Origin of the sequence: Pseudophaeobacter sp. (assembly GCF_048267565.1) — a bacterium.
In the GTDB taxonomy this organism is placed as follows: Bacteria; Pseudomonadota; Alphaproteobacteria; order Rhodobacterales; family Rhodobacteraceae; genus Pseudophaeobacter; species Pseudophaeobacter profundi.
The window spans coordinates 221,964-267,124 of the sequence record NZ_JBLWXG010000005.1 but is presented as its reverse complement, the minus strand read 5'-3'; the positions used below and the strand labels follow the sequence as shown (position 1 = coordinate 267,124).

Genomic DNA, 45,161 nt, shown 5'->3' with positions numbered 1-45,161 from the left:
AGCAACGCAAGACGACAGTGAAATACGACAAGCGACGGTACAAGCGTCGCAACCGGATCGAGATCATGTTCGGCAGGCTGAAAGACTGGCGACGGGTCGCAACCCGATATGACCGCTGCCCCAAAGTCTTCCTTCCGGCAATCGCCCTCGCCGCAACTGTCATTTATTGGGTATCAGTCCTGAACCTAGGGCTATCAAACTTCGTGTTGGAGAAATTTTGGCCGAGGGCCATCCGGAAGACAGCAGTGAAAGTCTTGCCGTTCCAAGAAAGCTGGGTGCCAAGACGGTGATTGAATGGGAGCGTAAAGAGCGGCGCTTTGGTCTGGCAGGGCTCTACGATAAGACGACTGCGCGGGGAAACCGTGACCGGCGCCTTACTGCGGATGAGCTGATGATTATGGGGCGGATCGTCAGCAAATACCTCAATGATCAACAGCCATCTCAGGCGATGATTTTCGGGGAGGTGAAAGACGCCTTCGACGACGAGAACAATAAGCGCCGTTCCGAAGGGCAGCCGGAACTTGTTTGCCCCTCTCGCGAAACCGTGCGGCAGGCAATCCGTAAGCTCAACCCATTCGATGTGACGTTGACAAGGCAGGGCCGTCAGGCTGCAAACCGTCAATTCGCACCGGTAGGCATGGGCCTGCAGGTCGAGAGGCCCATGCAGCGTGTTGAGTTCGACGAGTGGGCCTTCGCATATCGCAGGGGAGAATTAGATCTCAGAATCTACCTCCGATACGCCCCTTTAGATAACGCAGTTCTGTTCCAACCTGCGCCCAAATACTTACCAAAATGTCCGGTGGGGTCACTTTTATTTGCGTTGGCGTCTCGACTGTGTAGTGTGAACCTGTGGGTTGTGGAGGTCACCTATGCCACGCTTCTGGATTGTTGCGCTGTCGCTTCTGTCGAATATTCTCGGCCTCGCACTGCCTCTGTCGCTCATCCAGGTCTACGATCGCATCATTCCGAACCAAGCGCTCGGCACCGCCGCGGTGCTGTTTTCAGCGGTCCTGATCGCACTCTTGCTGGATGGTCTCGCGCGGTTCGCGATCTTCGCGCGCATCGGCAGCGCGGAAGAACATCGCCTGTCGCTTCGCGTCGCCAGACATGTCCTTGCGATGCCGCGCGAGGCGTTCGGACGCATGGGCGCCGGGCGGATTGACGGGCTTTTCGCCACCGTCGCACGATCCCGCGAAGTTCTCGAGGGGCGGACCCTGATGGGGCTGTTCGACGCGCCCTTTGCAATCGCCTTTCTGGCCCTTGTCTGGTTTCTGGGCGGGACGGTGGTGTTTGCGCCTCTGGCGGTGATCGGTGTTATCGGCGCGCTGGCCTTTCGCGCCGCCTATCTCAACAAGCAAGCCGTGGCCGATCGATTCGCGGCACAATCTATGTGGACGTCACTTCTGACGGCGGCGTTCGCGCGCATCGAGCTGCTGCGCACGCAGGGCCTGCCGGGTCGACTCATGGCCGGTCTGCGCCAGACCGCCAGGGCCGGGGCCGCGGCAACCGAACGCTCCGAGCGCCAGACCGGCCGACTCGTCGATCTGACGCAGATCTCCAGCCTGGCAACGGCCGTCCTGGTGCTTGGCCTGGGGGCACTCCAAGTGCTTGAGGGCAACATGACCGTCGGCGCTCTGGCGGCCTGCCTGATCCTTGGCCAACGCGCCGTCGCGGGTCTGGTCGGGCTGCTTGCCGGGCTGGCGCGTCGCCAGACAGCCGCCTCGGCGCATCGGGTGTTGCAGGAGGTGATGGCCGAGACCGTCCCGGGCAACATGTGGGCCAGGGACGAGGCTGCCGAGGAGGCTCCACTTGGCCTGTCCTGGCTCGGGCCGGAAGGGCGGCGGATCGAGGTCGCTCCGGGGGAATTGGCGGTCGTGGCGTTCCCGAGCTTCGACGATGCGGATGCGGCCTTTGTCGCATTCTACGATGCGCTTCGTCAGGCGCTGCATGATGGGAGCGATCCGTTCTCGCTGACCGGCGCCGGACCCGGAGAGGTCGCGCGGCAAGCGCGAGCGTCCAGGATCGCCATGGTGCGGGCGATGCCCAGCCTGTTTTGCGGTACGATTCTCGGGAATGTTACCGGGTTCGATCCGTCGCGGACTTCCTTCGCCATGGAGATGAGCGAGGCGCTCGGATTGCAGCGGCCGGTGGGGCGACTTGCCAAGGGGTACCAGACAGAGGTCGGAAGCTGACTTGGTGCGCCGTTGTCGAGCGGTGCCATCAAGCGGATCGGCCTGGTTCGTGCCTTTGCCGGGGCACCCGGGCTGGTGGTCCTGAACCATCCCACCTATGCACTCGACAAGGACGGCGTCGACCGGCTCCTTGCCTTTCTGCGGCAGGTTTCGGCCCGCACCACGGTTATCATTCTAACGCGCGAGGGCGTGCTTGACGGGCGGGAACTTTCGCCAGTCGATGCCGACGGCTCCCCAGCACCCGCGCAGGTGGCGGCATGAACGTCGCCGACGGAATCGCAGCATCGGCTGCCCTGAAGACGGATGCAGGGCAGCCGACTCGACCTGAGCCCCCCGGTCGACGTCGCAGCGCGCTCGAGCATCTGCTGTCGGAGGTGCTGGGCTGCCTGGGATGGCAGCGGGCCCCTGCGGTGTTCGATAGCGCCCTGCCGCCGCAGGGCGTGCTGGACACGCTCGATGACGCCTCGATGCTTCTGAGCGGCCTCTGCCTGCCGAGCGAGGTTGGCAGCGCGCCGCCGCGCACCTGGCAGGATGGCGGCGACGGGGCGATTGTGGCGCTCTGGGGGGAGGAAGCGGTCGCCATGGCGCGGATCAACGGGCAGGAGATCACCCTCACCAGTTCGCAGGTCCCTCAACCGGACGTCCGCAAGGTGCTCGGCGATGCAGGGCGTGTGCTGTTTATCTACCGGTCGCCGGAGGCGGATCGCGATCACATCACGCGCGACGTACTCTTGCGCCGCCTGCGCCACGGGCTCCGGACGGGGCTGGTGCTCTCCTTCTTCATCCATGTTCGCGCTTCTCGTGCCGCTGTTCACCATGGCCATTTTCGACCGGGTGCTGGGGGTGGGGGCGGCTGGCTCGCTGCTGCCGGTCCTTTCGGGGGCGGGCCTCGCCGTGGCCTGTGTTGCGTTGCTGCGTCTGGTGCGTGCGCACTATCTCGCTGCCCAGCACGCCAGACTGGCCACGCTCGCCGGTGCCGCCGCCGAGGCCCGGCTGCTGAGCTTGCCGTTGCGGGCGGTGTTGGCGCAGTCCAGAGAGAGCATTGAGGCACGCATCACGGCGGCGCGGCGGGGCGCGGATGTCTTTGCATCGTCGAATACGGCCGCCGTATTTGACGCGCCCTTCGTGCTGCTGTCGATTTTCATGATCGGACTGCTCGGTGGCATCCTCGTGTTGGTTCCGGCGCTCTACCTGCTGCTCATGATGGGGGTGGCCCTGCTGGTTTCTCGGGACCGTTCCGGCGCTGACCCGATGCTGGCGCAGGCCGGCAGGGACCGCGCTGCCATGCTGCACGAGCTCGGGGTAAAGGCTCCGGAGATCATGGAAAATCGGCTTGGCGCCGTCTGGCTGGGTCGGCTGGCGGAACAGGCCGCGCATGCGGCCCGTGGGAGCTACACGCGCGGGCTGCGCTCGGCTGGGGTTATGGCGCTGGGAGCGATCCTCGGCACCGGTGCGGCGCTGGCGACACTGGCTGTTGGTGTCTGGCTTGCCATCGGCGGCACGATTACCTCGGGCGCCCTCGTGGCGACCATGTTGCTGACCTGGCGGATCACCGGCCCGGCGCAGGCGCTCTTCATCGCGCTGCCGCGCTTGCAATCCATTCGTCTGGCCCTGCGCTCGCTGGAGACGCCGGTTGCGAGCGAGCTTGCGGGTCCCGCCTCGGTGGCCCTTCAGTCGGTGCCGCGCCGCGCGCCACAGTTCGACGTGAAGGGCGCCTATTTTCGCTATGATGCCGAGACCGAACCGGCGCTGAACAACTTGTCGTTCAGCGTCGCGCCGGGAAGCGTCAACGTGATCATCGGTGCGAACGGTGCCGGCAAGACCACGCTTCTACGGCTGCTCTCGGGTAGCCTCGCTCCGCAATCGGGGCAGGTGCTGCTGGATGGTGTCACGCTGCGCCAGTACGACCCCGCAGAGCTTGAGCTGGCCTCCTTGATCCTGCCGGCGCTGGCCGAGCGCGGATCGGGGACCGGGGCGCCCTGGGCCTTGTCAGAGGTCGGCACGTGGTCTCCGCGCGCCACCATCGACGCGGTTCTGGCCGGAGAACTGGCGCCGCCGGACCGCCCCGCGCCTACGCGGTGCGATCCGGTGCTGGTTCTGCTGGACGATCCGACCGGCTGTGCCGATCCCGCCGAGCGCGAGGCTTTCGTGGCATTCCTGCGCAGCGTCCGTGGTCACGCCACGGTCTTCTTTTCCACCCATGATCTCTCGCTGATCCCGGCCGCGGACAACGCGATCTATCTCGACGACGGGCTGCTGCGTCACTTCGGCCCCGCCCGTCACGGCGAGTGCAACGAACAGGGGGTTGTCTGACAGCATGGCAGATCGAGCCGAAACCTCGCCGCTCGAGCGGTTTGAACTGAACGACGCGCCGGTGGCCCGGTTGGCGCGGATCGCCTGCCTTGCGGTGCTCGGCTGCCTCGGGCTGCTGATCGGCTGGACGATAATCACCCCGGTGGATGAGGTCGTGCGCGCACGCGGCGCGGTGCAGCCCGAAGGCTCCACCCAGCGTTTGCAGAGCGAATTCGGCGGCGCGGTCGGAGCGGTTCACGTGGTGCTTGGTGAGCAAGTCGAGGCGGGGCAGCTCATCGTCGAGTTCGATGCGGCGGAACTCTTGTCGCAACTGCGCGAGGCGCGCAGCGAGGCGTTCGGGCTGGCGCTGGAGAGCGAGCGGTTGACCGCGCTTGTCGAGGGCAGGATGCCGGATTTCGGTCCGGTCCGGGCGCGCGCCGTCGAGCCGGATTTCCCCTCGCTGCCACAGGTTCCAAGTGCGCGTGAATTGGGTCTGCCCGCTGACGACGTGGACGACGCGATCGCACGGGAGATGGCAGTATTCGAGGCCCGGAAGGACTATCTCGACAATGCACGAAACCTCGTGCAGCAGCAGATCATTTCGGCCAGCGCCGAACTTGACGCAATTGCCTCGGAGCGCCCGGCGGTGGAGCGGCAGCGCGCCGCGGCAAGCGAACGCGTCGGTATGCTCGAGGGCCTTCAGCAGCGGGGGCTGGCGCCACAGGCCGATCTCGTCGAGGCGATCCAGATCGAGGCGGACTACGACTTCCAGCTCGCTGAACTGACCGGGCGCGCTGCGGTCCTGAAAGCCCGCATGGCCGAGCTCGAACAGCGCCTTGCCGAGGTCGACGTAGGCGAAGCCGACACCGCCAGCGCACGGATTGCCGAGGTCAACAGCGACCTTTTCGAGGTGGCTGAGCGCATCGCGCGGCTGATCCGACGCCTTGCTCAAACCGAGTTCAGAACCCCGGTAGCGGGCATCGTCCAAAGCCTGCCGGAGACCGTGGTCGGCCGCTTCATCGAGGCGGGCGGTCTGGTGGCCGAGATCGTGCCCCGCGATGTGTCGCTGCGCTTCGAGGGCGCGATCACTCCACGCGACGTTGGCTTCGTGACGGTTGGACAGCCGGTGAGGCTCAAAATCGATGCTTTCGATTTCAGCGGGTTCGGGGCGCTCGAGGGGCGGGTCTCCGAGGTCTCTCCGACCACGGTGACCGATGACCACGGGGCCTCCCACTACGAGGTGCTGATCGAGCTGCCGCGGTCCTTCTTCGGGGACGATCCTCAGCGCTTCACCCTGCTGCCGGGCATGACGGGCGAGGCGGATATCACCACCGGCAGCAAGACTGTCTTCGCGTATCTGTGGAAGCCGGTCTTCACCAATCTCGATCTTGCGTTGACCGAGCGATAGGGGGGGGACGACATGACCGGATCATCGCCCGGAGACGATAAATCCGCCTCTGGCCTTCTGCACCGGCTCTGGTCGCGTATGACCGGAACGCCGACAGACGCGAGGGAACCCCGTCATGGTCAGTCCGAAGAGGCTTTCGGCTGGCGCGACGAGACGAGGGTGCCCGATGCTGCGGGCGGTGAGGGCGAGACGGTGCCGGATGAGAGATCGCCGTCTGGTCCTCCGGCTCTCGATCCACCGGATCAAGGCGGCACGGGGCGGCAGGGCGGCCTGCGGCCTGATGTGCCCATCGAGGGGGCCGACGTTCCGACACCCCCTGCACCTATGCCACCGCGGATAACTCCGCAGCCCGAACTGCATCCGACGGTGGCGGTGAGGCCGCCCAATGATCTGGAGCTGCATTCGCATGGCACGCTCGATCCGACGCATCAGCCCATCGTTCCGGATAGGCTCACACCTGAAGCGCAGCGGTCCCCGTACACGACCCCAGGGCATGAGCCGCAGCCGGTGGACCAGGGAACGCCCAAGCCGGAGCCTCAGCCGATCCCGCAAGGCACTGCGAAACCGCAGCCGCAGCCGGTGGACCAGGGAACGCCCACGCCGGAGCCTCAGCCGATCCCGCAGGGCACCCCGGTGCCGCAGCCGCAGCCGGTGGACCAGGGAACACCCACGCCGGAGCCTCAGCCGATCCCGCAAGGCACCCCGGTGCCGCAGCCGCAGCCGGTGGACCAGGGAACACCCACGCCGGAGCCTCCGCCGATCCCGCAGGGCACCCCGGTGCCGCAGCCGCAGCCGGTGGACCAGGTAACACCCACGCCGGAGCCTCCGCCGATCCCGCAGGGCACCCCGGACCCGCAGCCGCAGCCGGTAGATCAAGGGACACCGACGCCGGAGCCTGATCGTCCCGCGATGATCGGCGGGGACGACGCAGGTCAGGTGACCGAAGATCTGGACGTGATCCAAGGCGATCTGATCACGTTCGGCGTGTTGGACATCACGGATCCAGACGCTGGTGAGGCCATCTTCGTGCCGCACACGGACATCAGCGGCAGCTATGGCAGCTTCGCGCTGGCTGCGGATGGGCGCTGGACCTACAGTGCGTTGAACAGTCAGGCCGCGATACAGGCGCTTGGCGTGGGCGATAGGCTGACAGACAGCGTCACGATCAGCAGCGTCGACGGCACGACGCACGACTTGACGGTGACAATTAAGGGCAGCAACGATGGCCCTGTTCTGACAGCCGATCCCTTTGACGCATACGAAGACGGGCCAGTCGTGACGGGACATTTGAACGGATCGGACATCGACGCTGGCAAGACACTTGCCTACCGCCTTGAAGGCGCGGCGCCGGCCGGCTTTGCTTTGTTCACCGATGGGGGCTGGCGGTTCGACCCGTCGGATGCGGCGTACCAGTCGCTTGGTGAGGGAGATCAGCTGCGCATGCAGATCCCGGTCAGCGTGACCGACGAGCAGGGCGCGGAGGCGTCCGCGACGCTCGAGATCACGATCATCGGGCAGAACGATCGGCCCGTCGTGTCAGGGGCGGTAACATTACCTGCAGGGTATGAGGACAGTCTGCGGATCATAACCGCGACACAGCTGCTGGCGATGATGCAGGACCCAGACGCAGGTGATGGACTGCATGTCGTCGGCACTCCGACCGCGGATCATGGGACTGTGACGCCGAATGTCGACGGCTCCTGGACCTTCCAGCCCGACGCGGATTACGCCGGCCCGGTGACCTTCACCTTCGAGGGCGCCGACACCCATGGGGCCGTGGTTTCGGCGGCCGCCGTCATGGACCTGAAACCTGTCGGTGACCCTGCGGTCATTGCGGGCGCGGATAAAGGCGCCGTGACCGAGGACATGGTGCCAACTGCCACCGGGCAGTTGACCGTGCTCGACCCGGATGCCGGGGAAGCGAAGTTTAATCCGGTGTCAGGGGACACAGGTTCCGGCGGCTATGGTCGGTTCTTCATGGCGGAAACGGGGCAGTGGCGCTACCAGCTTGATAACCACTTGTCGGAGGTGCAGGCGCTGGTGCCCGGCAGAACGCTCGAGGACCGCCTTACCGTCACCAGCATTGACGGCACCACGCATGATCTTTCCGTGACCATTTCGGGAACCGGGGATATTCCGGTCATCACCGGCATCGACAGAGGTAGCGTGACCGAAGACCTCGACGTGACCCAGGGCTCTCTGATCACCTACGGCAACCTGGACATCACGGATCCGGACAGCGGCGAGGACGCCTTCGTGCCGCATACCGATATTGCAGGAACCTATGGCAGCTTTGCGCTGGCTGCGGATGGCCGATGGACCTACAGCGCGCTGAACGGTCAGGACGCGATCCAGGCGCTCGGCTTAGGCGACCGCCTGACCGACAGCGTCACCATCACCAGCGTCGACGGTACGCCTCACGCGCTGACGGTGACCATCGCCGGCAGCAACATGGGGCCGGTGGCCACGCCCGGCAATCTGGGCGCGACCGCCGAGGACGTGCCGCGCACCTTGACCACCGCCGAGCTGTTGTATGCCACAAACGCCAGCGATCCGGACGGGGATGCCTTGTCCATCGCGGGCGTGAGCGTCGATGCCGCAAATGGAGTCGTCACGGACAATGGCAATGGCACTTTTACCTTCATCCCGGCGGCGGATTTCGCGCAGGACGCAGTGCCGTTCAACGTCACGATCAGCGACGGCACAGAGCAGGTGACCGTGCCCGCCCTGATCGATATCACACAGGTGACCGACAACGCCGCACCACGGTTGGTGCTTTCCGCGCAGCAGGAGGTGATCAACACCGGCCCGTCGAGCGAGCTGGGACGCATCGAGATTGACCAGGTGCAAGGTTCTGCCGTGCCCGAGTTCACCATCGAGTTCACGGTCGTCGCCGACCCGGTGCCCGACACCAAGAACTATCAGGGCCCCGTCGTGTTCAACATGGGCTCGCCGAGCGATCCGATCCCGAACAACCAGAACAACTTCCTGACGCTGTGGAACCCCGGCAACCTCAGGGTTGGCGGAGCGAATGACCATATCACCGGCATCAATCTCGGCGACGGAGACAGCCACCGCATTACGCTGACATGGGACAGCCCGTCGGGCGATCTGAACCTCTATGACAATGGAGTGCTGCACGCCACGATGGGCGGGTATCTCCGGGGCGAGATGATGCCTGATGATCTCTACCTGGTCGTCGGCGGCAAGGTGCAGCACGTGAACAGCAACAACCCGGTCTTCTACCCACACGAGCACTACGAGGGCGATATCTTCAACCTCGCAATGGTCGATCACAAGCTGACCGATCATCAGGTCGCGGCGGGGCCGCTGGCGTCACAGGTGGGGATCGGTGCGGGGCTTCTGGTGGATGTGCGCAGCGTCGGCGGGCAGATTATCGACGCGGCGGGGGTCCACAGCTTGACCGAGTTCGGGGGGCTCAGTACCCGCACCATTCCTGTCGATACGGGCCTTGCCGTGCCGCCGCCGGGCGCGATGCTGCAGCTGGAGATCGATCCGGGCACACCGACCGATCCCGATGACCGCGTCAGCGGGGTTGTCGTGTCGGGCTTTCTTGCCGGGACGGTGGTGAGCGACGGGATGAACTCCGTCACAGTGAGCGGACCGACGCAGCAGATCGACCTCGCGGGATGGGCGACCGATGCGATGATGGCACAGCTGCCGCCGGGAGACAACAGCGATTTCCGCGTGTCGCTGCAGGTCGAGAGCACCGGGCCGGATGGCTCGGTCGTCGTGACCACGCTGGACGAACCCGTCGCGATGGATCCGGACCCGACCGCGCCTGCTCCGGCGCCGGGTGCCGAAGCAATTTTCGACGATGCGCCGGATGCTGCGACAGCACCGGAGGAGATCGCCGATCTTGCAGAGCAGGGAACGGCGTCTGGTGACGAAGGTGATGCGGAGCAGCACACGGCGTTATATGGGGGCGACGTGACGGATCCGGACGCGGAGGACCAGGTTGGCATTTCCTCATCGTCAGGAGAGTCCGATGCGCCCGAGGCTCCTGTGGGCTCGCCGCAACCGGGTAACCCGTACCTCAGCGCGATAGCGGGCACCGCTCCGCCGGAGGCCGTGCCGACCGACCAGTTCGATGCGACCGCGGATCCTTACGCAGAGGCTCTTGGTATTCCTGCAGGCGATGGTTTCCCGCCAGACGGGGTGGATGGCGCCCGGCTGGTCGGGCTCGATGAGGGGGCGGGATCAGCCCTTGATGACGCCCCCCCGCCGGATCCCGGAACCTCATCTGCCGAGGACGTGATCGATACCGATCCATCCGATCCGCCGCAGGACGACCATCAGGGATGAGACAGCGCCTGCCTTCCTACCCGCCGCGCTGTATTGGGCGCAGCCACCACATTTCCGAGCGGCAGTTGACCGCTCCCAATATCCGATTGAGGAGACGATATATATGATCTTCCGACCTATGCTTGCGGCGCTGTGCCTCGCGGCGACGTTGGCAACGCCGGCGCTGAGCCAACCAATGGAGACCCGGCAGGTGCAGTTCGATGTGGGCACGTCCGGCACCGTCATTCGGGACAGCATCACCGGGCACGAGGGGATCGACTACAAGCTTGGCGCCAGCGCAGGTCAGCGCATGGTCGTCGACTTAGGCACGTCGAACCTCAGCAACTATTTCAACATCATGGCCCCCGGTGCGGACAGCGCGCTGTTCGTCGGAGCATCGGATGGCACGCATTTTGACGGCATTCTGCCAGCGAATGGGGAGTACACCATCCGCGTCTTCCTGATGCGCAACGCGGCGCGGCGCGAGGAAACCGCCGACTATTCCCTGTCGATTCATATCGGCGGCGCGATCACCCCGCCGGAACCGGACTTTGCCGACGGAAATGCCGACGGACCCGATTTCTGGGACGTGACCGCGAGAGGGCTGAACATCCGCTCCGGCCCGTCCGCTGGTGGCGCGGTTGTCGGGCGCGCGAACCACGGTCAGGTCTTGCGCAACCTCGGCTGCCGCGGCAATGGCGACGCCCGCTGGTGCCATGTCGAAAGCCCGAACGGACTTCTTTCGGGGTGGGTCGCGGGGCGATTCCTTGCTGAATCCGGTGGTCAGGGGCAGGCCAGCACACCTCAGGTCAGCTCGGAAAGCGCAGCCATGGGTCCGGATTTCTGGGAGGTGACGGGGATTCCGGCGAATGATTACCTGAACATTCGTACCGGCGCTGGCACTGCGAACACGATCGTCGCGCGCGCGCCCAACGGCATGGTCCTGCGTAATCTTGGTTGCCGGGGCAGCGGCGATGCCCGCTGGTGCCATGTCCAGACACCTGACGGGGCGCAGGATGGTTGGGTTTCGGGGGCCTACCTGCGCGAGAGCGGCGGGCCGGCGGCTTCGGGCCAGCCCGGCGTCAGCATCCCCAGCAGCAGTCCCGTGGCTCCTTCGCTCTACGTTCGCCCGACGGGCGAGGTCGAGGCAAGCTGGTCGTCGGGCTGCACGGTGCTGTTCAACCCGGCGAAACAGCGGATCAACGCGGGATCCAGCTGCTCGGAGGCGGAGCTGATCGCCTCGGAGCTCTGGGTCGCCCGGATGCAATGAGAGAATGGAGCGCATGATGAGCTTTCACCGCAGAGCATATGCTCTACTGAGCCTCGCAGTTCTCGGGTTGTTCGGTTGCAGTCCCGACACGCCTGTCTCCAACTGGAACAATGCCCCGGTCGAGCGACTCGCCTACGATCAATCCTCCGAGGCCACGCAGGTGGCGGAGGCCGCGTGCCGCGCGGCTCTGGCGGCAGAGGCGGGCCAGCCGGTTGACGAGACGCGGGTCGATTCCGTGTTGCGCGCAGAGGCTGGACTGGGCGTGTGGATGAGCCTGCGCGGCACCCAGACCCAGTGGGTCTGCCAATCTGACAGCGCCGGCAATGTGGCGGGCCTGGGGGAGGCGCCGGTTCCCTGATGACGACAACCACCCGATCCGACCAGAAGGAAGAACAATGATGTTGAACCGACGCATGTTCGCCAAGGGCGCTGCTCTTGGCGGCCTGTCACTGCTGGCGGGGCCTTTGGCCGGCCAGCATGTCTTCAAGGATGTGAACGCGCTGCAAGCCGGCGAGTTCACATGGCATCCAGAGCGCTCGCCCTACGGTCCGGTGTCCGTTGTCGTCTCGATCGATGAACAGCGGGTGCATGTCTACCGGGCCGGGATCCGCATTGCCGTTTCGACCTGCTCTACCGGTAAGAAGGGGCACGAGACACCCACCGGTGTCTTCGTGGTGCTGCAGAAGGACCGAGAGCATCGCTCCTCGACCTACAACAACGCTGCGATGCCGAACATGAACCGGTTGACTTGGGACGGTATCGCGCTGCACGCAGGCAACCTTCCCGGATATCCCGCGAGCCATGGCTGCGTCCGACTCCCGCTCGACTTCTCGGCGCGGCTGTTCGAGGTAACGCATCTGGGCACACCGGTGATCATCGCGAAAACCGGCAGCGCGCCCCAGAGCGTCGTGCATCCCGGCCTGATCCTCGGCGCCTACAGCGAGGATGAGTTCGAGGGCATCCTGTCAACGCTTGAGCCGCAGAAACATCCATCTGACTGGAAACTCGATGAAGCGCATCCGATCACATCGATGATCGCCTCATCACATCATGAACGTATCCTGCTGATCGAGAACGACCGCGAGGTGGCCGAGGGGCCGCTGATTTGGGATGGCCAGCCGCTGGGGCCGCATGTCTATGTCTTGAACGGGCCGGATGATGGCACACGGGGCATGCGATGGCAGGCGCTGACCTACGATGATGCCGCAACCGTGGATCATGACCTGACGCGGGTGCGTTCGGATGACGCGTTCTCCGATCTGATCGCGGAGCGCAGTCATCCAGGGATGATTTTTGTCTTCACCGACTTGCCGTTGCATCCCGACCGGCGTTCAGGTCGCGATTTTGTGATCATGTCCTGATGGGGGGCTCCATGCGTAGACTTGCCACTCTGCTTGCGCTCGCCGCGTCACCGGCCTGCGCGACAAGCTGGGACATCACCGCACTGAACGGAACCCCGACCGAAGGCGCCCCTGTGCTGACCCTTGAGGAGGAGGGGGCACTTTCGGGTCACACGGGCTGCAACCGGCTCTCGGGCCACGGGCAGATCGAGGACGGCCGATTGATGCAGACCATGCCATTGGCGATCACCCGCATGGCTTGCGCAGCGTCGCTGTCAGAGCAGGAAGCGCGTCTGCTCGACCTTCTGGGAAGCGGTGCGCGCGTGGAGCCCGAGGGCGACGGGCTTCGGCTGACCGGCGCTGGCGTGACCGCGTTGCTCCTCCCGCAGGAGCGCGCGCCCGGCATTCGCGACGCGGCCTATGTGATCGTTAGCGGCGTCGACGCCACGCTCAACATTCGATCCGAGCCGAGCACGGACAGTGGCGTGCGCGCCCGTGCCTCGCTGGGCCGCGTCATGAAGAACGATGGCTGCGAGGAGCGACCTGATCGCGTCTGGTGCCGCGTCCGCTTCATCGACAGTAGCGGCACGGACGGTTGGGCCGCTGCGGAGTATCTCGCCGCAGCGACGGCCATGCGCCGGGCCGCCGCCGAGCTTTTCGACGAGATCGGGCGGCTCGACTGCCAGCCCTCGGGTGGTGCGGTAGAACGCTGCGACTTCGGCGTCTCGCGGGAGGGCAGAGGCAGCGGCACAATGCTGGTGTACCTGCCGGACAACCGCCGCCTGCTGCTCAGCTATGACGGCAAGGAGCTTGCCATATCCGACGGAGAGGCCGACGTGCCCGCGCAAACGGCCCAGATCAATGAGGGACTGAGCGTGGTGACCGACACGGCAAGGCTGAGCGTACCGCTTTCGCCATTTGTGGGCGAGTAGGCGTGGGAAAGACCATGTTATGCGCCAAAGCCAAACCGGCAGGACCATCCCGCATTGGCTGGGCTCTTGCGACGCTGGCTGCGTGGACTGTCATTACATTTGGCGGTGCGCTTCTGCTTCGGCCCGCGGAGCGCGGGCTCGATGAGATCGTGACGCAGGGTGTGCTGTGGCAGGTCGCGCTCGCCGCAGCGATGTTGGTGGTGGTGAGCATCTGGCGGGGCTGGAGCGATCTCGGGCTCAAGGCGCCCGAGCGCGGCTCGCTTCGGTTGCTTTGGTTTCCGCTGCTGCTTGTGGGGCTGCAAGTGCTGCTGGCATTTCTGCTTGGCCTTCCTTCTGCGGGGGTGGTCGCGTTGATCTTGCTCAACACCGCCTGCGTCGGAGTCTCGGAAGAGGTTATGTTTCGCGGCGTGCTCTATCGCGCGTTTCGCCAGAGGATGAAGATTTGGCCGGCGATCCTGCTGACGTCGGTTCTGTTCGGCGCGGTGCATGTACTGAACGGCGTCATCACCGGCGCATTTGCGGACGCTTTGCGACAGGCGCTCGTCGCTACCTGTTCCGGTCTGCTGCTGATGGCGATCTTTCTGCGCACCGGATCGCTCTGGACGGCCATTGTCTGGCACGCGCTCTGGGACGCGGCGACTTTTCTCGTGGCGCTTGGAGGAGTGGGCGCGACAATGCCCGAGGCCGTAGAAATCGCGGAGCCTAATGGCCTTGCGCAGACGCTAATCCCGCTGGCGCTGGTGTTACCCAGTTTGCTCTACGCGCTGTGGCTCTTGCGCCATGTGCATCGCGTGCCACCTGCCGGGGATCGGCAGGCCATCGGGATTACAGCGCAATGAGCCGATGGCACTTGCGCATTTTTCGGGCGGTGTTCTCGCTTGCCTGGGTTCTGAGCGCGGGGCTTGCCGGGCTCATCATCGCGAGCCTGTTGCTCGCCGATGGTCCAGATACCGCGCCCCGCTACGTGGCGATCAGCCTGACGGTCAGCGCGATCTTTCTCGGCCTCGCCGTTCTGCTCTTCGGCATCAAAGGGCAGATCACGGCTCTGGCCCGAGCCATCGGGGCGCATGGCGAGGAAATGCAGCGCCCCCTGTCACGCCTCGCAACGTTTCTGCTTTTGGCCGGCGCCGGTCTGGTGATCCTGCTCGCGGGGCTCAATGCCGGGGTGATCGCCCGTATTCTCGACGGGGCCGCAGTGTTCGGATGACCTGCGCGTGGGCGGCCTTGCGCGACCTGCATGCTCTGGTCCGTCGCCGTGGCCTGTTGCCCAGTCTTCGGCCGGAGGTGCGTGCCGCCCATGAGGCAAACGGCACGCACCCATCTTTGTCTCAGAACCGCACGGTTCCGCTGCCGATCTCGAGACCGCCGTAGGTTGCGCTCTTGGGCTTTCCGCGGACGTCATAGAGAAGGGGGGCGTTGCCGCTTTGCTCGCCAGTGCAGGAGAACGGGCGGATTTCGCTGCCGCCGGGTTCGGGATCACTGTATACCGCCGAGCAGAAGGCGCCGCCGACGACGGTTACACCCAAGGCGTAATTGCCGTCAGAGCGTTCGCGAATGGTGCCTTAGGCCCGTGCCACCGGTGCTATTGGCCCCACATCGTGTCTTCCATGCAGCCTGCGCAAAGCAGCAGGACCGTGGCGGCGATCAGTGGTGACTTCATTGAGTACTCCTATCCCTGTCAAACTTTTCTGGATTTTGTCGTGAGGTCTGGCCCCATGTGGGGGACGTCCAAGGCCCGCAGCGCCGTTCAGTGCCGGAGCCTGGAAAGTGGCCGACTGATCACCAGGCGGTGATCCTTTCCTCGGGCGGGAGCCAAATGGGATCGCCTTCCTCGATGCCGAAGGCCTCGTAAAAGGTCGGCAGGCGCTGAAGGGTGGCAATTGCGCGGTAGCCGGTCATGGCATCGATGCGGTCGAGCTTTGCCTGGGTCGGGGGGATGCCGCGGGCGTCGATCGCCTGGGTATCCATGTAAGCGCGGTAGTTGCCGCGAACAGCTCCATTGCTGCGGTACACGCCAAGGGAAAAATGGGGCGGGCAATCATCAAAATATCTCCGGCAACACTAGTGTGTTCGGTCTTGAATACGATCGCTATCTTCCGCCGTCCACAGCCGTCAAGCTATCATCGTATCGGCGCGGTCGATCGCCAACGATGCCTTTGACCTCTTTGAGGGGGCCGGTCGCCAGAATGCGCTCGCGCACGACAGAAACAGCCTCGGCACTGGGGCGAGAGGGGGGAGCGTGATGATCTCTCGGGTGCGGAAAATAGTGACCTTCGGCGAGGCGGCAATCGCTCTGCCGATATCTGACAGGAAGGCCCCAAGAGCAGGATACGGTAAGATTGGGACCCGCAGATCCGCGTTCTTCAGCGCGTGCATGTCGGGCGAAAGATGATCCATCAGGATCAAAACGATACGTGGGCGATCAGTGTTGGTACTCGGTGCAGAAGAGGCCGTCACCAGGGTACATTTTTCCCTGCCCAGTCGAAAAACTGTCCACTGTCGTCAGGCGTGAGGGTATCGATGACATTCAGCAGGTTGCTTGCGGATTTCTGCGGCGGAACCGTCTTGTGTTGCGGGTAGTTTTGCGTGAACTCGGTCGCTACGGTGCCGGGATGCAACGCCGCGCAAATCAGATGTTTGTGCGTCCGCTTCAGTTCAATCGACGCCGTTCTGATCACCTGATTAAGGGCAGCTTTTGAGGCACGATAGGAGTACCAGCCGCCAAGGCCATTGTCCTCGATTGACCCGACGCGCGCAGAGAGTGCCGCAAAAATGGCTCTCCTGTTCTTCGGAAGCAAGCGTTTGGCATGCTTCAGCACCAACGCAGGACCAATTGTGTTTATCGCAAACAGAATTGCCATCTCATCGGCAGACAAGGCGCGTAGCGACTTTTCTGGTCCCCGATCGGTTGACAGGATGCCGGTTGCAACGATGATCAAGTCGAACTGGGTTTCGATAGGCCCGAGGATTGCCGACACATTGTCGTCGCAAGTGATGTCCAAGCCATCCTGCGACCGAGAAAGACAAGTAACGCGGTTTCCTCTCGCCTGCAGCTCATTTGCCAAGGCCCGTCCGATGCCGCCCGAGGCACCAATAACAAGTGCATGTCTTTCCATGACTTATACCCTGCCTAGTTGAGATAGACGATCACGGCGTTCAGGGCCAACGCAAAGCCCACCCACGCGACGTATGGAACAAAGAGCAGAGCGGACAGGCGGTCGGAATGCCACGCGGCCCGAATGAAGGCGACTATTGTCAGCAGAAGACAGAGGATGACGGCAAGCGCCAAGGCTGGCTTCTCAGCTGCGAAAAACACTGGCGACCATAAGAAGTTCAAGCCCATCTGGACGATCCAAAGACGCCTCGGATAAGCACGGTTTTCATGCTGCCACACGCGCCAGCCAACATAGGCAATAATCAGATACATCACCGTCCACACCGGTCCGAAAACCCAGTTGGGAGGATTGAAAAACGGTTTCTGCAGATCCCGGTACCAGTCGCCCGGAGAAGTGAGCATGCCAATCCCGATGCCAACACCCATGACCACAATTAGGAATAGCAGGAAGGAACTAAAAATTTTCATATTTATCAGTCTTTTATTTGTAATTCGTGGAAAGGCGGGGTTATCTCGACCGAGATCTGCCAATCCCCCTCTGGTATCCGCCGAAGCCCCGTATGATCAGGGGGCGGATGCGAAGGAAAAGACGGTAAAACACCTCCAGAACGGTCACAGCGCCCGGAAGGCTTGCTAATCTCGCCAACCAGCGCCAGCCCGGTAAGACGCGCCAAACCTCGACGAAGGCCTGCGCGCCGGACACTCGCAGGCCGTTTCCCAAACGAACATGGAACCGGGCCATCGCTTGGGACCGAGTGAGCCTGCCATCTCCCGAAAAACGCTCGGTTGAAACGTCGACAAAATTAAGTGCCTGATCGGTGTCGCACCGTTTGTAATATCCGATTTCCAGCGCACACAGTGGGCAGGACCCGTCGTAGAATAGGGACAGCGTCTGGTCTGCGCCTTGCCTCACATGTTTCACTTCAGAAGTCCTTCGATCTCACGCCTAATTCGCGATGATTTCGGCTTCATTTGCGAACTGTAGGTCGCAACCAGATCACCCTCTGGCCCGATCAAGACCTTGTTGAAGTTCCACGATGGTACAAACCCTTCTTCTCGCTTCAGGGACTGGAAGAAAGGATGTGCTTCTGGCCCCTTAACATGCGTGATACCTGTCATCGGCATATCGACGCCGTATTGTAGTTCGCAGAATTCTTTGACTTTTTCACTATTGGAAAGCTCCTGCCGGAAATCGTTTGATGGAACCGCCAGAACCACAAGACCGCGATCGCGATAGGTGTCATACAGGGCCTGCAACCCGCTGTATTGTTTTGTGAAGGCACATCTGGAGGCTGTATTTACAACAAAAATTGGCTGACCGCTCCATTGAGACAGCGTCAGAGTGCCCCCATCGATGGAGTCGAAAGGAGCGTTCAGGTCCAGGGCCTTGGCTTGAAAGCCAGTCAAAATCAGCGCCATCAAGATCAATATTCGGCTCATATCAGCATCTCCTGTTTCTCAGTATACGATGCCGTGGCGCCTTTGGACCACTTGTCGTTCGAACTGTGACTGGGTTTCACACTCAAACCAGGTGATTTAACTCGGAAGCATTGGAAGAGCATCGCGAAAGATGCTGGACTGTCCCTGATAGGTTTCGTGGGTGTAAATGACCGCGTATTTGGGTGAATTTAGCGCCAAAATGAATAGGGGTTCCTGTTAAGTTTATGAAAATAAGTTGGAAAATACTTAGTCTCTGGGCCAAAGTTACTTGGTGGGACATGTGTAGGTACAACCTGAGAATTTCCAGTAGCCCCCGTATCTGCCAGTTTGACAACCTGAAGGCTGCCATTTGCAGACAGAACGTTCTGTTGCCGGAGTTACTGGAACCCACAGCATTTCCGATAGCTTAGGCAGAGCCGAACCCACGGTGAGATATACATTTGTTTCAAGACCGCGAATAAAATGAAATTTTCGGACAAACTGATGCGCAGGACCATCGAGTTTGTTTGAGGAGCGGTCACGGGGCGTTGTCGCCGATAGTAAGCCCGCCAGCCAAAGCATTCCCTGCGTCTGCCAGACCCTTTGGAAAGGATGCGGACATGCCGATCGAAAAAGTAGATACTCTTGTTGTCGGTGGTGGACAGGCTGGCATCGCGATGAGCGAGCACCTGAGCAAAGCCGGGATTCCCCACCTTGTGCTAGAGAAGAGCCGCATCGCTGAGCAGTGGCGCACGGGCCGTTGGGATAATCTTGTCGCGAATGGCCCTGCCTGGCACGACCGATTTCCGGGGATGGAATTTAAGGATGTGGACCCTGACGGGTTTCCCGCCAAAGAGACCGTTGCAGATTATTTGGTCGATTACGCGAAGATGATCAAAGCGCCGACACGCGCAGGCGTCGAAGTTACCAAAGCAGAACGTATCGATGGGGCAGGCGGCTTCCGCGTCGAAACATCGGAAGGGGTGATTGAGGCAGAGAATATTGTCTGTGCGACGGGCGCTTTCCAAAAACCGGTTATCCCGCCTGTCATTCCAGAAGATGCGGACGTGGTTCAGATGCATTCTTATGACTACCGCAATCCTGACCAGTTGGCCAAAGGGGCGGTGATGGTTGTGGGGGCGGGCTCGTCCGGTGGGCAAATCGCGCGCGAGCTGATGGAGGCGGGGCGCAAAGTGTACCTGTCTGTCGGCCCGCATGACCGCCCGCCACGGTCCTATCGTGGGCGCGACTTTTGTTGGTGGTTGGGCGTTCTGGGTCTGTGGGATGTGTCTGCGATGACGCCGGGGACCGAGCATGTGACGATTTCCGTGAGCGGGGCCAAAGGCGGCGAAACCGTTGATTTCCGCAAGCTTGCTGCGGGTGGCATGACGCTCGTGGGGCGGACCGAAAGCTTTGCAGATGGCGTAATAAAATTTGCCCCTGATCTCGTAGAGAATATTGGGAATGGCGACGTTAATTATCTTGGAATGCTGGATGCTGCAGATGCCTATGTCGAACGCACTGGCATTGACTTGCCACCCGAGCCAGAGGCGCGGGCCTTTCTTGATGATCCCGATTGCATGACCAACCCGCTGGCCGAGCTGGATCTGGCCGCTGCCGGTATCACGACAGTGATCTGGGCGACAGGATTTGCGCGCGACTATAGCTGGCTCAAGGTCGATGCATTCGACGAACAAGGCGCGCCCAAGCATCAGCGCGGCGTTTCCGTTGAACCAAATGTATTCTTTCTGGGGCTGCCTTGGCAGTCGCGCCGGGGATCGTCGTTTATCTGGGGGGTATGGCATGACGCGAAACACCTTGCCGACCATATCCATACCCAGCGCAAGTATTTGGATTACCATCAAGCAACGCTTGAAAAGCAATCTCAAAGCACATGACCAAACAGGCGGCCGCCGCCACACTCAATTCACCTCTATAGATCGGACAGCACCCAAATGGCCCATACTCGCATCCGCAAATTTAACACATCCGATACCTATCCTGAACAAAACCTCGACAACGATCTGTGTCAGGCCGTGGTGACACGGGGTGGCAGCACCGTCTATCTGCGCGGCCAATGTCCGCAGAACCTTGATGACGCGCAAAACATCGACAGCCATGATCCGGTCGAGCAGACGCACAAAGTGATGCAAAACATCCAGCAACTGATCGAAGAGGCGGGCGGACAGATGGAGCATCTCGTCAAGGTGGTCGTCTATATCACCGACGTGCGTCACCGCGAGGCCGTGTATCGCACCATGGGCGAATACATCAAAGGGGTGCATCCGGTTTCAACAGGGCTGGTAGTGCAGGCGTTGGCACGTCCGGATTGGTTGGTCGAAATCGACGGCACAGCCGTCATCCCGGATTAAGCCCATGACATTTTCACTGGTTGCCCGTTGTGCTGAAACCGGGATGTTTGGTTTGGCAATATCGTCGTCGTCGCCCGCTGTTGCGGCGCGTTGTTCTTTTGCGCGTGCCGGGGTTGGTGCTGTTGCATCCCAGAACGTGACGGATCCATCTTTGGGACCGGCTACACTGGATCTGATGCAAAGCGGCATGTCGGCGCGCGACGCTGTGGACCAGGTTATCCGCGTCAGCAACTTCACCGAGTACCGGCAAGTGATTGCCATCGACAAGGACGGATCCACGGCTATCCATTCTGGCCCGAACTCACTGGGAATCTGGACGCAAGCCAGTGGGCCGGATGTGGCGTCGGGGGGCAATTTGTTGGCCAATGACACGATCCCGCAAGCCATCATTGACGGGTTCGTCGCGGCCAAGGGCCACATCGGGGACCGTTTGATTGCCGCGATGCGCGCGGGTTTGGCGGCAGGAGGCGAGGCCGGACCGATCCATTCCGCGGGTCTGAAGATCGTCGATAACGTCAGCTGGCCCGTCGCCGATCTGCGTTGTGATTGGACCGAGGACTGTCCCATTGAAAACATCGCGACGGCTTGGGAGATCTATAAACCCCAGCTTGACGCCTACATTCAGCGGGCCTTGGACCCACGCGAAGCGCCGTCTTATGGCGTGCCCGGCGACGCATAGAAAGAAAGTTTAGACATGCTTGACCACACATTCGACGATTGGAAATCCCGCGCGGCGGCCCTGCGGTTTCGGAATCAGGCGTTCATCAACGGCAAATTCGTTGACGCTGCATCGGGCAAAACCTTTCAAAGCATCAACCCCGCCACCGACGCTGTTTTGACCGAAGTCGCTGAATGTGATGGCGAAGATGTGGATCGCGCAGTAAAGGCGGCGCGCAAGGCGTTTGAAGCAGGCAGCTGGTCACGGGCGGCCCCTGGGCATCGCAAGGCAGTTATGCTGAAACTGGCCGATCTGATCCGTGAAAACCTTGAGGAAATGGCGCTGCTCGACAGTTTGGACATGGGCAAGTTGATTACGGATGCAGTGACAGTAGACGCGCCGGGGTCGGCCCATTTTTTCCAGTGGTACGCCGAAGCCATCGACAAGATTTATGATGAAGTTGCGCCAACCGGCCCCGGTGATCTGGCCTTGGTTCGTCGTGTCCCGTTGGGCGTTGTAGGCGCAGTGACGCCGTGGAATTTCCCGTTGGATATGGCCACATGGAAATCAGCGGCGGCGCTTGCTGCGGGTAATTCGGTTGTTTTGAAACCGGCGGAACAATCGCCGCTTTCGGCGCTACGGTTGGCCGAACTAGCGAGCGAGGCAGGATTGCCGGACGGGGTCTTGAATGTGGTGCCAGGATATGGCGCAACGGCAGGTAAGTCATTGGGGTTGCACATGGATGTAGATTGTCTTGCCTTTACAGGCTCTACGGCCATCGGCAAGGTCTTCATGCAGTATTCCGGCCAATCCAACCTGAAACAGGTCTGGCCGGAAACCGGCGGTAAAAGCCCGAACCTTGTATTTGCCGATTGTGAAAACCTTGATGCGGCGGCTGACATGGCGGCTTTTGGTATCTTCTTTAATCAAGGCGAAGTCTGCTCGGCCAATTCGCGGCTATATGTTGAACGGTCCATCAAGGATGAATTTGTCGAAAAACTGATTGCAAGGGCGCAGGCAATGCAGCCGGGTGATCCGCTTGATCCAGCCTCAAAAATGGGGGCAATTGTCGACAAGGCGCAAACCGAAGGCATCATGCGCTTTGTTGAAGAGGGCAAGAAGACCGCCAACCTGGTGACAGGCGGTCAGCAGGTAGCGGTGAATGGCAAAGGGTCGTTCGTGCAGCCAACGATTTTTGATGACGTGTCGCATGACGATCCCCTGGCGCGCGACGAAATTTTTGGCCCGGTCCTGTCTGTCGTCGCCTTTGACAGTGAAGCAGACGCGGTGCGCATGGCAAACGACAGCATTTATGGGCTGGCAGCGTCCGTTTGGACAGATAACCTGAGCCGGGCGTTGCGGGTATCAGATGGGTTGATGGCGGGCACTGTGTCCGTCAATACGGTCGATGCATTGTCTGCAATGACGCCCTTTGGGGGGATGAAGCAGTCGGGATTTGGCCGTGACCTGTCATTACATTCGCTGGACAAATACAGCGCGCTCAAGACAACATGGATAAAGTATCAATCCTGATGTAGGGCGCAGCGAGAAGGATAGCTGACATGCCGCTGCGGTTCACACTGCGACAGCTTGAATATTTCGTCGCTGTTGGCGAACTGGGGTCAATTGCGCAGGCCGCTGAAAAGGTGAATGTGTCGTCGCCGTCGATTTCTGCAGCGATTACCCAGCTGGAGAAAGAATTCGGCCTGCCGCTGTTCGTGCGCCAACATGCGCAGGGCTTGTCGTTGACGCAGCCGGGGCGGCGCATGATGGAGCAGGCAACGCATATCTTGCAGGAATCCGACCTGCTTGTGGATTTGGCCGGCGACATTTCCGGAACCGTGCGTGGTCCGTTGAACATCGGGTGTCTGGTCACCTTTGCGCAGGTCGTTTTGCCATCCGTCAGGCGCAGTTTCGAGGTGGAGTTTTCAGAGGTTCGTGTCCGTCAGGTCGAGCTGAACCAAGCCGAGATTTTTAGCGCCTTGCGCCGCGCAGAGATTGATGTGGCGCTGACCTATGACCTTGATCTGCCTGCGGACTTGGTGTTCGAGGGGCTGCTTGAATTGCCACCCTATGTCGTGGTTGCACCGGAACATCCCTTGGCCAACAACAGCTCCGTTTCCCCGGTAGAGCTTGTTCAGCATCCTATGGTTCTTCTCGATCTGCCATTCAGTTCGGAATATTTTCTGTCGTTCTTTGCCGGCCTCGATATCAAGCCGCAGATTGCGGAACGTACCAAAGATATGGCGGTGATGCGCAGCCTTGTGGCGAATGGTTTTGGCTATTCCATTGCGAATATTCGCCCATTGAACGATCTGTCACCTGATGGAAAACCGCTGCGTTACATTCCTTTGCAACAGCCCGCGCGGCCCATGCGGATGGGTCTTTTGATGCCCACGAATGCGGAGCGTGCAAATGTCATCCGTGCCTTTGTTGCGCATTGCAAAAAAGAACGCGGTGCGAATAATTTCCCACATTTGACGGTTTAGGGGCAGCTTAGCCTTTTCCTAAGCTGCGATTTTGCAAGCACGTCTTTCGATGGCTGCCCGGTGCGTTATCTTGACCCCAACCAGCTTTTGAGGAGGCGAAATTGCGCGATCCACGCTATGACATTCTGTTCGAACCAATGGCCATTGGCCCTGTCACAGCCAAGAACCGTTTCTATCAGGTTCCCCATTGTAACGGGGGCGGATATCGCGACCCCTCGGCAGCAGCAGAGATGCGCGGCGTAAAGGCCGAAGGTGGTTGGGGCGTGATCTTTACCGAGCAGTGCGAGATGCACCATACCTCTGAAATCACACCGTTTATCGAGCTTCGCCTATGGGAAGACAAAGACATTCCGATGCTGCGAAAGATGTCAGAGCGGATGAAAACTCATGGTGGTTTGGCAGGCATTCAGCTGGCCTATTCCGGCATCAACGGCCCTAATCTATACTCCAAAGAGGTGCCTCTGGCCCCGTCGGCAATGCCGATCCGCACCTTTACCAATGATCCCGTTCAGGCGCGCGCGCTTGATAAGAGAGATATCAAGGATTTGCGCCGTTGGTTTGTAAATGCGGCAAAGCGGTCCAAGGATGCGGGGTTTGATCTGATTTGCCTTTACGGGGCGCATGGGTTCGGGATTTTCCAGCATTTCTTGAGCCGCGCAACCAATCAGCGCAGTGACGAATACGGCGGTAGCCTGGAAAACCGTGCGCGTTTTGTGAACGAAGTCATCGGCGATATCAAAGACGCTGTTGGCGACACGATGGGGATCACCCTGCGTGTCAGCCTTGATGAAACCATCGGAGATCTGGGTTTCTCGAACGCCGAAGTACGCGACTTTATCGAGATGAACAAAGACCTGCCTGATCTGTGGGACCTGGCCCATGGCACATGGGAGGATTGTTCTGGTCCGTCGCGGTTCAAAGAAGAGGGCGCGCAAGAGCAATTGGTGCGCGGCATTCACGAGCTGACCAACAAACCGATTGTGGGGGTGGGGCGTTTTACCAGCCCCGACGTCATGGCCAAGATGGTCAAGACCGGTACGCTTGATTTCATCGGCTGTGCGCGGCCTTCGATCGCAGATCCATTCCTGCCCAAAAAAGTCGAAGAAGGTCGCATCGAAGACATCCGCGAATGTATCGGCTGCAACATGTGCATCACGGGCGACATGACCATGTCGATCAGCCGTTGCACGCAAAACCCAACCTTCATGGAAGAGTGGCGTAAAGGTTGGCACCCCGAAAAGATGAACACCAAAGGCGACAGCAATAACGTGCTGGTCGTTGGGTCCGGCCCGGCTGGCCTTGAGGCTGCATGGGCGCTGTGTCGTCGTGGTTATGATGTTGCTGTGGCCGAGGCCAAGACGGAAATTGGCGGCCGCGTTGTGCGCGAAGCCAAGTTGCCGGGCCTGTCGGCATGGGGCCGTGTGGTGGATTATCGCCAGTATCAGCTGTCGCAGCGCGCGAATGTCGATATTTACCTTGAAAGCGAGCTGGACACCGACAGCATTCTGGAATTCGGATTTGAAAACGTCTGTATCGCGACGGGTGCCAAATGGCGCGCTGATGGTGTTGCACGCCAGCACGTCGTACCGATGCCCATCGCATCGGGTGCCAAAATCTATACGCCGGATGATCTGATGGACGGCACGATCCCCGAAGGCAAAGTCATCGTGTTTGATGATGACCACTATTACATGGGCGGTGTCCTGGCCGAGCTGTTGGCCAAGAACGGCGCGGATGTTACTTTGGTCACGCCCTCGGCCTATGTGTCGGATTGGACCAATAACACGCTTGAACAGATCGCCATTCATCCACGTCTGGTGGATGCTGGTGTGGAGATCGTGCTGAACCGCGGGATCACCGAAATTCACGCCGATCATGTGGTCAGCAACTGCGTTTACACAGATCGCACCCAGCGGTTTGAATGTGATGCGGTGGTGATGGTTGCGTCACGCAAAGAAGAAAACACCTTGTTTGATGGCCTCAAGGCGCGCGAAGCCGAATGGGCGGATGCCGGCATCAAATCGGTAAAGATCATTGGTGACGCAAACGCACCTGGACCCATTGCATGGGCAACCTACGCGGGCCACCGTTACGCACGCGAGCTGGATGGCGATGACATTGGTGATGCTTTGCCCTTCCGCCGAGAGATCACGGAGTTGGCACTGGATTGATCCGTTGAACCAGTAGAGGCAAAGGTCAGAGCATGACACAGACTTTGGACATTCTCGAGCGCTTGATCGGCTTTGATACGGTCAGCGCCAAGTCGAACCTTGCGTTGATTGACTATGTTCAATCCTTTTTGGCGGATCGTGGGTTTCAGGTGCATCGCGTGCCGGACGCCAGCGGGCAGAAGGCGGGGCTTTTTGCGGTGCTTGGTCCAGTCGGCAAGGGTGTGATGTTGTCGGCGCATTCTGATGTCGTTCCGGTCACGGGGCAGGATTGGACGCGCGATCCCTTTCGGCTGAGTATTGATGGCGCTCGCGCCTATGGGCGCGGAACCACGGATATGAAGGGCTACCTTGCCAGCATGTTGGCATTGGCTGACCGTGCCTCTAAAATTACCCTACGCGAGCCCCTCAAAATTGCGTTGTCCTATGACGAAGAGGTCGGTTGCGTCGGCATTCAGCATATGATTGGGAAATTGGAACGTACAATCGGCGCGCCTCGCGCTTGTTTTGTGGGCGAGCCGACCGAAATGCAGGTCGCTGTCGGCCACAAGGGTAAGGCGGCATTACGTGCCGTGTTCCTTGGGCAGGGAGGCCATTCGGCGCTGGCCCCCAAGTTTCTGAATGCCTTGCATATTGTCGGTGATTTCCTCGCTGAATTGCGCAAGGTTCAAGATACGCTGGCAATGGTCGGGGCGCGCGATGAAGCCTATGACATTCCTTATTCGACGGTTCATGTTGGCCAGCTTTCAGGTGGGACTGCGCTGAATATCGTGCCTGACCGTGCCGAGATGATCTTTGAGTACAGGCATTTGCCCGCTGATTTGCCGCAGGATATTCTTGAACGCATCCAAAGCGCCGCATCCAAGGCTCTGACGCCGTTCCTGCGGCAGTTTCCACATGCGGCCATCGAGATTGATCCTTACAACGCCTATCCTGGTCTGGACGTCCCATCCGATGCCGAAGTTGTCGTGACGGCGCAAGGCTTGGCACAAACCAATGGCACGACCAAAGTGGCTTTTGGCACCGAGGCCGGGTTCTTTGATGCATTGGGTATTCCAACGATTGTCTGCGGACCTGGATCGATGGAGGGGCAGGGGCACAAGCCTGATGAGTTTGTGACGCTGGACCAGCTCGCTCTGTGTGACGGGATGATGGACCGGCTACTTTCCCAGTTGACGGGCGCGTCAGACAGCTGAAACCGTTTTCAATCTGATGAAAATTTGGACATGCCCGCCTGAATTTATTGCCTGCCTTAGACTGAAGCTAAGCAACGCTAAGAGACACAGTTCTTAGAGAAGCTAACTCTCGTTCGTATGTTTTAGCTAATCAATCTCGATGGGGAAGTTGCCATGTCCGAAAGCAGGAAAACCGCGATAGATGTACGCGGCGCCGTAAAGCGGTACGGAGATTTCACAGCGCTGAAGACGATTTCGTTGTCCATCTACGACAACGAATTTTTCACGCTTTTGGGGCCTTCCGGCTGCGGCAAAACTACATTGCTGCGCATGATCGCCGGATTTGAGGACGTCACCGAAGGCGCGATATTCCTCTACGGCGACCCGATTGCGGACTTGCCGCCCAATAAACGCCCCGTGAACACAGTCTTCCAGAATTACGCGCTGTTTCCACAGATGACGATCCTGGACAACGTGGCTTTTGGTCTTGAAATGCGGGGGCAGCCAAAGTCGCAAGCGCGCAAAGCTGCCGGCGAGATGCTTGAGCTGGTTCAGCTTTCGCAATTCGCAGCGCGTAAGCCATCGCAATTGTCTGGTGGGCAACAGCAAAGGGTCGCCCTGGCGCGGGCCTTGGCGCCCAAGCCCAAAGTTCTGCTATTGGATGAGCCGCTTTCAGCGCTTGATCTGAAGTTGCGCAAAGCCATGCAGCTTGAACTGAAGCACCTTCAGCGTGAAACGGGCATTACCTTTATCTTCGTCACACATGACCAGGAAGAAGCGCTGACCATGTCTGACCGGATCGCCGTGATGTCTGCCGGTGAGTTGCAGCAATTGGGCGAAGCCCGCGATATCTATGAGCGGCCCCGCAATATGTTTGTCGCCGATTTCATCGGCGAGACAAACCTGCTTGAGGTGTCAGTAGATGCGATTAACGCGGGCCGTGCGACTTGCCACCTTGGGGGTGGTCACGAGCTAAGCTGCAACGCGGTGGAGGGTGTCAACGTAGGGGCCAAGGTTCATATGTCGGTCCGGCCAGAGCGCTTGTTCATGTCCGAGGGGCCGACGGATTCCGAAGGTCTGAAAGGCACCGTGCGCGAGAACATTTTTGTGGGGACGGACATCTCTACGCTGATCGATCTTGATGACGGTCCGAAATTCATCGTGCGAACCTCTAATTCCGACCGGGGCAACAAGCGCATTTTTGAGCCCGGAAATGAAGTTTACGTCAACATGGAGATGGAGGCAGCCCGCCTCCTGATTGACTGATGGCAGGCGGAGCAGCAAGCGGCGGCAGCGCAGCCACAGACACATACAAAGAGGCCCGAAACTGGCTGTTGCTGCCTTCTTGGGTCTACTTGGGTGCATTTGTCCTGGTGCCAGTCATCATGATGTTGATCTATTCGTTCCTGACCAAGGAATTCCGCGGCGGGGTGGTTTGGGAATTCAGCACGGCAGCCTATGATCAATTTTTCTTTGACCGTGGTCTGTTCGGCGACGAGCCGGCCAGAATTGAATGGACATACATCACAATTTTCTGGCGCTCAATCTGGCAGGCTGGGGCGGCGACTTTGCTGGCCTTGGCGATCGGATTTCCAACAGCCTATTTCATTGCGACACGGCCTGAACAAGCCCGACCCATGTGGGTTTTCCTGATCACGATCCCTTATTGGGTCAACCTGCTGATCCGCACCGTTTCCATGAAATTCATGCTGCGTGACACTGGTCCATTAAACGACTTTCTAATCGGGACCGGGCTGATCAATGATCCGATTTCCATAATCAATACCAACTTTGCGGTGCAACTGGGGCTGTTCTATTCTTACCTACCGTTCATGGTGCTGCCGATCTACGCGAGTGTAGAACGATACAATTTCAGCCTTAGTGAGGCAGCGGCAGACCTCTATGCCTCTAAATGGGTCACGTTGCGGCGCGTCTTGCTGCCCGCAGTCAAACCCGGTGTCATCGCGGGCTGCATCTTGGTGTTTGTCCCGTCGATGGGATCGTTTCTGGCGCCAGATCTGTTGGGCGGTGCCAAGAACTTTATGATTGGGTCGCTGATCGAAGAGCAATTCAAAGGCAACGCCGGGAACTGGCCGTTCGGGGCCGCCGCTTCGATGGTTCTGCTTTCGATGGTCTTGATCGTCCTGATGATATTTGCGCGCCAACAAGCCAAAGCCGAGAAGGAGGCAAGCTGATGCGCCGTTCAAACTATGACGTCAAAGGCTTGCCCGGTTTTTTCGGAATCACCATCCTGTGCCTTGTTATCCTATATGCGCCGCTGTTGGTGGTTACTGTTTACTCACTGAACGACAGCAACTCGATCACCAACTGGGAAGGTTTTAGTTTCCGCTGGTACGTGGATGTGTTCTCTGGGCCCGAAAGCCAAAAGTTCAAAATCGCGGCGTGGAATTCGTTTACCATCGCGATCATCGCAGCCACGGCTGCCACGACGATTTCAACACTTGCCGCTACCGCGATGGTCAGAGGTGGCAAGTTCAAACTGCGCACCGTTTCGTTCGGCCTGATCAGCCTGCCGCTGATGGTGCCTGAGATCGTGTTGGCGGTCGCCACGCTGATTTTCTTTAACTCAGTCGGCTTTACGCGCGGGTATATGACGATCCTGATCGCACATATCGCGTTTTGTATCCCTTTTGCCTACCTGCCGATTTCTGCGCGGATGCAGGGTATCGACGATAGTTATGAACAGGCCGCGCAAGACCTGTATGCCACCAAGCGGCAGGCCTTTACCCGTATCCTGTTGCCGATGATGCTTCCTGGTATCATCTCTGGCTACCTGCTCGCCTTTATCGTGTCATTGGATGACTTCATCATCACCAACTTCGTCAAAGGGGCAGGGGTTGAAACCCTCCCCACAGCAATCTTCGGTTCTGTAAAACAAGGCATCAAGCCGAATATTATGGCAATTTCGACGATGTTGCTTGGTTTCTCGGTCCTCCTTGTCACGATCTCGTACTTCGTAAGCAAAACAGACAACAAAAAATGACCAACAGATGGAGAGAACAATGAAAAACCTACTGAAATCCGGCGTCGCGGCCATGGCCCTTGTCACCATGGCATCTGCCGCTGCCGCAGATGGAAAAGTGGTCGTATATCACTGGTTCGAGTACATTCCGCAGGAGTTGGTCGACAAATTCACGGCCGACACAGGCATCGAAGTTGTCATGGACACTTATGATTCAAACGAGGCGATGCTGGCGTCGCTCAAGGCGGGCGGAGTGGGCACATATGATGTCGCGGTGCCGGGTGATTACATGGTCAAGATCATGGCGAGCGCCGGAATGCTGGACACAATCGCCGATGGCGAGCTGACAAACAAAGGCAATATTTCACCAACCTGGGCCGATCCCAGCTTTGACCCCGGTCGCCAGCATTCGATCCCCTACCAGTGGGGCTCTACCAGCTTTGCGGTGAACCGTGATGTTTTTGCAGGCGATATCAACACCACCGACATCCTGTTTAACCCGCCCGCCGAATTGCAGGGCAAGATCAACGTGCTCGACAGTCAGGGCGAGGTCATGGCGATGGCGGCGCTGCACATGGGCATCCCTCAATGCACGACGGACCGAGATCAGCTTAAGGCGCTGAATGCGATGCTGCTGAGCGCCAAGGAAAACTGGGTGTCGTTCAATTCCGACACAGCCAAAGAGGTTCTGGTGTCCGGCGATGCGGCGGCAGGTATGATCTATGACGGGTTCAGCGCAAAAGCGCGCGCAGAAGGTGCGAATGTCGAATACGCATTCCCGACACAGGGCTACATCGCGTGGATGGACAATGTCGTCTTGTTGAAAGACGCGCCAAATCGGGAAAACGCATTGAAGTTCATGGATTTCCTGCTGGTTCCTGAAAACGCCGCGCAGTTGACCAATTGGACCCAATATGCGTCAGGCGTTGAAGGCGTCGCCCCGCTTTTGGACGAAGCGTTGCGTACCTTGCCCGAAGCAAACCCGCAGGACGGCGCAGGCCAAGCTGTGTTCATAGAAGCTTGCGATGAAGAGGTTCAGGCAGTCTATGATACAATCTGGACCAATCTGAAAAAATAAGCGCGTGACGGCTTGGCGGCCAAGGTCGCCAAGCCGTTGTTAAGTTTACATGCAGCGCTTCGGAGAGTGAGAGTTCGATTTGGCTTTTCCTCTGCTCCTGCAGCGAATGGCCAAGCTGCGCCGTCGCGTCTGGCGATGTAATTCAAGTCAGGCTGGTGAGGTTTTATCCTATATATTTCGCGTGTTTGTCCGGTCTTCCTCTCGGCAGAGCTTGCCTTTTGCCCCGGTTGGCGAGCCTGGACTGCGCCATCGGGTCTCGCAGTCAAATTAGCCCCTCTCGTGGGAATGCAAGCCGCTTCGCTCTGGCGGGATCATGTTGAATTTCACGATGGGCGGAGATGGCTTTTCACCTCAGAAATCTGCACCCATTGGTGCCCGCCATTGCGGGGCATGGGGGCGGGCCCTTCGATACCGTCGTTGACCCCGCATCGTTCTTGATGCGCCATTTTCCGGGCAGGATCGAAATTTTTGAAGTCAAAACAAATGATTGCATTTTGCATCTATAAAATATTACGCTGATAGCAGGGGCTGAAAACTGATTGGTCCTGCAAATCAAGCGAGTTCGTGCGCTCATATCGAAGGTAGACTGCATCCGTGGGCCCACGCTCTCTCGGGAGGGAAAAATGTTCAAACGAATAATGGCACCGGTCGATTTGGCACATGTTGAAGGATTAAAGCCCGCGCTCGATTGCGCCGCCGATTTGGCAAAACACTACAGTGTGCCGGTTGTATATGTGGGCGTTACTTCGACTGCACCCAGCCAATTGGCACATAACCCTGAAGAGTTTGGTCAAAAGCTAAGTGCATTTGCCGCAGCAGAGGCGGCCAAGCACGGGATACAAACCTCGGCACATACCGCCATCGCGCATGACCCGACGATCGAGATTGACCAGGCGCTGATGCGCGCAATCGATGACACCGACGCAGATTTTGTTGTGATGGCAAGCCATGTGCCGAATGTGATGGACCATATTTGGCCGTCGAACGGCGGTAAACTGGCCGAGTATGCGAAATGCTCGGTGATGGTTGTGCGCGCTTAAGGCGTGAAATTAGATGGAAACCAATAAGGAGGCCGAAACATGGCCGAAAGCGAAGATGTCAACATAGGGATACCGGCGCCCGAGGGCGCGTCCGATATCATCGATACCGAATACGAGATCGGTCAGGACAATATTGAAACGCAGTTCGGGCCCTTCGGCCTTGATATTCACAACCCGGTCTTTCTGATTTCGGGCCTGTCGGTGGTGGCCTTCGTGGTCTATGCGCTGATGGCACCGGAGCAGGCGGCCGAATTTTTTGGCTGGTTACGGCCGGCCTTGACCTCGACTTTTGACGGCTTCTTTCTGATGTCGGCGAATATCTTCGTCCTCTTCTGCCTCGTTCTCATCGTGTCGCCCTATGGTTCCGTCCGGTTGGGGGGCGCCGATGCCACACCTGACTACGGTTATGCCGGTTGGTTCGCGATGCTATTTGCTGCTGGCATGGGGATCGGGCTGATGTTCTTTGGCGTTCTGGAACCCGCCTATTACTTTGGCACCCCATGGGGGGACGAACCTTTGGGTGCGGTGCGCCCGTTCACCGAGGGGGGCGCGCTCATCCCGGAAAACGTGGAGGCCGCGAAGCGCATGGCGCTTGCCGCTACCTCATATCATTGGGCACTGCATCCCTGGGCGATCTATGCGGTTGTGGCCCTCTCGCTGGCGCTGTTCAGCTATAACAAAGGTCTGCCGCTTTCCATCCGTTCGGCTTTCTATCCGATCCTGGGCGAACGTGTCTGGGGCTGGTGGGGGCACGTAGTTGATATCGTTGCGGTGTTCGCCACGCTCTTTGGTCTGGCGACATCGCTTGGTCTGGGGGCGCAACAGGCCAATGCCGGGCTGGAGTTTGTCTACGGCATTCCAACGAACGTGACGGTTCAAGTCATCCTGATCATCGGCATCACCATGCTGGCGCTGATATCGGTGGTGCGGGGGCTTGATGGGGGCGTCAAGGTCCTGTCCGAGATCAACATGGTGGTGGCGATTGCGCTGCTCCTCTTTGTGCTGCTCACCGCAGGGGCCGCTGGCATCTTTGCCGATTTCGGCAATACGCTTGTGGCCTACGCGCAGGAGATCGTGCCGCTGTCCAACCCCTTTGGTCGTGCGGATGATGGCTACCGTGAAGGCTGGACCGCGTTTTACTGGGCGTGGTGGATCAGCTGGTCACCTTTTGTCGGTATGTTCATTGCACGCGTGTCGCGTGGGCGCACTGTGCGGGAATTCCTGATCTGTGTGCTGATCATCCCATCTTTGGTCTGCATCTTCTGGATGGCTGTCTTTGGCGGTACTGCAATCAACGACATGATCGCGAATGTCGACGTCAGTGCGGTAAAGGCCAATGTGATTGATGCCTACAAACCGGAATTGTCGCTGTTTGCGATGCTGGCAAGCCTGCCGCTGGCCTCGATCACATCGACCATTGGTATTGTGCTGGTGATTGTGTTCTTCGTCACATCATCCGACTCTGGCAGCCTTGTGATCGATACCATCACAGCCGGTGGCAAGGTCGATGCACCCGTGCCGCAGCGGGTGTTCTGGTGCACCTTTGAAGGCCTGGTGGCCATTGTGCTCCTTCTCGGTGGTGGTCTTGCGTCGTTGCAGGCGATGGTGATCTCAACGGGCTTGCCCTTCACCATCGTGCTTTTGGTGATGTGTTGGTGCATCTTCAAGGGCCTCATGCAAGAGCATAAGCATGTCTAAAACTTAGCAGGGAACGGGCGCGGTGACGCGCCCGTTCTGACATGCAGGCCGGTTCCCACATGCAGGGCTGTCTGCCGTCAGCGTCACTGGGACAGTTTAGGATGATTTGATCAGGGAAGGTTTCTGGTACATCGTACCCACCAATGAGTGGAGATGAGACCGAAACGCGCTGGAAGTCCTGGGGCAAAGCCGTAGGAATACCCGTGCTGCCTGTCACGCGTTTTCTGTCCGCCCATGGCAAGATTTCACCATCCTCCCTTCAAAGCATCCAAACGCCACGCCCGGGCTGACGCGTTGAGTATGTGAAGCGATTATGCCGCCGGACTGGCCGCATAACGGCCGCATTCTTCTTGACCCGGCCCTGGATGGACAACATGACAAAGCCCCCTCAATGGAAATCCCGGCTCGGGAACAAGCGTTTGGCCTGTTCGCGTGGGTGACGGGCGGCGGGGGACGGGCGCGTTCTGGGGGCGTCGTCGGCCTGGGGCTGGGTGATGCCCACGGCGTCGTCGCGCGGGTGGCCGAGATCGGAGAGCCTGTGGGACAGGTCCTCTATGTGATCGGCGATGAGGTGCACAACGATGCCTTCACGCTCTAGCCGTCCGGTTACACGCAACAGCCGTCCTCCCATAACGGTGTGCCGAAAGCGTTTATAGACCTTGGGCCAGACCACCACGTTGGAGACGCCGGTTTCATCCTCAAGCGTTAGAAAAATCACGCCAGACGCCGTGCCGGGGCGTTGGCGGGTAATGACGAGACCACAGACGCTGGTGCGTTTCAGCGGCGCGTTGGGCAAACGGTCATGCGGCGTCAGATCGGGGATCGTTGGGCGCAGCAGCTCCATCGGGTGGGCACGTAACGTGAGACGCAGAGAGATGTAATCTTCCACGACTTCTTCGCCCAGATGCATATTGGGCAGATGCACCTTTGGCTCATGAATACCCTCGCCATCCAGCGGATCAGCAAAGAGCGGCAGCGGGGCAGGGGCACGGATTGCCCGCACCTGCCACAGCGCATCGCGGCGCGTCAGTCCCATACCGATAAAGGCATCCGCCTCTGCCAGCCGTTCCAACACGGCGGGTGCGACTCCAGCACGCAGCCAGACGCTCTGGGGATCCTGATAGCCATTGCCCCGCGCCGCCCTGATCCAGCCTGCATCCTCCTCGCGAAAGCCTTTGATCTGGCGCAAGCCAAGACGCAGTGCCAGCGCTCCATCGGCGCGACGTTCCAGGATGTTGTCCCATTCGGAGTGATTGACGCAGACAGGCCGCACCTCAACACCGTGGTCACGCAGGTCACGTACGATCTGGGCAGGAGCGTAAAAGCCCATGGGTTGGGAATTCAGCAGCGCGCAGGCAAACACCGCCGGATGATGGCATTTGAGCCAGGATGAGACATAGGTCAGCATGGCAAAGGCGGCGGCGTGACTTTCGGGAAACCCGTAATCGGCGAAGCCTTCGATCTGGGCGAAACAGGCCTCTGCCACGTCTTGCGGATAGCCGTTTTTCAACATGCCCTGCACAAAGCGGTCGCGATGTTCGCCGATGGTGCCCATGCGCCGGAACGAGGCCAGCGAGCGGCGCAATTTATCGGCCTCTTCCGCCGTGTAGCCCGCGCCGACAACCGCGATTTGCATGGCTTGTTCTTGGAACAGCGGCACGCCGAGTGTCTTGTGCGTTACCTGTTTGAGGGCCGGGCCAAAGGGTTCGGGGGCTTCCAACCCTTGCCGCCTGCGGATGTAGGGTTTGACCATGCCGCCTTGGATCGGGCCGGGGCGGACGATAGCGACTTCAATCACCAAATCATAGAAACACGCGGGTTTCATCCGGGGCAGGAAGTTCATCTGCGCCCGGCTTTCGACCTGAAACACCCCGACGGCATCGGCGCGTTCCAGCATCTTGTAGGTGGCCGGATCTTCCTGTGGCACCGTGTCGAGGGTAATCTGGGTCTTCTCGTGGGCATCCAAAAGATCAAAGCATTTGCGTAGGCAAGTCAGCATTCCGAGCGAAAGAATATCGACCTTCAGGATGCCGAGGGCGTCAATGTCATCTTTGTCCCACTCGATCACGGTGCGGTTTTGCATCGCGGCATTTTCAATGGGGCAGAGCGCATCAAGCCGCCCGCGCGTGATGATAAACCCGCCGACATGCTGGCTCAGATACCGCGGGAAGCCGATGGTCTCGCCTATGAGTTTGAGCGTCTGCGCCAAACGCAGATCCGTCGGGTCAAGGCCAAGCGCCCTGACCCGATCCATATCGACCCCTGCGTTGGACATCCCCCAGATATCGCCCGAAAGCCGCGCCGTTAAGTCCTGGGACAGGCCCATGACCTTGCCCACCTCGCGGATCGCGGCGCGGGTCCGGAAATGGATCACCGTGGCGCAAAGGCCTGCACGATGACGGCCGTATTTCTCATAGATCCACTGGATAACCTCTTCGCGGCGTTCATGTTCGAAATCCACGTCGATATCGGGCGGTTCGCCGCGATGGCGAGAGATGAAACGCTCAAACACCATACCGATCATATCGGGGCTGACATCGGTGATCCCCAGCAGGTAACAGAGGATGGAATTGGCTGCCGAGCCGCGCCCCTGACACAGGATGCCACGGCTGCGCGCTTCCTGAACGATATCATGAACCGTCAGGAAATAGGGTGCATAGTGCAGTTCCTCAATCAGCGACAATTCCTTTTGCATCAACCGATGCACCCGGGCGGAGGCACCATCCGGGTAGCGCCGCTTCACCCCCTCCTGGGCCAAGCGTTCAAGGCGGGCCTGCGGCACCTCACCTTCGGACATCTCGTCAGGGTATTCATAGCTGAGTTCGGACAAATCAAACCCGCAGCGCGCCGCGATTTCCAGTGTGCGTTTGAGCGCGGCCGGATGTCGGTGATAGAGCCGCGCCATGTCGGTTGCCCCTTTGAGGCGACGCTCGGCATTGGGCAGTGCCTTGGTGCCGATCTGGTCAATGGTCACGCTTTCGCGCAGACAGGTGAGCACATCAGCGAGCTGCCGGCGTTTGCCATGATGCATAAGCGCATCCCCCACCGCCACCATCGGTGTCGAGCAACGCTGCGCCATGGAGGCACAGGCATCGAACCATGCCTGATCAGAGCCATCGTACCGTGGTGGTGCACCGAGAAAGACCGCGCCGGGAAATCGACGTGCAAGCCGTTGTACAGGGGCCTGCGCGAGGGCAATATCAGACGGCGGCAGCGCAATGAGGATCACCCCCTGACACCCCGCCTCCAGGTCCTGCAGATCAAGGTGACACTCCGCCTTCTCCGCCCGCCGCTTGCCACAGGTCAAAAGCCGTGACAGCCGGTGATAGGCCGCGCGGTCTGTCGGCAAGGCCAGCCATTCTACCGGGCAGTCGCGCAGCACGAGACGGCTGCCGACGATCAATTTTGGAAGATGGGGCGGTAGCGTTTCGGCATTGTGCAAGTGCTTTGGCTGCCCGATTTCATGACGCGAGGAGGCATCGACCTGATGCGACGAGCGCACAGGCAGAGCTTGGGTTGGTTCCTCGCGCAGGGTCTTGAGCGCCGAATAGGCCCGCACAACGCCAGCGAGCGTGTTGCAGTCGGTAATCGCGATGGCTGCCAGCCCCAGTTCTGCCGCCCGAAGCATCAGTTCCTCTGGATGCGAGGCACCGGTGAGAAAGGTGAAATTCGTCGTCACGCACAGTTCCGCGTAACCCGCGCTGTCACGGTGCCGGAGCATCCTTTCGCAGCCGACGGCCTCGATTTGCCTCTGGTCGCGGACCTCTTTGATCATGCGAATTCCCCCTGTACGAACCAGCCGGGATTTTGCGGGGTATAGAACAGCCAGAGCCGCCGCCCCTCGCGCGTGTCCACCTTCCAATAATCGCGCAGCCCGCTGCGCCAGTTGTCGTCGGGCAGCCACCATTCCGGTGCGATTCGTTCGGGACCAATGGTGCGCCCCACCGTCAGGCGCATCCGCCGCCAGCGGAACTGCGCGGGGGGCTGTGATCCGGTGACCGATATTGCCTCCGGTGGGAATAGGCGTAATGGGCGGGGGCGGGGCGCGTACCACCCGCTCTCAGGTCTGCTGTAGGCTGCGGGCGCAATGGAAAAGGCGTGCTCGGGGATATGGCTGTCGGCGGGGAGGAACCGCTGGACATTTTCCAACCCGATGCGCGTGCCGATGCGCGTGATCAGATCGTTGAGTTGATCGGGAGAGGTCTGGCGGCTGCCAATCTGTTGCACGGGGAGAGGTTCGACCAGCGTTGCCTCAAACCGGATCTGGTCGATGCCAAACCCCGCATCAATCGCGCCCACGCCCCGTTCGAACAGCGGCAAGATGCGATGTGGGTCGCGCATGGGCGCGGCCAGGCGCAGCTCGACCTGTTGGCATCCCTGATCAACCCGGCGCAGGGTGAGGCACAGGCTGCGCGCCCCCATTTCCTGTGCTTTGAGCTTGTCGCATAGCGGCGTGAGCAGCCGTGCGGTGATCCCCATCACGTCCTCGGTCAGTCCAATCGGTTCAGGCAGGCTCATCCGTATCGCGTAATGTGGTGGCTCGCTTTCCGGGGTGGTTGGTTCGGACACATGCCCCATGGCCTGATCAAGCCGCAGCATCAGGTCGGGGCCAAAGCGGCGAGCCAGTGGTGCGCGGGCGGCAGCGGTGAGATCGCCAATGCGGCGCAGCCCTAACCGTTGCAGCGCTGTGACCATCTGATCCCCAAGCCGCAACGCGGCAACGGGCAACTCTGTCAGCGTAGTGTTCTCATCGCCGAAATGCGCACGGGCCCATGCCGCGCCACGGGTCTCGCCCAGCCCAAGTCGCAGTTCCAATCCGGCACGCGTGGCTCGCGCCCGCATATCAGCCAGCATCTCGCTCTCACCGCCCCAAAGATGCGCCGCGCCAGAAACATCAAGCACCAACCCATCCGCCCCCTCATAGCCCACCCAAGGGCAATAGCGCGTCGCCCAACGGCGCAGGGCAGCAAGGAATGGCCTATCAAGGTCGGGACGGGCCGGTTGACTGATGAGGTCGGGGCAAAAGGCGCGCGCATCGGCAAAGCTCATACTGCGGCTCAGGCCCACCCGCTCTGCCGCTTGATTGAGGCAATAAATCCGCTCGGCATTGTCGGCCTTCAGCGTCAGCGCAAAAGGCCCATTAACCGGACGTGCCCGCAGAACCCGGTCGCTCGCCAACCGGGGAAACCACATCGAGACGACTCTCTTTCTGATCCCATCGAACATGCCAAGCTCCAAGTGTTCCTGATTTATTCTTGATAATTTCCCAATGCGTCAGAGTCGAGTCTTCCCGCGTGAGATCGAAAACCGGGGTGGCGCGCCAGCGGGTTTCCGCAGCATTCGAGCCCATGCCGTCAGGGATAATGCACAGCCCCGTCGTTCCGCCCGCCTTTGCTGCGAGTTGCAGCCGCCGCCCTTCGCGCAGATCAAGCGGGCGGGTCACTTCGAGGACAACATGGGGCAGCGCGCCGTCTTTGAGCGCCTCCTCGGCCACGGCAAGGGCATCGGTTTGATCCCTGGGGCGCGCCTGCAAAAGCTGCATCGGATCAAAGAGTGGCAACAGCCCCTGTGGCGTCAGGGTGTCGGAAAGCCACGCCTCCCGGATCCAAAGCACTGGCCCCGGCGCGGCCATCACGGCAAACCCCATGGCACCGGCCCCGCAGACCTCATGGACGCGGGCAGGGCGTAGGGGGAAGACGCTGTGGAACTCGACTCGCATGAGTAAGAACATAAGCGGAACAAAAGGGCGTATCAATCACCATGGCCATGGCTGGTTGGCTGCGATGTCTGGGCCGTCTGCATCGGGGTAATCTTCCCATTATCCGAAATCTTGAAGTGGGCGGCCCGCTCGGCAAGTTTGGAGGCATCGCTCTTCAGCATGTGGATCGCGGCAGTGGCCTCTTCAACCATGGCTGCGTTCTGCTGTGTTACCTTATCGAGCTGGACGACTCCGGTGTTGATTTCCCTCAGAGCGGTGGATTGCTCAACCGCACCTTCTGCGATGCCGGTGACCAGCTTGGAGATGTGGTTGACTCGATCAATGATATTGGTCAGCGCTTCGCCTGACTTGCCGACAAGGTTCACACCACGTGTCACTTGCTTGCTGCTGTCGGTGATCACGCTGATGATCTGTGCGATCTGGGAGGAGGATTGCTCGATCTCGGTTATTGCAGCGACAACGCTCTGCACAATCTTGCCCCTGTTCTCAGCCTCGGCGACTTCATTGTGCCATTGCTTCAGGACGGTTTCAGCTTCGGTCAGTCGCTGAACCTGGGCCGGGTTGTCATGACCGTTTCACCCAGCTCCTCAAAGGCTACGTAGGCGTTTTCCTGACCCGCGTATAAGGTTCCAAGAGCGGCGCTTCACCGGCCAGAAAATAGCCTCTCATGCGGGGTTTCATGTCAAAAGCGGATGCGACAATGGAGCCGACCGCTTCAAGAATATTATACGTGTGGACGACCCAGTCGGAGGTGACCGACATCTTTGTTAGATTCGTCTTCGCAACGATGCCAATTCCGACCGTTAACAATAGCGGTGCTGAGGAGGCAGGTAATCCATTGGTTTTATAACTTAAATTCTCTTGGCCATGTGCCCCGATTTGTATCGCACCTGACTGCAAAGCTCATAACCATTAGCACCAGGGGCTGAGAAGCGCAGTGAGCGAAATTTGCAAAGCCTAGCATTCTTCGCGAAGCTGACATGCAGTTCGGGCATCTAGGCGGTTGCCTGAGTGCCCATACCAGACGAGCTTCGAGGCCGCTTCAGTTTGCAATCGCGCATGTTGCAGATGCAGTCTCCGGCTAGGTCCAAGCGGGGCACCAAAGAGTAGATATCTGCCTTTTCCAAGCGTCGAGGAGACTGCTCATGGTGAGACATCGAGCTGAACTCTCCTAAAACGTGTGAAACGGCTTGATCCGTATCCGCGCCATAGTACGCTCTCTTTGACTGCGTCATTCAAGTTCAGAATAGAGGGATCAAACGATGACACGAAGATCAACGCAGATACTGCTGGCTTTAGGCGCGAGCCTGATCATGAGCGCTGCCAGTGCACAGGAGGTCGCCGATACGATCTACACAGGCGGCCCGGTTCTTACGATCAACGACGACCAGCCCGCTGCAGAAGCGGTCGCGGTCAAGGATGGTCGTATCATTGCCGTCGGTGATCTCGCTGAAGTCATGACGCGACAGGGTGACGGAACCGAAATCTTCGATCTCGACGGGCGCACAATGTTGCCGGGTTTTATTGATAGTCATGGGCATGTTGTGTTTGGTGGTTTGCAAGCCCTTTCCGCGAACCTGCTGGCACCACCAGATGGCGCGGTGAAGGACATTGCAAGCCTTCAGGCGACACTGCGCGAATGGGTTGAGAAAAACGCTGAAGCTGTCGAGCAAGCCGGTGTGATTATCGGGTTTGGGTATGACAATGCGCAACTTGCTGAACTGCGCCATCCGACTCGAGAAAACCTTGACGCCGTGTCTGAAGAGTTACCTATTATGATCGTTCATCAATCCGGGCATCTAGGCGTAGCAAACTCAAAGGCACTTGAAATTATTGGTTTTGACGCGTCAACCGAGGACCCCGCCGGTGGGGTTATCCGACGCGGCGCGGATGGTGAACCGAATGGCGTACTAGAAGAATATGCGTTCTTTTCTGCTCTTGTTCCAGTTTTAAGTCAACTTGGTCCGGATGCCTTTCTGGCTTTTGCTCAAGCCGGTTCTGAACTTTGGGCGAGCTTTGGATATACGACAGGTCAGGATGGCCGGTCATCTGCATCTGCTGTCGAAGCGCTTAAGGCGGTCGCCGCTGCAGGTAAAATCCCGATCGATGTGGTCGCCTATCCTGATGTTTTGGAAGCCAGGGATTATATTGGCGAACACACCTCGCTGGAATACGCAGACGGTATTCGCGTCGGCGGATGCAAACTAACGATCGATGGTTCACCTCAGGGCTTCACAGCGTTGCGCGACCGCCCGTACTATGATCCGGTTGGCGCCTATCCCCCTGGCTACGCGGGTTATTCCGCCGTCACGATGGAGCAGGTTCAGGACGCCGTGAACTGGTGCTATGAAAAAGGTTTCCAGATCCTGACCCACGCCAATGGCGAAGGCGCATCCGATATGCTGATTGCTGCGATTGATGCCGCGCAGGCAGAATATGGCGATCCAGGAAACCGCCCTGTTTTGATCCATGGGCAGTTCATGCGTGAAGATCAGGTCGATGCCTACAAAAGGCTTGGTGTGTTTCCCTCGGTATTCCCGATGCATACATTCTATTGGGGCGATTGGCATCGAGACCATACCGTCGGGCCAATCAACGCTGAGAATATTTCGCCTACAGGCTGGCTACTTGAACGGGGCATGATCTTCGGGTCACATCACGACGCCCCTGTCGCCTTTCCCGATAGCATGAGAATACTTGATGCAACAGTCACGCGCCGGACACGCTCGGGCGATATTCTTGGTCCGCATCAGCGCGTTGACGTGATGACGGCGCTAAAGGCGCTGACGATCTGGCCTGCTTGGCAACACTTCGAAGAAGATAACAAAGGTTCAATTGAGGTAGGTAAGCTTGCTGATTTTGTCCTTCTCTCAGACGACCCTACCGCGATTGATCCAGAAACCCTGGATCAGCTCCGTGTTCAGGTAACGATCAAGGAGGACGAGGTGATCTATGAAGCGCAGGATGGCGAACAGGAGAGCCACCTAAGGGAGTCACCATTCATGAGTGATCCAGGGTCGGGACATCGCTTCCTCCATGCAATGTATCATGCCACAGGCGTTGAGAAGTAGATTGTAAGCTGTCTACTCAACGATGTGTCTTGAATAAGCCGCTAGAGCGTGCTGTCGTCGGATAATTAAGGACGACAGCACGCTCCGCGTGGCCCCCGCAGTTCCGCTAAGATCTGGCATTTCCTACAATGTTCGTCATGATCGTTTCACGCAATATGCATTGGGTGCTTAGGTCTGCGGTTTTTCTGCACCGGATTTTGGAACCCGCCTTCCAAGCGAAACTTCGGCGGGAAACGGTGAAATACAGCGCTGCTGAGAATGGCCGTTTCGTCCGTACCCTGCCAATGCGCAGTGTGGTGCCATCGGGACCGGCCTTGTTGCAATGTGCAAGGGTCGCGCCGCAATCTTCTGCAGCGCGACCGTTTCAATCTTACACCTTCAGCGGGGTCTCGCTGCGCTGCCAGGTCAGGGGCTGGAAGACTTCGTCGACCGGGGTTTCGGCGACGTGGTTGATGTAGTTTGACATGGTTTTCTGCGCCAGGCCAAGGATCACGTCGAGAACGGCGCGGTGGTCAAAGCCTGCATCAAAGAAGGTTTTCATCTGCTCCTGCGAGACATTTCCGCGCGCACGCACCATCTGCACGGTGAAGGTCCGCAGCGCTTCGAGCTTGGCGGTCGGCAGCGGCGTTTCATTGCGCAGGGCGTTCGAAATCTCGTCCGAGACCTTCATCATCTTGGCGATTCCGGTATGGGCCGGGACGCAATAATGGCAGGCATGCTCGACATTGATCGACTGCCAGACAACGGTCAGCTCTTCGGCGTCGAAGTTGGTTTCGGTGAACAATTTGTGCAGCAGTTGATAGCCTTCATAGGCCTGTGGGCTTTCCGCCAGAACCTTGTGCAGGCCGGGCAGGCGGCCAAAGGTTTTCAGCGAGGTTTCAAGCAGTGGCTTGGAGGCTTCGGGGGCGGAGTCGAGATCGTGTGAAGGGAAGGTCATGATACAGCCTTTGTAAAATTGTCATGGAGCTACATTTAGGCTTTCTTGAGTGATCACTCAAGTATATATTTGAGCAACTACTCAACAATTGGTGATCCTATGCCACGCAAACCGACCTATGACCGCGAAGACCTGATCAAGCGCGCCCGCGACCTGTTCTGGCGCCGTGGCTGGGCAGGGACATCGCTGAAAGACCTGGAGGCAGCCTTGCAGATGAAGCCGGGCAGCTTTTACGCGGCTTTTGGGTCGAAGGATGCGCTGTTTGAACTGGCAATGGACAGATACGCGCAGGACGGGGCTGAAAGGCTGCGTGTATTGGCGCAGGAACACGGCCCGCTCCAGGCGCTTCAGCAGTTTCCCGATGTCGCGATTGCCAATAAGGACGCCCCTGCCAAGGCCTGTATGTTGTCCAAGACGCTGCTTGAACTGCAGGCGCATAATCATCCCTTGGCAAGCAAGGCCAATCAGCATCTCTTGCGAATGGAGCAGTATTTTGCAGAGCTGTTTCAGCAGGCGCAGGCGGTGGGTGACATCGACAGCCGACATGACCCAAAGGTACTGGCGCGCCGGTATCAATCAGATCTGTTAGGGCTGCGGGTCTCGGCAGAACGGGAGGGCATTGATGCGAAGGCAATCGCAGAAGAGATCTCTGACAGTCTGACCCGCCTATGACGGCGCTGTCAGCGGCACCTGGAGTGGCGGCAGGGGCCTAGTCGCCCAGCGGTTGCGGGTCCGTGCGCCCGTGATAGGCGGTAAGAGAGGAACGGATGCGGCGCAGGTTTTCGCGCGTCTGGTCAGAATTCTGGTGCGCGACCGACAGGGCAAGCGCGTCGAGGATGGCAAGATATGCAAAGCGGGAAGCGGTTGGTTTGAAGATGTCGGTATCTTCTGCCAGGTTGATGCTGATCGAAAGTTCGCACACCTCTGTCAGCCGGGACCCGGTGCGGGTGATGCCAATGGTCTTTGCACCATAGCTGCGCGCCACCCGGGCGGCGCCAACCAGGGCATCCACCTCGCCGCTGGAGGAAAACATCAGCATGACATCGCCTTGGCGCAGCGTCGCGGCATGCATCTGCAGCGCGTAGCTGTCATTGACCGCGACACTGGGGATACCAAGGCGGAAAAACCGGTTGGCGGCTTCGGCAGCAAGCATGGAAGAGCCACCACCAATGCCAGCAGCAACCAGTTGATGGCATTTGGCCAATTGGTCGCTTGCCCTGGCAATATCCGCCGGGTCTACCTGGCTCTGCATGGTGGACATGGTGGCAAAGAGCGCGCCGAGAACCCGGTCCAGTGGCGCGTCGGAAGGGCCTGCCTCGCCAAGAACCATGTTAGGCTGCAAATATTGGTGGCTGACGGCCAGGTTCTGCGCCAGGCGCAGCTTGAACTCACGAAACCCTTCGCAACCCAGAGTACGACAGAACCGGATCACCGTCGGGGTGCTGACATCTGCCCCCTCGGCGACCTTGGCGATTGTCATTTCAGAAACGGTTTCAAGGT

At 59.6% G+C, this 45,161-nt stretch carries 38 protein-coding genes and 2 pseudogenes (1 of these 40 only partly in view); 27 read left to right on the top strand and 13 right to left on the bottom strand.

Annotation, left to right across the window (positions count from 1 at the left end; all coding sequences use genetic code 11):
* From ACN0VH_RS13910 to ACN0VH_RS13855, 12 genes and pseudogenes are all read left to right on the top strand, one after another.
* Positions 1-173 (top strand): annotated as a pseudogene (locus ACN0VH_RS13910) (transposase); the annotation flags it as partial.
* 696 nt (positions 174-869) lie between these two features.
* Positions 870-2,192: an ABC transporter transmembrane domain-containing protein gene (locus ACN0VH_RS13905; RefSeq protein WP_417700911.1), complete on the top strand. Its 1,323-nt coding sequence runs from the start codon at positions 870-872 to the stop codon at positions 2,190-2,192.
* A gap of 12 nt (positions 2,193-2,204) precedes the next feature.
* Positions 2,205-2,453: a hypothetical protein gene (locus ACN0VH_RS13900; protein ID WP_417700910.1), complete on the top strand. Its 249-nt coding sequence runs from the start codon at positions 2,205-2,207 to the stop codon at positions 2,451-2,453.
* A gap of 525 nt (positions 2,454-2,978) precedes the next feature.
* Complete coding sequence (locus ACN0VH_RS13895; protein WP_417700909.1) at positions 2,979-4,505, top strand: ATP-binding cassette domain-containing protein; 1,527 nt, start codon at positions 2,979-2,981, stop codon at positions 4,503-4,505.
* 4 nt (positions 4,506-4,509) lie between these two features.
* Positions 4,510-5,892, top strand: coding sequence for an HlyD family type I secretion periplasmic adaptor subunit (locus ACN0VH_RS13890; protein WP_417700908.1), 1,383 nt, complete (start codon positions 4,510-4,512; stop codon positions 5,890-5,892).
* Between the two features lie 507 nt (positions 5,893-6,399).
* Entirely contained in the window at positions 6,400-10,218 is a 3,819-nt protein-coding gene (locus ACN0VH_RS13885; protein ID WP_417700907.1) for a VCBS domain-containing protein, read from the top strand.
* Between the two features lie 103 nt (positions 10,219-10,321).
* Positions 10,322-11,467 carry an SH3 domain-containing protein gene (locus ACN0VH_RS13880; protein WP_417700906.1) on the top strand — a complete coding sequence of 382 codons (1,146 nt, stop codon included), beginning with the start codon at positions 10,322-10,324 and terminating at the stop codon, positions 11,465-11,467.
* 67 nt (positions 11,468-11,534) lie between these two features.
* Positions 11,535-11,825: a hypothetical protein gene (locus ACN0VH_RS13875; RefSeq protein ID WP_417700905.1), complete on the top strand. Its 291-nt coding sequence runs from the start codon at positions 11,535-11,537 to the stop codon at positions 11,823-11,825.
* Between the two features lie 37 nt (positions 11,826-11,862).
* Positions 11,863-12,828 (top strand): L,D-transpeptidase, encoded by a 966-nt coding sequence (locus ACN0VH_RS13870; protein ID WP_417700904.1) that lies wholly within the window; start codon positions 11,863-11,865, stop codon positions 12,826-12,828.
* An 11-nt stretch (positions 12,829-12,839) separates the two neighbouring features.
* The gene (locus ACN0VH_RS13865) at positions 12,840-13,739 is read left to right on the top strand and encodes an META domain-containing protein (RefSeq protein ID WP_417700903.1); all 900 of its coding nucleotides are present in this window, start codon (positions 12,840-12,842) and stop codon (positions 13,737-13,739) included.
* A gap of 2 nt (positions 13,740-13,741) precedes the next feature.
* A complete protein-coding gene (locus ACN0VH_RS13860; protein WP_417700902.1) occupies positions 13,742-14,578 on the top strand; it encodes a CPBP family intramembrane glutamic endopeptidase in 837 nt (278 codons plus the stop codon).
* The gene (locus ACN0VH_RS13855) at positions 14,575-14,946 is read left to right on the top strand and encodes a hypothetical protein (protein WP_417700901.1); all 372 of its coding nucleotides are present in this window, start codon (positions 14,575-14,577) and stop codon (positions 14,944-14,946) included. Before ACN0VH_RS13860 ends, ACN0VH_RS13855 begins: the two co-directional genes overlap by 4 nt.
* Positions 14,947-15,067: 121 nt before the next feature.
* On the opposite strand, the gene ACN0VH_RS13850 is transcribed toward ACN0VH_RS13855, so the two are convergent.
* The 6 genes from ACN0VH_RS13850 to ACN0VH_RS13825 form a co-directional block, all read right to left on the bottom strand.
* Positions 15,068-15,265 carry a hypothetical protein gene (locus ACN0VH_RS13850; protein WP_417700900.1) on the bottom strand — a complete coding sequence of 66 codons (198 nt, stop codon included), beginning with the start codon at positions 15,263-15,265 and terminating at the stop codon, positions 15,068-15,070.
* 253 nt (positions 15,266-15,518) lie between these two features.
* Positions 15,519-15,707, bottom strand: coding sequence for a hypothetical protein (locus ACN0VH_RS13845; RefSeq protein ID WP_278923130.1), 189 nt, complete (start codon positions 15,705-15,707; stop codon positions 15,519-15,521).
* Between the two features lie 485 nt (positions 15,708-16,192).
* Positions 16,193-16,855, bottom strand: coding sequence for an SDR family NAD(P)-dependent oxidoreductase (locus ACN0VH_RS13840; protein WP_417700899.1), 663 nt, complete (start codon positions 16,853-16,855; stop codon positions 16,193-16,195).
* 14 nt (positions 16,856-16,869) lie between these two features.
* Positions 16,870-17,322: a TspO/MBR family protein gene (locus tag ACN0VH_RS13835; protein ID WP_417700898.1), complete on the bottom strand. Its 453-nt coding sequence runs from the start codon at positions 17,320-17,322 to the stop codon at positions 16,870-16,872.
* A 40-nt stretch (positions 17,323-17,362) separates the two neighbouring features.
* Complete coding sequence (locus ACN0VH_RS13830) at positions 17,363-17,767, bottom strand: thiol-disulfide oxidoreductase DCC family protein (protein WP_278923137.1); 405 nt, start codon at positions 17,765-17,767, stop codon at positions 17,363-17,365.
* A gap of 5 nt (positions 17,768-17,772) precedes the next feature.
* Positions 17,773-18,294 (bottom strand): glutathione peroxidase, encoded by a 522-nt coding sequence (locus tag ACN0VH_RS13825; protein ID WP_417700897.1) that lies wholly within the window; start codon positions 18,292-18,294, stop codon positions 17,773-17,775.
* A 599-nt stretch (positions 18,295-18,893) separates the two neighbouring features.
* Between ACN0VH_RS13825 and ACN0VH_RS13820 the strand changes: the two genes are divergently transcribed.
* The 13 genes from ACN0VH_RS13820 (at position 18,894) to ACN0VH_RS13760 (ending at position 33,934) form a co-directional block, all read left to right on the top strand.
* Entirely contained in the window at positions 18,894-20,171 is a 1,278-nt protein-coding gene (locus ACN0VH_RS13820) for a flavin-containing monooxygenase (RefSeq protein WP_417700896.1), read from the top strand.
* A gap of 57 nt (positions 20,172-20,228) precedes the next feature.
* Positions 20,229-20,645, top strand: a complete 417-nt coding sequence (locus tag ACN0VH_RS13815; RefSeq protein ID WP_278923124.1) for a RidA family protein — start codon at positions 20,229-20,231, stop codon at positions 20,643-20,645.
* 4 nt (positions 20,646-20,649) lie between these two features.
* Positions 20,650-21,324, top strand: coding sequence for a DUF1028 domain-containing protein (locus tag ACN0VH_RS13810; RefSeq protein WP_417700895.1), 675 nt, complete (start codon positions 20,650-20,652; stop codon positions 21,322-21,324).
* A gap of 15 nt (positions 21,325-21,339) precedes the next feature.
* Positions 21,340-22,836 carry an aldehyde dehydrogenase gene (locus ACN0VH_RS13805; RefSeq protein ID WP_278923122.1) on the top strand — a complete coding sequence of 499 codons (1,497 nt, stop codon included), beginning with the start codon at positions 21,340-21,342 and terminating at the stop codon, positions 22,834-22,836.
* A gap of 29 nt (positions 22,837-22,865) precedes the next feature.
* A complete protein-coding gene (locus tag ACN0VH_RS13800) occupies positions 22,866-23,792 on the top strand; it encodes a LysR family transcriptional regulator (protein WP_278923121.1) in 927 nt (308 codons plus the stop codon).
* 101 nt (positions 23,793-23,893) lie between these two features.
* Positions 23,894-25,963: an oxidoreductase gene (locus ACN0VH_RS13795; protein WP_417700894.1), complete on the top strand. Its 2,070-nt coding sequence runs from the start codon at positions 23,894-23,896 to the stop codon at positions 25,961-25,963.
* 32 nt (positions 25,964-25,995) lie between these two features.
* A complete protein-coding gene (argE, locus tag ACN0VH_RS13790) occupies positions 25,996-27,156 on the top strand; it encodes an acetylornithine deacetylase (protein ID WP_417700893.1) in 1,161 nt (386 codons plus the stop codon).
* A 153-nt stretch (positions 27,157-27,309) separates the two neighbouring features.
* Positions 27,310-28,401: an ABC transporter ATP-binding protein gene (locus ACN0VH_RS13785; protein WP_278923118.1), complete on the top strand. Its 1,092-nt coding sequence runs from the start codon at positions 27,310-27,312 to the stop codon at positions 28,399-28,401.
* Positions 28,401-29,330: an ABC transporter permease gene (locus tag ACN0VH_RS13780; protein WP_417700892.1), complete on the top strand. Its 930-nt coding sequence runs from the start codon at positions 28,401-28,403 to the stop codon at positions 29,328-29,330. Before ACN0VH_RS13785 ends, ACN0VH_RS13780 begins: the two co-directional genes overlap by 1 nt.
* Entirely contained in the window at positions 29,330-30,139 is an 810-nt protein-coding gene (locus ACN0VH_RS13775) for an ABC transporter permease (protein WP_278923116.1), read from the top strand. Before ACN0VH_RS13780 ends, ACN0VH_RS13775 begins: the two co-directional genes overlap by 1 nt.
* Positions 30,140-30,158: 19 nt before the next feature.
* Positions 30,159-31,196 carry an extracellular solute-binding protein gene (locus ACN0VH_RS13770; protein ID WP_278923115.1) on the top strand — a complete coding sequence of 346 codons (1,038 nt, stop codon included), beginning with the start codon at positions 30,159-30,161 and terminating at the stop codon, positions 31,194-31,196.
* Between the two features lie 623 nt (positions 31,197-31,819).
* A complete protein-coding gene (locus tag ACN0VH_RS13765) occupies positions 31,820-32,236 on the top strand; it encodes a universal stress protein (RefSeq protein ID WP_278923114.1) in 417 nt (138 codons plus the stop codon).
* Between the two features lie 39 nt (positions 32,237-32,275).
* Entirely contained in the window at positions 32,276-33,934 is a 1,659-nt protein-coding gene (locus ACN0VH_RS13760) for a BCCT family transporter (protein ID WP_417700891.1), read from the top strand.
* A 388-nt stretch (positions 33,935-34,322) separates the two neighbouring features.
* Here ACN0VH_RS13760 and ACN0VH_RS13755 read toward each other — a convergent pair whose 3' ends face one another.
* The 5 genes and pseudogenes from ACN0VH_RS13755 to ACN0VH_RS13735 all read right to left on the bottom strand — a co-directional run bounded on the left by ACN0VH_RS13755 (position 34,323) and on the right by ACN0VH_RS13735 (position 40,415).
* Positions 34,323-37,655 carry an error-prone DNA polymerase gene (locus ACN0VH_RS13755; protein WP_417700926.1) on the bottom strand — a complete coding sequence of 1,111 codons (3,333 nt, stop codon included), beginning with the start codon at positions 37,653-37,655 and terminating at the stop codon, positions 34,323-34,325.
* 50 nt (positions 37,656-37,705) lie between these two features.
* Positions 37,706-39,160: a Y-family DNA polymerase gene (locus tag ACN0VH_RS13750; protein WP_417700890.1), complete on the bottom strand. Its 1,455-nt coding sequence runs from the start codon at positions 39,158-39,160 to the stop codon at positions 37,706-37,708.
* On the bottom strand, positions 39,075-39,653 hold the full coding sequence (locus tag ACN0VH_RS13745; RefSeq protein WP_417700889.1) for an ImuA family protein: 579 nt from the start codon (positions 39,651-39,653) through the stop codon (positions 39,075-39,077). Before ACN0VH_RS13745 ends, ACN0VH_RS13750 begins: the two co-directional genes overlap by 86 nt.
* 35 nt (positions 39,654-39,688) lie before the next feature.
* Positions 39,689-40,147, bottom strand: a pseudogene (locus ACN0VH_RS13740) (methyl-accepting chemotaxis protein); the annotation flags it as partial.
* Between the two features lie 100 nt (positions 40,148-40,247).
* Positions 40,248-40,415, bottom strand: coding sequence for a CHASE3 domain-containing protein (locus ACN0VH_RS13735; RefSeq protein ID WP_417700925.1), 168 nt, complete (start codon positions 40,413-40,415; stop codon positions 40,248-40,250).
* 500 nt (positions 40,416-40,915) lie between these two features.
* Here ACN0VH_RS13735 and ACN0VH_RS13730 point away from each other — a divergent pair, with 500 nt between their 5' ends.
* Positions 40,916-42,724 (top strand): amidohydrolase, encoded by a 1,809-nt coding sequence (locus ACN0VH_RS13730; RefSeq protein ID WP_417700888.1) that lies wholly within the window; start codon positions 40,916-40,918, stop codon positions 42,722-42,724.
* A 370-nt stretch (positions 42,725-43,094) separates the two neighbouring features.
* On the opposite strand, the gene ACN0VH_RS13725 is transcribed toward ACN0VH_RS13730, so the two are convergent.
* Positions 43,095-43,661 carry a carboxymuconolactone decarboxylase family protein gene (locus tag ACN0VH_RS13725; RefSeq protein ID WP_417700887.1) on the bottom strand — a complete coding sequence of 189 codons (567 nt, stop codon included), beginning with the start codon at positions 43,659-43,661 and terminating at the stop codon, positions 43,095-43,097.
* Positions 43,662-43,760: 99 nt separating this feature from the next.
* Between ACN0VH_RS13725 and ACN0VH_RS13720 the strand changes: the two genes are divergently transcribed.
* Positions 43,761-44,333 carry a TetR/AcrR family transcriptional regulator gene (locus tag ACN0VH_RS13720; protein ID WP_417700886.1) on the top strand — a complete coding sequence of 191 codons (573 nt, stop codon included), beginning with the start codon at positions 43,761-43,763 and terminating at the stop codon, positions 44,331-44,333.
* Positions 44,334-44,370: 37 nt separating this feature from the next.
* On the opposite strand, the gene ACN0VH_RS13715 is transcribed toward ACN0VH_RS13720, so the two are convergent.
* Positions 44,371-45,161: the 3' portion of a MurR/RpiR family transcriptional regulator gene (locus tag ACN0VH_RS13715; protein WP_278923107.1), read on the bottom strand. 148 nt of this gene lie beyond the right edge of the window; 791 of the gene's 939 nt are visible here — the last part of the coding sequence; the start codon falls outside the window, past its right edge; it ends in the stop codon at positions 44,371-44,373.

What these genes read in the sequence shown, in the direction of transcription:
- ACN0VH_RS13905 (WP_417700911.1), top strand. Translation starts at nt 870, where the DNA reads ATGCCACGCTTCTGGATTGTTGCGCTGTCGCTTCTGTCGAATATTCTC.
- ACN0VH_RS13855 (WP_417700901.1), top strand. Translation starts at nt 14,575, where the DNA reads ATGAGCCGATGGCACTTGCGCATTTTTCGGGCGGTGTTCTCGCTTGCC.
- ACN0VH_RS13745 (WP_417700889.1), bottom strand. Translation starts at nt 39,653, where the DNA reads ATGCGAGTCGAGTTCCACAGCGTCTTCCCCCTACGCCCTGCCCGCGTC.
- ACN0VH_RS13755 (WP_417700926.1), bottom strand. Translation starts at nt 37,655, where the DNA reads ATGCTCCGGCACCGTGACAGCGCGGGTTACGCGGAACTGTGCGTGACG.
- ACN0VH_RS13840 (WP_417700899.1), bottom strand. Translation starts at nt 16,855, where the DNA reads ATGGAAAGACATGCACTTGTTATTGGTGCCTCGGGCGGCATCGGACGG.
- ACN0VH_RS13815 (WP_278923124.1), top strand. Translation starts at nt 20,229, where the DNA reads ATGGCCCATACTCGCATCCGCAAATTTAACACATCCGATACCTATCCT.
- ACN0VH_RS13760 (WP_417700891.1), top strand. Translation starts at nt 32,276, where the DNA reads ATGGCCGAAAGCGAAGATGTCAACATAGGGATACCGGCGCCCGAGGGC.
- ACN0VH_RS13825 (WP_417700897.1), bottom strand. Translation starts at nt 18,294, where the DNA reads ATGAGCCGAATATTGATCTTGATGGCGCTGATTTTGACTGGCTTTCAA.
- ACN0VH_RS13845 (WP_278923130.1), bottom strand. Translation starts at nt 15,707, where the DNA reads ATGGATACCCAGGCGATCGACGCCCGCGGCATCCCCCCGACCCAGGCA.
- ACN0VH_RS13800 (WP_278923121.1), top strand. Translation starts at nt 22,866, where the DNA reads ATGCCGCTGCGGTTCACACTGCGACAGCTTGAATATTTCGTCGCTGTT.
- ACN0VH_RS13765 (WP_278923114.1), top strand. Translation starts at nt 31,820, where the DNA reads ATGTTCAAACGAATAATGGCACCGGTCGATTTGGCACATGTTGAAGGA.
- ACN0VH_RS13890 (WP_417700908.1), top strand. Translation starts at nt 4,510, where the DNA reads ATGGCAGATCGAGCCGAAACCTCGCCGCTCGAGCGGTTTGAACTGAAC.
- ACN0VH_RS13805 (WP_278923122.1), top strand. Translation starts at nt 21,340, where the DNA reads ATGCTTGACCACACATTCGACGATTGGAAATCCCGCGCGGCGGCCCTG.
- ACN0VH_RS13720 (WP_417700886.1), top strand. Translation starts at nt 43,761, where the DNA reads ATGCCACGCAAACCGACCTATGACCGCGAAGACCTGATCAAGCGCGCC.
- ACN0VH_RS13785 (WP_278923118.1), top strand. Translation starts at nt 27,310, where the DNA reads ATGTCCGAAAGCAGGAAAACCGCGATAGATGTACGCGGCGCCGTAAAG.
- ACN0VH_RS13810 (WP_417700895.1), top strand. Translation starts at nt 20,650, where the DNA reads ATGACATTTTCACTGGTTGCCCGTTGTGCTGAAACCGGGATGTTTGGT.
- ACN0VH_RS13780 (WP_417700892.1), top strand. Translation starts at nt 28,401, where the DNA reads ATGGCAGGCGGAGCAGCAAGCGGCGGCAGCGCAGCCACAGACACATAC.
- ACN0VH_RS13880 (WP_417700906.1), top strand. Translation starts at nt 10,322, where the DNA reads ATGATCTTCCGACCTATGCTTGCGGCGCTGTGCCTCGCGGCGACGTTG.
- ACN0VH_RS13820 (WP_417700896.1), top strand. Translation starts at nt 18,894, where the DNA reads ATGCCGATCGAAAAAGTAGATACTCTTGTTGTCGGTGGTGGACAGGCT.
- ACN0VH_RS13775 (WP_278923116.1), top strand. Translation starts at nt 29,330, where the DNA reads ATGCGCCGTTCAAACTATGACGTCAAAGGCTTGCCCGGTTTTTTCGGA.
- ACN0VH_RS13735 (WP_417700925.1), bottom strand. Translation starts at nt 40,415, where the DNA reads ATGTCGGTCACCTCCGACTGGGTCGTCCACACGTATAATATTCTTGAA.
- ACN0VH_RS13895 (WP_417700909.1), top strand. Translation starts at nt 2,979, where the DNA reads ATGTTCGCGCTTCTCGTGCCGCTGTTCACCATGGCCATTTTCGACCGG.
- ACN0VH_RS13730 (WP_417700888.1), top strand. Translation starts at nt 40,916, where the DNA reads ATGACACGAAGATCAACGCAGATACTGCTGGCTTTAGGCGCGAGCCTG.
- ACN0VH_RS13835 (WP_417700898.1), bottom strand. Translation starts at nt 17,322, where the DNA reads ATGAAAATTTTTAGTTCCTTCCTGCTATTCCTAATTGTGGTCATGGGT.
- argE (WP_417700893.1), top strand. Translation starts at nt 25,996, where the DNA reads ATGACACAGACTTTGGACATTCTCGAGCGCTTGATCGGCTTTGATACG.
- ACN0VH_RS13725 (WP_417700887.1), bottom strand. Translation starts at nt 43,661, where the DNA reads ATGACCTTCCCTTCACACGATCTCGACTCCGCCCCCGAAGCCTCCAAG.
- ACN0VH_RS13865 (WP_417700903.1), top strand. Translation starts at nt 12,840, where the DNA reads ATGCGTAGACTTGCCACTCTGCTTGCGCTCGCCGCGTCACCGGCCTGC.
- ACN0VH_RS13750 (WP_417700890.1), bottom strand. Translation starts at nt 39,160, where the DNA reads ATGTTCGATGGGATCAGAAAGAGAGTCGTCTCGATGTGGTTTCCCCGG.
- ACN0VH_RS13870 (WP_417700904.1), top strand. Translation starts at nt 11,863, where the DNA reads ATGATGTTGAACCGACGCATGTTCGCCAAGGGCGCTGCTCTTGGCGGC.
- ACN0VH_RS13770 (WP_278923115.1), top strand. Translation starts at nt 30,159, where the DNA reads ATGAAAAACCTACTGAAATCCGGCGTCGCGGCCATGGCCCTTGTCACC.